Origin of the sequence: Limnobacter sp., from assembly GCF_036846585.1 — a bacterium.
Taxonomy (GTDB): domain Bacteria; phylum Pseudomonadota; class Gammaproteobacteria; order Burkholderiales; family Burkholderiaceae_B; genus Limnobacter.
Genome location: NZ_DAIUBR010000001.1, coordinates 1 through 52,243 on the forward strand (window position 1 = coordinate 1; position 52,243 = coordinate 52,243).

The following is a 52,243-nucleotide window of genomic DNA, read 5'->3' on the forward strand; positions in this document are numbered from 1 at the left end:
CGGCGATGCTGCTGAAGAAAAAACAACCGAAGCACCGCCACCACCACCTCCGCCGCCCGATGAAACCGACGCAGTTGATGTGGAGCTGTTGTCTGTTGTGGGTGCCGTGGTACCGCCTGAACTGGCGCTGGCCAGCGAGCTGGGAGAACTTCCATCGTCACCGCTGGCCACCACACGGATCGCGGTGAAACTGCTGTGGTTTTCCCCGACCGAATCAGTCACGGTGAGCTGAAACACCAAATCCGAGGTGGCTGTTGCCGCTGGTAAATCAACATCGGCCGTGTTGCGGGTACCGGTCATGACCTGCTCGCCCGACACTTGGGTCCATTCATACGAGGCAACGGTTCGCCCCAAGGGCACTGAGCTTGCAGAACCGCGCAAACGAACCGGATTCAAACCCGAGGCACTTTCCTGATAACCACTGGTGCCCAAACCATTTGCCGACACCGAGGCATTGGCCACAGGGCGACTGGCCCTGGCTGCAGACACAGCCGCAAAAGCATCCAGCATGCCGGCACCGCACACCGCCGTGGTGCAGTTGCATGTGCCGGAACCCTGATTCGCCGTGCATGTGCTGGTTCTGGGGCTTAAAAAATTCGCTGTGTTGCCCAGAATCTGGCTGCGTAACTGGGCTGGCGTCAACGCTGGGTTGATCGAACGCATCAAACCCGCAGTGGCCGCCACCAAAGGCGCAGCAAATGAAGTACCTGTTTTGCTGGCCAAACTTGCGGAGCCTGGCGTGGTCGAGCCAGAATTGCTTAACCCCACCAAGCCGTTACTGAAACCGCCGGGGGCCATCAGGCTGACACCATTGCCAATGGCGCTGTAGCTGGCGCGGCTGCCATCACGATCCAGTGCGCCTACCGACAGCACATTGCTGCAATTGGCTGGCGAATCGACCGAACCGCCACTGTTGCCTGCTGCTGCAACAACGACCACACCCGCCGCGTTTACACGATCCACCACGGTTTGCTCAAAAGTGCTGCAAGCGGTTGAACTGCCCAAACTGAGGTTGATCACGTCGGCAGGGGTTGGGTTGCCTGGGATACCCGGCACGTCCAGCCCCGCAGACCACAACATGGCGTCCAACACATCGGACAACAAACCACCGCATTTGCCCAACACCCGCACAGGAAGCACTTTCACGTTCCAGTCAGCGCCCGCCACATCCGAATCGCTGTGCGTGTTCGCTGCAATTTGACCCGCGACAAATGTGCCGTGCCAGCTCGAATTTTTAACGCTACAGCCCGTGAAAGCCGAAGTTTGGGAATCTTCCGTGCTGATCCAGTTGCCGGGGTCTGCCGCATTGGCGTCGCGCCCGTTTCCATCGTTGGCTGTTGGCACATCGGAAATAAAGTCGTAGCCACTCAAAAGGCGGCCCATCAGGTCAGGTGTTTCAAACACAACACCGGTGTCCAGCACAGCCACCACCACATCGGCACCGCCACGAATCACGTCCCATGCCTGATCAAATTTGGCACCCGCAGTGTTCAACGTAGACCGCAAGGCCCATTGGTTTGAAAAGTTGGGGTCGTTGGGGGTCGCAAAAGCGCGCACCGGGCGGTCTTCAATAGCAAATTCAACTTCCGGGTCGCTGGTCAAGCGATTCAACATCGCTTGCTGGTCCGTGTTGCGCACACTACCGCCCCAACGCATCACGTGTGTTCCCACAGAGCCTGCCCGAAGCCAAACGGCATCCACATTGTTGCGGCTCATGACATCGGCCAGAAACTCGCCTTCTTTCTCAAGACGACGCAAAGTGGGTGCACTGCCAAGTTCCACCGAGTTTTTCAGTTTGACGATAAATTGCCCGCCGCCGCTTTGGGCATGGACCGGCGCCACCAAAAGGATCCACAGTATCAGCAACACGCTGGTTACCAAAATTCGCAAGGGGCTTAATTTTTGCTTTTTGGGACGGAAAGTCAACATGGCAGCACTCGCTTATCTCAATGCATTGAGGTTACCGAGCAAGCTGCACAATCAATTTGATGAATAGAAAGCAGAACGGAGTCTACTTCTCATGCGCGCTGTACGATAACCGTAAGTTCATGCTTAACGGCATGAGACAAGGCTTTGCGCATGACCAATATAGGTAGGGGGACCCACAAAAGGGGGTGGTTTTTCAAGGAAAATACGGGCAAAAAAAAACCGGGCATGAACCCGGTTTTCTTCACATCAAAACACGCTTGAAATTACTTGGCGGTCATCAGGGCAACGGTGGTGTCCAACATGCGGTTGGAGAAGCCCCATTCGTTGTCATACCAGCTGGACACCTTGACCAGCTTGCCACTGACCTTGGTCAGCGTTGCGTCAAACGAGCTGGATGCAGGGTTGTGGTTGAAATCGATGGATACCAGCGGTGCCTCGTTGTACTCCAACACACCCTTCAACGGGCCTTCGGCGGCCGCTTTCAGAATGCTGTTGACTTCTTCAACGGTGGTGTCGCGCTTGGCGATGAACGACAAATCCACCATCGACACGTTGATGGTTGGCACACGCACAGCGTAACCATCCAGCTTGCCATTCAATTCTGGCAACACCAAGCCCACAGCTGCGGCCGCGCCGGTTTTGGTGGGGATCATGCTCATGGTGGCGGAACGCGCGCGGCGCAGGTCTTCATGGTACACATCGGTCAACACTTGGTCGTTGGTGTAAGCGTGAATGGTGGTCATGAGCCCGGTTTCCAGACCAATTGCATCGTTCAAAGGCTTGACCAGCGGGGCCAGGCAGTTGGTGGTGCAAGACGCGTTGGAAATCACGGTGTCGGTGCTTTTCAACACGGTGTGGTTCACGCCGTACACAACCGTGGCATCCACGTCTTTGCCGCCAGGGGCAGAAATGATTACTTTCTTGGCACCGCCCCTCAGGTGGGCAGACGCCTTTTCCTTGGTGGTGAAAAAGCCTGTGCATTCCATCACCACGTCCACACCCAGCTCGCCCCAAGGCAGTTCAGCAGGGTTGCGGTTGGCCAGCACCTTGATTTTGTCGCCATTGACAACCATGTAGTCGCCATCTACGCTCACGGTGCCGGGGAAACGGCCGTGGGCGGTGTCGTACTGGGTCAGGTGGGCGTTGGTCTTGGGGTCGCCAAGGTCATTAATCGCCACGATTTGAATGTCGTGTTTCTTGCCACCTTCATAGTGGGCACGCAGTACATTTCGGCCGATGCGGCCATAGCCGTTAATCGCTACGCGAATGGTCATGACAAATCTCCTTGAAAGTAAATCAATTATCGTGTTTCTTAAGCCGTGACCAAGGCCAGTGCGGCTTCAGTAAATTTCTCGATGGTCAGTCCAAAATGCTTGAACAAGGCACCTGCCGGGGCAGATTCACCAAAAGTGCTCATGCCCACCACCGTGCCTTTCACACCTGCCTGCGCAATATACTTGTACCAGCCGTCGGTCATGCCGGCTTCAATTACCGCAATGGGCGCATTGCCCAACACGCCAGCCCGGTACTCGACCGTTTGGCGATCGAATACGTTTGTAGACGGCATGGACACCACACGGGCCACGATGCCTTTTCCAGACAGGGCTTTCTGTGTGTTCATCGCAATTTCAATTTCAGAACCGGTGGCAATCAGGGTGACCTGCGCCTTGTCTGCTTCAAGCAAAACATAACCGCCTTTGGCAATTGAGTTCAACACCGCCTCTGAACGATCCAGGAATGGCAGGTTCTGGCGGCTGAACAACAGCGCACTGGGGCCGTCTTTGCGCTGCACAGCCGAATTCCAGGCGGCCATGGATTCAACAGAATCCGCGGGGCGCCACACGTCCATGTTTGGCAGCAAGCGCAAGGTAGCTGCGTGCTCAACTGGCTGGTGGGTTGGGCCATCTTCACCCAGGCCGATTGAATCGTGGGTGAACACAAAAATATTGCGCTTTTTCATCAGTGCAGCCATGCGCAAGGCATTGCGGCTGTAGTCAGAAAATGTCAGGAACGTAGCGCCAAATGGAATATAACCACCGTGCAGTGCCACACCGTTCAAAGCAGCGCTCATGCCAAATTCACGCACGCCCCAGTTGATGTGGTTGCCCGCGGTGAAACCTTCCTTGTTTCGGCGTACGGCCACGCACTTGGGCCAGTTGGTGAGGTTTGAGCCTGTCAGGTCGGCAGAACCGCCCAGCAATTCAGGCAGTTCGGCTGCCAACAAGGTAATGGCATTCTGGCTGGCCTTGCGGGTGGCAATGGTTTCGCCCTTGGCAGCCACTTCAGCCAGCAAACGCGCCGCAGTTTGCTCAAAACGGGCAGGCAGGTCGCCCGCCATGCGGCGCTTGAATTCAGCCGCTTTGGCCGGGAATTTCGCACTGTAGGCATCAAACAGTTTGTCCCAGGCCGACTGGCGGGCAGCGCCTTCAACCTGCGCGTCCCAAGCGTTGTACACCTCGGCAGGGATTTCAAACGGTGCATGTTCCCAGCCAATGGCAGCGCGGGTGGCGGCAATTTCAACATCGCCCAGCGGGGCACCATGTACTTTGTCAGTACCTGCCAAATTGGGAGAACCCTCACCAATATTGGTTTTGCAGCAAATCAGGGTGGGGCCTTTGTCCAGCGCAGCGTTTTGCTTGGCCTGGGTAATTGCAGCATCCACAGCGTCTACATCGTGACCATTCACGTTGGGGATCACATTCCAGCCGTAGGCTTCGAAACGCTTGGGGGTGTTGTCAGCAAACCAGTGTTCCACTTCACCGTCAATGGAAATGCCATTGTCGTCGTACATCACGATCAGCTTGGACAAGCCCAAGGTGCCCGCCAGCGAACACGCCTCGTGGGAAATGCCTTCCATCAGGCAGCCGTCACCCAAAAACACATAGGTGTTGTGGTCAACAACAGGAAAACCGGCTTCATTGAATTCAGCGGCCAGCAGTTTTTCAGCCAGGGCAAAACCCACGGCATTGGCGATACCCTGCCCCAAAGGGCCTGTGGTGGTTTCAATACCGGGGGTAATGTCCACTTCGGGGTGGCCCGGTGTTTTAGAATGCAACTGGCGGAAATTCTTCAGTTCCTCGATCGGCAGGTCATAACCGGTCAGGTGCAGCAGCGCATACAGCAGCATGGAGCCATGGCCGTTGGACAACACGAAGCGGTCGCGATCCGCCCAAAGCGGGTTCTGCGGATTGTGCTTCAGGTGGCGGGCCCACAGGGCAACAGCGATCTCGGCCATGCCCATGGGCATGCCGGGGTGACCGGACTTGGCGGCTTGAACTGCATCCATGGCGAGCGCGCGAATCGCGTTGGCCATGTTCTTTGACGAAGAGGACATAGGTATGGGGATTGAGGGTTATGCCTGTGGCAAAGTTGGAAAAACATGAATTTTATCAAAGCTATCCGAAGAAAGTGTCACCTCGCGGACAAACCACTGAATAAAGACAGGCAAACATGAAACAAGACAAAGGCAAGCGCTTACCCCGCTTCCTGCTAGAACACTGCAACAGCGTGGGCCAAGTGCTTGATCTGTCGGACGACTTGATGCATTACGCTTCCCGGGTTTTGCGCTTGCGAGAGGGCGAATCATTGCGGGTCTGGAACGGTCGCGGTTGTGAATACCAGGCCACAGTGCAATATGTGTCCAAAAAACTGGCGCAAGTGCATATTCTTGAGCAACTGACGGTTCTGGACACCGAATTGAACAGACCCTTACACGTACTTCAGGCCTTGCCGGAAGGCGACAAAATGGACTGGATACTTGAAAAATGCACGGAATTGGGCGTTGTCGGCTTTCACCCCGTTCAGGCCCGCCGCAGCGTGGTTAAACTGGAAGGGGAGCGTGCCAGCAAGCGGCAAACCCATTGGGAACGTGTGGTGCTGTCGGCCAGTTTGCAAAGTGAACGCGGCCGCCTGCCCAAGGTTGAACCCGTGAAAACACTTCAAGATGCGCTGGAACACGTGTCGAAAACCTGGCCCAATGCGCAGGTGCTGTGGTTTACCCCGCAGGCCGGGGAATCACTGAGAAACTGGACACCCTGTGCAAAACCCGGGGAACCATTGATCATTTGTGTGGGCCCGGAAGGCGGCTGGTCACCCGAGGAAACCGACACGGCAACGCAACTTGGCGCCCTGCCCCTGAGTTTTTCGAGACGCGTGTTGCGAACCGAAACATTCGCAGTGGCCTGCACAGCACAGCTGACAGCCCTGCTAAACCTTGAAGCAAACTAACAACAAGAGAGACGGACATGAGCAGTACCTTTCAATTCAAAAATCCAAGCCTGTTGCAAACCAATCCTTTTGTGTACGGCAGCTTCCATGAATGCGAAAAAGATTTCCCTGTGGACAACCCGGCCACCGGCGAAACCATTGCCCAGGTTGGCAACACCTCCATCGCACTGGCGCACGACGCCATTTTGTGCGCTGAAAAGGCTTTGGTGAGCTGGCGCAACACCACCGCCAAAAGCCGCGCGCAAATGCTGCGCAAGTGGTTTGATTTGATCATAGACAACGCCGACGACCTGGCATTTTTGATGACCCTGGAACAAGGCAAACCGCTGGCCGAGGCCAAAGGCGAAGTGGTGTACGGCGCAAGCTTCGTGGAATGGTTTGCCGAACAGGCCAAACGAATTGAAGGCAGCGTGCTGGAATCGCCTCAACTGGGCCGGGAATTGCTGGTGTTGAAACAAGCCATCGGTGTGTGTGCAGCCATTACGCCGTGGAATTTCCCCATTGCCATGATTACCCGCAAGGTAGCCCCGGCACTGGCTGCAGGCTGTACCGTGGTCATCAAGCCCGCGGAACAAACACCGTTAAGCGCACTGGCCCTGGCTGAACTGGCCCGGCAAGCAGGCTTCCCGGCAGGCGTGTTGAACGTGATCACCGGCGACGCGGAACGCTCGATTGAAATTGGCAAAGTGTTGTGCGAAAGCGAGGTGGTTCGCAAACTGACATTCACCGGCAGCACCGAGGTGGGCCGAATCCTGATGCAGCAATGCGCCCCCACCATCAAAAAACTGAGCCTTGAACTGGGTGGCCATGCACCTTTCATTGTGTTTGAAGACGCCGACCTGGACAAAGCCGTGGATGGCTTGATTGCATCGAAATTCCGCAACGCTGGTCAAACGTGCGTGTGCACCAACCGCATTTATGTGCAGCGCAGCGTGCAGCAGGCCTTTGCGGAAAAACTGCAAGCCAAAGTGGCCAAACTGGAGGTGGGCGACGGCATCAAGACCAAAGCCAGCATCGGCCCCATGATTGACGACCAGGCCATTGCCAAGGTTCAAAAACATGTGGACGACGCACTGGAAAAAGGCGCAAAACTGCTGCACGGCGGCAAGCCCCACGCCCTGGGTGGCCGCTTTTTCGAACCGACCCTGATCGACAACGCAGACCACCGCATGCTGGTGGCCCAAGAGGAAACCTTTGGCCCGCTGGCCGCCATTTTCCCCTTCGACACCGAAGAACAGGCTATCAATTACGCCAACAACACACCCTACGGGCTTGCAGCGTACTTCTACACCGAAAATTCTGCACGTACTTTCCGCGTGGGCCGTGCGCTGGAATACGGCATGGTGGGCATCAATGTGGGCGTGTTTTCCAACGAAGTGGGGCCTTTTGGTGGCGTGAAGCAGTCGGGGCTGGGGCGCGAAGGCTCGGTGTGGGGTATCGAAGAGTTCCTGGAAATGAAGTACCTGTGCATTGGCACGCTTTAAGTTCGAAAGCCCCGGCAACCATTACAATACTGGGCAATCGACTTACAAAAAATTGAATCACGAAGGACACCGGCGCACATGCACAAGAAACCGCTGACGTTTCAACAGGCCATTTTGACCCTGCAAAACTATTGGGACCACCAAGGTTGCGCCCTGCTGCAACCTTTCGACATGGAAGTGGGCGCGGGCACCAGCCACACCGCCACCTTTCTGCGCGCCCTGGGTCCTGAACCCTGGAATGCAGCGTATGTGCAGCCCTCGCGCCGCCCAAAAGACGGCCGCTACGGCGAAAACCCCAACCGCATGCAGCACTACTACCAGTTTCAGGTGGTGCTGAAACCATCGCCAGAAAACATCATCGACCTGTACCTGGGCAGCCTTGAAGCACTTGGCATCGACACCCAACAAAACGACATTCGTTTTGTGGAAGACAACTGGGAAAACCCAACGCTGGGCGCTTGGGGCCTGGGCTGGGAAGTGTGGTTGAACGGCATGGAAGTGACCCAGTTCACCTATTTCCAGCAAGTGGGCGGGCTTGATTGCGCTCCTATTTTGGGCGAGATCACCTACGGCATTGAACGCCTGACCATGTACCTGCAAGGCAAGGAAAATGTGTACGACCTGGTGTGGACCGAGCGCGAAGAAAAAGGCGTGAAAAAAGTGTTGACCTATGGCGATGTGTTTCACCAAAACGAAGTGGAACAATCCACTTACAACTTCGAGCACAGCAATGCCGACATGTTGTTTCGCCACTTTGGCGAATACGAAGCAGAAGCCAAGCATTTGATTGAAGTGGGCTTGGCCCTGCCCGCCTACGAAATGATTTTGAAAGCCGCACACACCTTCAACCTGCTGGACGCACGCGGTGCCATTTCGGTAACCGAGCGCGCAGCCTACATTGGTCGAATCCGCAATTTGTCGCGCGCCGTGGCGCAAGCTTATTTCGATTCCCGCGAAAAGCTGGGCTTCCCTATGTGCGGTACCCCCAATACACAAGCTGCCTAAAACACATGAGACCCATGAATTCAACACTACTGGTTGAGCTGTTTACCGAAGAGCTCCCACCCAAGGCACTGCAAACACTGGGCAACGCTTTTGCCGAACTATTGAGCAAAACCCTGCGCGATGAAGGCCATTTGGCAGACAACAGCGTGGTGGAAAATTTTGCAAGCCCACGCCGTTTGGCTTGTCGCATCACCAATGTGGCAGCCATCAGCCCCGAGAAAAAAATTCAGGAACGTTTGCTGCCAGCCAAAATTGGTCTGGATGCCAACGGCCAACCCACCCCACCCCTGCAGAAAAAACTTGATTCCCTGGGGCTAGGCACAATTGGCGTGGATCAACTTGAAACCATCAACGACGGCAAACAGGATGTGTTGCACATTTCGCGCATCCAAGCTGGCAAAGCGCTTGAAGAGTCGCTGAACAAAGCACTGGATGCAGCCACCACCAAGCTGCCCATTCCGAAAGTAATGAGCTACCAGCGCCCCAATGGCAGCACCGTGCACTTTGTGAGGCCCGCCCACCGTTTGATCTGCCTGCACGGCGACAAAGTAGTGCCCGCTCAAGTATTGGGCCTGGAAAGCGACCGCATTACACTGGGCCACCGCTTTTTAAGTACCGGCGTGGTGAATATTGCCAGTGCTGACAGCTACGAACAACAAATTGAAACAGAAGGCAAAGTGATTGCCAGCTTCACCAAGCGCAAGGCCGCCATTGTGAAAGCCTTGGCCGACCAGGCCGCTGGCGACAAAGTGGTGCAACCCGACGACCTGATCAATGAAGTGTGCGCACTGGTTGAATGGCCCGTGGTGTATGAAGCCGGTTTCGAAAAAGAATTTCTGGAAGTGCCGCAGGAATGCTTGATTTTAACCATGCAGGCAAACCAGAAGTATTTTGCGATTACCGACCAGAAAGGCAAGATGAAAAACCGCTTCTTGCTGGTTTCAAACCTGCTGACACACACACCCGAACTGATCACCACCGGCAATGAACGCGTGTTGCGCGCCCGTTTGGCCGATGCGAAGTTCTTCTTCGACCAAGACCGCAAAAAAACACTGGAAAGCCGCCTGCCCGGCCTGGCCAATGTGGTGTACCACAACAAGCTGGGCACCCAGAAAGACCGCAATGGCCGCTTGGTGGAATTGGCAGCCGCTCTGGCTAGCGTGTGCGGCGCCGATGCGGACATGGCCAAGCGCGCAGCCCTGCTGTGCAAGGCTGATTTGCTCACCGACATGGTCGGCGAATTCCCCGAACTGCAAGGCAATATGGGTGAACATTACGCCCGCCATGATGGCGAACAAGCTGATGTAGCCCAAGCCATTGCCGACCACTACAGTCCCCGATTTGCAGGCGACCAACTTCCCCGCAACCCCGTGGGTGTGGCCGCCGCGCTGGCCGACAAACTGGAAACACTGGTGGGCATATACGGCATTGGCCTGATCCCGACTGGCGACAAAGACCCCTTCGCCCTGCGCCGCCATGCACTGGGCGTGATCCGCATGGTGATTGAGAAAAACCTGAATCTTGATTTGAAACGCATGCTGACAGCAGCAAGCCAGTTGTTCAGCAATTACCCCGATTTCAAAATTGATCTGGGCGGTCTGGAAAAGTTTATTCAAGACCGCCTGCGCGGTTACCTGAAAGACCAGGGTTATTCCACAGCCGAAGTTGAATCAGTTCTCAGCCAAAACCCAAGCCAGTTTGCAGACCTGCCCAAGCGTCTTGAAGCCGTGCGAGCATTCTCGCAATTGCCGGAATCGCAAGCTTTGGCTGCCGCTAACAAACGCATCACCAATATTCTGAAGAAAACCGACGTGTGTTCTTCTGAAATAGACACAAGCCTGCTGCAAGTGGATGCCGAAAAGGCCCTGGCTGCGCAAGTGAAAGAAGTGGAACCACTGGCAACAAAAGCTTTTGAGCAAGGGGACTATCAACAGGCCTTGCTGGCGCTTGCACCCCTGAAAGCCAATGTAGACGCGTTTTTCGAAAACGTCATGGTGATGGACAACAATGAAGCCCTGAAAAACAACCGCCTGGCTTTGTTGAAACACATGCATGGTTTGATGAACCGCGTGGCCGACATTTCACAACTGGCCGCTTAAGCCTGACTACTTCGCAAGGATAGCCCATGAAACTCATCGTGCTGGATCGTGATGGTGTCATCAACGAGGATTCGGATGAATACATCAAATCGGTCGATGAATGGATTCCCATTGCAGGCAGCATGGAAGCCATTGCACGCCTGAACCGCGGAGGTTATCGCGTTGTGGTGGCAACTAACCAAAGTGGCATTTCCAGGGGTCTGTTCGACCTGGAAACACTGTCATCCATGCACAAGAAAATGCATGAACTGGCTGGCGTGGTAGGCGCACACATTGAAGGCATTTTCTTCTGCCCACACGGCCCCGATGACAAATGCAATTGCCGCAAACCCAAATCAGGCCTGTTTCAGGAAATCCAGGCCAGAACCGGTTTTGATCTGGGCGGCGTACCCTGCGTGGGCGATTCACTGCGTGATTTGCAAGCCGGCGCCAGCATGGGGTGCACACCCTTGTTGGTAAAAACCGGCAAAGGCAAAAAAACGCTTGAGAAAGGCAAAGACGAATTGCCCAAAGGCACCTTGGTGTTCGACAATTTAATGGCAGTGGCCGAACACCTGGTGCCAGACGACCCCTTTGCAAACAATCGATAAAGATTAAAACTATCGGAGGCCTGTGGTGAGATCCTTTGTTGGCTCAATCCTGTTTTTCGTTTACGTCGTGGTCTATACCCCGATTCATGCCAGCGCCCTGTTGTTGGCATCGCCCTTTATTTCCATCCGCAATCGTTACGTAGTCGCCTGCTGGTGGAATGCACTCAACATCCACATGCTGAAGTGGCTTTGCGGAATCAAGTTCCGCGTAGAGGGCATGGAAAACCTGCCCAACACCGGCGCAATCATTCTGGCCAAACACCAGTCAGCCTGGGAAACTTTCGGCATTCCAGCCAACCTGCTTCCCCGCCAACTGTGCCTTGTGTTCAAAAAAGAACTGCAGTACGTGCCTTTTTTTGGCTGGTGTCTTTGGGTATTGCGCATGGTACCCATTGACCGAAAAAATGGCGTAGAAGCCTTTGAGCAGGTTAAAACCATGGCAGGCAAGCGCATGAAAGAAGGCGCCTGGATGATGTTTTTCCCCGAAGGAACACGTGTGCCGGTGGGCTACAAACGCCGCTACAAAACAGGCGGCACCCGTTTGGCCGTTGCAACCGGCACGCCCGTGGTGCCCGTGGCACACAACGCAGGTGAATACTGGAAGCGCAAAGGTTTTTTCAAAAAAGCCGGCACAGTGACCTTGCGCTTTGGCCCGCCCATTTCACCAGAAGGGCATGACGCCCAAAGCCTGATGAATGTGGTCGAAGAATGGATTGAATACGAAATGCACAAAATCAGCCCACACCGCTACACCAGCAGCGAAACCCCCTTTGTGGGCAAAGGCGAGAAGTGACACATGCGTTCAGCAGCACAAACCCCCAATGAAGTTCGCAGCATTGAACTGCCTTGGGGCGTGTGTAACTACGTATTGAAGCGCAGCAAACGCAGATCGGTGGGGTTTTTGATTGGTGACGAGGGCCTGCAAATTTCAGCGCCGCTTCGCCTGTCAATCACTGAACTTCACAGCATTATTGAATCCAAATCGGGCTGGATCGAAAAACGGCTTGAACAATGGCAAGTTCGCAGCAAACAAACCACCCGGCTTGAACAATTGCTCGATGAAGGCAAACCGATCCCCGTGCGTGGCGAACCCTATCAACTTGAAGCACTGCCTGCGTGCAGCAAAGCCCTGCTCAACCCGTGGACCAAAAGCATTGCCCTGCCGGCCTGCGAAAACAGCTTACAACGCAACAAGGCAGTTGAGAAATTGCTGAAAGCTCATGCCAAAGACGTGTTTACCCACATGGCCGCCAAGCTGGTGCAACGGCAGGCAGACAGGCAACAATTGCCGAATTTTTCAATCCATCTGTCCAGCCCCGGCTCACGCTGGGGTAGTTGCAACAGCAAGCGGGAAGTACGCTTAAACTGGCGCCTGGTGCACTACCCACCGCAGTTGATTGAATATGTGATTGCACATGAACTGGCCCATCTGGTAGAAATGAATCACAGTGCGCGTTTTTGGACAGTGGTGGAAAGCCTGATGCCCAACTACAAAGAACCACACAAAACACTTGCAAAAATGAACCCCTCTGAGGTGCCCGTATTATGAGAATTCTTCACACCATGCTGCGCGTGGGCGACCTGCAACGATCGATTGATTTTTACACCCAAGTCATGGGCATGAGAGTGATTCGCACAACCGAACGTGCCGACCAAGGTTACTCCCTTGCCTTCGTAGGCTATGGCACCGAACAGGACGGCGCCGTACTTGAATTAACCCACAACCATGGCGTAGGCAGCTACGAACTGGGTAGCGCCTACGGACATATTGCGATCGCAGTCGACGATGCTTACGCACAATGCGAACGTATTACCCTGGCCGGTGGAAAAGTAAGCCGTCCGGCTGGCCCGGTGAAAGGTGGCAGCACGGTAATCGCCTTCGTGGAGGATCCCGATGGCTATAAAATCGAGCTGATCCAGACAAGGCGTTAACCCGAAAAGGCCCCCGGCCCCCTAGGGCAGGCAAGGCCTTGCGGCCCACTTTGACAAACAGAAGTCAAGTAAAAAATTTCCATTTTTTTCCCGAATTAGGGTCGAATAAAATTGCCCTGAACGTTACAATGGGCTGCTCGAAATTTGCTTAAATTTTGTGCAACGTGCGCATCGCCCATTTAACACTTCCAAATAATCTGTTCCTGGCCCCCATGGCAGGCGTAACAGATCGCCCCTTTCGCCAGTTGTGCAAAAAACTGGGCGCGGGCCATGCTGTGTCGGAAATGGCAGCGAGCAACCCCGCACTGTGGAAAACAGACAAAAGCACACGCCGCCTGAACCACTACGGCGAAACCAAACCAATCGCAGTACAAATTGCAGGGGCCGACCCCGGAATGATGGCGCACGCCGCAGCCTACAACATCGAGCGCGGCGCACAAATCATCGACATCAACATGGGTTGCCCGGCCAAGAAAGTGTGTGCAGTGGCCGCAGGTTCCGCCCTGCTTCAAAACGAAGGCCTGGTTGAAAACATTCTGAAAGCCGTGCATGCCGAATGCGAAAAACGCGGCGTACCGCTTACCTTGAAATACCGCACGGGTTGGTCGCCAGAACATAAAAACGCAATCCACATTGCGCAATTGGCGCAATCCATTGGTGTGTCACTGCTCACCCTGCACGGGCGTACACGCGCCTGTGGTTACACAGGCAACGCAGAATACGACACCATTCGGGCCGTGAAAAAATCGGTCAGTATTCCGGTGATCGCCAACGGCGACATCACCACCCCCGAGAAAGCGAAGTTTGTGCTGGATTACACCGGCGCAGACGGCCTGATGATAGGCCGGGCCGCGCAAGGCAATCCATGGATATTCAGGGAAGTGTTGCATTACCTGAAAACGGGTGAACACCTTGAACCTGCCACACTGGAAGAGGCGCATGAAGTCATGATGCACCACCTGCGTGATCACCATGAATTTTATGGCGAGAAAACGGGCCTGCTCACCGCCAGAAAGCATTTGCAATGGTATCTTTGCGGCCCAGCCGGAAAAAACAACACCGTGATTGATCAACTGATGTTGGCGCAAACCACTTGCGAACAATTGCGCATTGTTGACAAATTTTTTCTGACCTGGAAATCAAGCGGCCACATTTACTTCGCCGCCGCAAACGATTCACTCCAACCAACACAAAAAAGAAGATTGGCAGCATGAAACCCAATGACAGTGATCTCGCCCCCGTCACCATATCCGAGTGCATACGAAGCAACCTCGACAAGTTCTTTGACGACCTTGAAGGAGAATGTGCCAAATCGGTTTACGACATGGTGCTGTCCGCAGTCGAACGACCCATGCTCGAAGTGGTCATGGAAAAAGCCAATATGAACCAAACAATCGCAAGCCAAATGCTGGGCATTAACCGCAACACATTGCGCAAAAAGTTGCAGCAGCACGGCCTCATCTGATTTTTATTTTCACAACAAAGCCATGACATCGAACCCAACAATCAAACGTGCGCTGCTCAGCGTGTCCGACAAAACCGGCATTCTTGAATTGGCCAAAGCACTGGCCGAGCGTGGGGTGGAAATTCTGTCCACTGGCGGCACTGCCAAGCTGCTGGCCGAGAAAGGCCTTGTCGTGAAAGAAGTGAGCAGCCACACCGGCTTCCCTGAAATCATGGATGGACGCGTAAAAACACTGCATCCGAAAATCCACGGCGGCATTCTGGCGCGCCGTGATTTGCAAAGCCACCTGGATGCAATGGAAGAACATGGCATTGGTGCAATCGATTTGGTGGCAGTGAACCTGTACCCCTTCGACAAGGCAACAGCCGGCAAGAACGTGAAACTGGAAGACGCGATTGAAAACATCGACATTGGCGGCCCCGCCATGGTGCGTGCTTCTGCGAAAAACTACACAGGCGTCACCATTCTTGTAGACCCCACTGATTACGAAAAAATAATCGATGAAATGAAAGACAACGATGGCGCCACCACGTTGAAAACCCGCAGCAGCCTGGCTGCGAAAGCCTATGCACACACAGCACGCTATGATGGTGCAATTGCAGCATTCCTGACCAGCCTCCAGGGCACCGATGGAGCCCTGGAAGACACCCCCGCTCGCATTGAATACCCGGAAGTGCTTTCCATGCAATTCCACAAGGTGCAAGACATGCGCTACGGCGAGAACCCGCATCAAAGCGCAGCGTTCTACCGTGAAGCCAAAGCACCTGTGGGCCTGTTGGCCAACTACCGCCAACTGCAGGGCAAGGAACTCAGCTTTAACAACATTGCCGATTCCGATGCAGCATGGGAATGCGTAAAAACATTTGATGCACCCGCCTGTGTCATCGTCAAGCATGCCAACCCCTGCGGCGTGGCTGTGGCCGAAGGCCCGCTGAATGCCTACAACAAGGCATTCAAAACAGACCCCACTTCCGCGTTCGGCGGCATCATCGCCTTTAACCGCACCGTGGATGAAGCCACCGCACAGGCAGTTGCAAAACAGTTTGTTGAAGTGGTCATCGCCCCTGCATTCGACGAAGCTGCGCGCGCCGTGTTCTTCGCAAAGCAAAACGTTCGCCTGCTGGAAATTCCGGTGGAAGCCGGCACACACAAGTTTGATTACAAACGCGTAGGCGGCGGCCTGCTGGTGCAAAGCCCCGATGAACGCAATGTGCAACAAAGCGAAATCAAGGTGGTCAGCAAGCGCCAGCCCACAGAACAGCAATGGGCTGATTTGATGTTTGCATGGCGCTGCGCCAAATTTGTAAAAAGCAATGCGATTGTGTTCTGCAAAGACGGCATGACCATGGGCGTGGGTGCGGGCCAAATGAGCCGCGTGGATTCCGCACGCATTGCATCCATCAAGGCACAAAACGCTGGCCTTACACTGGCTGACAGCGCGGTTGCATCCGATGCATTCTTCCCCTTCCGCGATGGTCTGGACGTGGTGGTCGATGCTGGCGCAAGCTGCGTAATTCAACCCGGCGGCTCCATGCGCGACGACGAAGTGGTTGCCGCCGCCAATGAGCGCGACATTGTCATGGTACTCACCGGTGTTCGCCATTTCCGCCACTAAGTACGTTCACTTGTGATGCGCATTCTTGGCATAGACCCAGGCCTGCGCATTACCGGCTATGGTGTGGTCGACATCATTGAAAGCCAGCAAATTTATGTGGCCAGTGGTGTAATCCGCTCCAATTCCGATGCGTCCCTGCCCGACCGTTTGCACACCCTGTTCTCAGGGCTTTGTGAACTGGCTGAATTATATAAACCCCAAGTGGCCGTGGTTGAAAAAGTGTTTGTCAACGTGAACCCGCAATCAACTTTGCTGTTGGGGCAAGCGCGCGGTGCCGTGCTGACGGCACTGACCCACAGCGGTGTGGCCGTGACCGAATACACCGCACTGCAAATAAAGCAAGCCATTGTGGGACACGGCAAAGCCAACAAAGAACAAGTGCAGGAAATGGTGAAGCGTTTGCTGAAACTGCCCGCCCACCCATCGGCCGATGCCGCCGATGCATTGGCTGCCGCCTTAACACACGCACAAAGCAGCAAATTGCTGGGCGCACTGGCTGCCAAAGACCTTCCCACCAGCATTTTCAAAACCCGCACCCGAAAGGGCCGCACCAGCTGGAAATGAATTCGCTTGGCGTATAATCAAAATCAGTTTACTGTAGTTATAAACAGTGTGGAGAAGCTGCAATGATTGGTCGCCTGAAAGGCACTTTGCTGGAGAAAAACGCCCCGTGGATTTTGCTCGATGTGCAAGGCGTGGGTTACGAATTGCAAGTGCCCATGAGCACACTGTTCAACCTGCCTGAAATCAACGCAAGTTGCACACTGCTGACACACCTTGTTGTTCGTGAAGACGCGCACACCTTGTATGGCTTTCAAAATGTTGCCGAAAAGAACCTGTTCAAAACATTGATTAAAGTGTCCGGTATTGGGCCGCGCACGGCGCTCGCGATTTTGTCATCCATTTCCACAAATGAATTTTTGCTCGCGGTACAAAGCCAGGAAACCGGCCGTCTGGTAAAAATTCCAGGCATCGGCAAGAAAACTGCCGAACGTTTGTTGCTGGAATTGAAAGGCCAAATTGTTGCGCTGGGCGGCACTGCCAATATTGTAGAAGGCATGCCACTGCCGGTGGGCAACCAAAGCGAAATTGTTCAAGCCCTGTGTGCCCTGGGTTATTCTGACAAAGAAGCGGCGCTGGCCTGCAAAGGTTTGCCGGAAGGCACCAGTGTCACCGACGGCCTGAAACTGGCCCTGCGTAATTTGTCGAAAGGCTAAAACAGAATTCCCACAAGAGCGCACCCACCATGATTGAACCCGATCGCCTGATCAGCCCCGTCAAAACTACACACGCCGAAGAAGCCTTCGAGCGCGCCCTTCGCCCCAAGCATTTGGACGAGTATGTGGGGCAACAGAAAATTCGCGATCAACTCGATATTTTCATTGCCGCTGCGCGCGCGCGCAAGGAAGCGCTTGACCATGTACTTCTATTTGGCCCACCCGGCCTGGGCAAAACCACGCTGGCCCACATTCTGGCCCGCGAAATGGGTGTCAACCTGCGCCAAACATCAGGTCCGGTGCTTGAACGCCCCGGCGATTTGGCTGCCTTGCTGACCAACCTTGAAGCCAACGATGTGTTGTTCATCGATGAAATTCACAGGCTTTCTCCGGTGGTCGAGGAAATTCTGTATCCGGCACTGGAAGACTATCAAATCGACATCATGATCGGAGAAGGACCAGGCGCACGCAGCGTGAAGCTTGATTTGCAACCCTTCACCCTGGTCGGCGCTACCACGCGCGCGGGCATGTTGACCAACCCGCTGCGCGACCGCTTCGGCATTGTGTCCCGGCTTGAATTTTACACACCCGAAGAACTGGCCCGCATTGTGGCACGTTCCGCGAACCTGCTTGATACACCGGCGGAAGCATCGGGCTGCCTTGAAATTGCACGCCGATCACGCGGCACACCGCGCATTGCCAACCGCCTGTTGCGCCGCGTGCGCGATTACGCTCAGGTGAAAGCCGACGGCATCATCACGGCGGAAGTGGCCGATGCCGCGCTCACCATGCTCGACGTGGACAAAGTGGGCCTGGACCCCATGGACCGCCGTTTGCTGGAAACCATCATTCACAAATTTGGTGGGGGGCCAGTGGGGCTTGAAAGTGTGGCTGCCGCCATTGGTGAGGAAAAAGACACCATTGAAGACGTGCTTGAACCCTACCTGATTCAACAAGGCTACATTCAGCGCACACCACGCGGGCGCATTGCCACCTTGAACAGTTACGCGCACTTTGGGCTGACAGCACCAGCCAGTTTGGCTGGTACGCATGCGGCGAATTTGCCGCAAGGCGATTTGTTGTAACGGTTGTTGCTGTTGCTATCGCCAACTCGTCGGGGTTGCCTGATTCCGCGCTGAAAACCGCTATATCCCTTGTTGAATTCACTCTTGCTCACCGAATCAGGCAAAACAGACGGCCTGATTCGGAGTCGGCTTGCAGCCGAACGCTGCGAATCAATTCAAACGGGGAAATACAGGTTTTCAGGCGAGCGATTGGGACTCTCGCGCCGAGTGGGCACAATCAATCCTCAGCCGCTTTCAGCTTCTTTCGCACAGCTGGCTTCTTCGCAGCAACAGGTGCTTTGCTTTCCTGCTTCACGCCCAACAACGCCTCAAGCTCTTCCAGCGCCTCGCCGGTGTAAACCGACAAACGCTGCATGGACGGCAAGGCATCGTGGTCACCAGTAAAGGCCACATTGAACTGTCCGGAATAACTGACCACCGTAATGTTCAATGCCTGCCCGTGTGGAATCAGCGAAATTGGATAGAACTGCTCCAGGCGGCAACCCGAGAAATACAAATCACGCGATGGGCCGGGCACGTTGGAGATAACCGTGTTGAAAATTGGACGGGTCAAACCACCCAGACCCGACACCAACTGCAACATCATCGGTGCCATCAACATGATGGTGTAGTTGTTGATCGCCTCCTTGGGCATGGCCTGCAAATTGGCCTTGGCCAGTTGCGTGGATCGGCGAATTTCCTTCAAACGCACCAAAGGATCACTTTCCGTTGTGTACAGGTTCGCAATGATAAAGCTGATTGCATTGCCACCGTCCAGGTCATCGGCGGGACGAACGGACACTGGCAAGCCAGCAGTGAGTGATTCCGAAGGCAGCGCATCCCGCTCCAGCAAATAGCGACGAATGGAGCTAGAACAAATTGCCAGAAAAATATCGTTCACGCTCACCTTGGCGGCTTCGGCAACCGCGCGAATTCGTTCCAGGGGATAGGTTTGCGTAGCCAAACGGCGGGCGCCACCCACGCGCCGGTTCACAATCGACTTGGGGCCAGAAAAAGGCGTGGCCAAAGCCGGGTCGGTTGGCTTCAACGCCTCGCGCATCAGGTCCATCAAGGCACGGCCTGCGGCAGGCAACGATTGCCCACTTAACTTGGCGGCTTCCCAAGCCTCGCGGGCCTGGTCTGCAAAATGTTGCGGTTCGCTGCTTTTCTTCTTTTTGCTGATGGTGCCCACCGACCATGGGGCGGGCAAACCCAGGCTTTCTTTGGCCGACTTGCCAAAAATACGTTCCATCAGGCGCATGCCGCCTACGCCATCCATCAGCGAATGATGCATCTTGGTGTACAAAGCAAATCGATTGCCGTAAAGGCCTTCAATCAGGTGCATTTCCCACAAAGGCTTGCGAAAATCCAGGGGGTGCGAATGCAGGCGGGAAATCAAGGTGCCCAGTTCGCGCTCGCCACCGGGTGCGGGCAAAGCGCTGTGGCGAAAATGGTAATCCAGATCCACTTTGTCGGCCTCAATCCATTTGGGCATCAGGGTCAACAAACGCGGGCTGGACAAACGGTAATTAAATGGCGGGGAAAACTCGACGGAATTGCGCAGCATTTGAACAATGCGGGCAATGGCATCTTGGGTGGTTTCGCCATCCGGCACAGTGAAAATTGCCATGCTGCCCACATGCATCGGTGCCTCTTTCGACTCCACATACAGCCAGGATGCGTCCAGCAAAGGAATATTTCTTGCCATCTCAGTGGTCTCCACTTCTCGTTATTGGTTTAATAAATTCAATAAATTAGTAGTTACAGGACCACTCAACCCTTAAGTCAAGCCCCTCTCCTGCTTACAATATCGCTAGCATACTACTGAAACAGACCTTGGCCATTTCATGACATTCAAGTATTCACTGCGTGTGTATTTCGAGGACACCGATGCCGGTGGCATTGTTTATTATGGCAACTACCTGAAATTCATGGAGCGCGCCCGCAGCGAATGGTTCCTGCAGCAAAGCATCGGCATGAAATCGCTAATGAATGAGCACCAATTGGTCTTCGTTGTCAGTCGGACCGAACTGAATTACCTGCGCTCTGCTAAACTTGAGGATGTACTTGAAGTGTCAGTGGAACTTACTGAACTTAAGCGGGTTTCTGCAGTCTTCAAACAAGTGGTTACGCGCCAAGGCGAGGTGCTTTGCGAAGGCAAAACCAAGGTGGGGTGTGTAAACACCCAAAGCCTGAAGCCCGCTGCAATTCCCCCTGCTGTTTTCACGCAACTCAACCAATTGATGGCCTAGTGCGTTATTCGATTCAAATCATTTTTCTTATCCCGGACCATTAATGGATATCTCTACCGACATGTCGTTCATTTCCCTGATCGCACAGGCCAGCCTGGTTGTCCAGTTGGTCATGCTGATTCTGGTCATGATTTCCTTGATTTCCTGGGCGACCATTTTCAAAAAGTGGGCAGTCCTGAAGCGCACCAAACGCCAAGCCGACAAATTCGAAGAAGAATTCTGGTCTGGCGGTGACCTGAATACCTTGTTCCAGCGTGCAGGCATGCGCCGCAACGAAGCTGGTCCGCTTGAACGCATTTTTGAAGCTGGCATGAGCGAATTCCTGCGCGCCCGCGACAAAAAAGGCCTGACCGATTACTCCTTGATCATCGACGGGTCACGCCGCGCCATGAAAGCCGCTTTCCAGCGCGAAAATGAAATTCTGGAACGCAACCTGCCCTTCCTGGCCTCGGCCGGCTCAGTCAGCCCTTACATCGGCCTGTTTGGCACTGTGTGGGGCATCATGCATGCTTTCGTTGGCTTGGCCAATGTGCAGCAAGCGACCCTTGCATCCGTGGCCCCCGGCATTGCCGAAGCGCTTATTGCCACCGCAATTGGCCTGTTCGCAGCCATCCCTGCGGTGGTCGCCTATAACCGCTACGCCAACGACATCGATCGCTTGTCCACGCAGTTTGAATCTTTCGTTGAAGAATTTTTGAACATTCTGCAACGTCAGCATTAATGGCAGCACTGAGGCCAGCAATTAGCAACAGGAAATTTAATCAATGAAAGCCGAACTTGGACGAAAATCCAGACGCGCCATGAACGAGATCAATGTGGTGCCCTACATCGACGTGATGTTGGTGCTGCTGATCATTTTCATGGTCACGGCACCCATGATCACCCCATCGGTGATCGACCTGCCGTCCATGGCCAACACCAACCCGCCCAAACAGATGCGCCCAATTGAAGTCACGGTGCGTCAAGTAGGCAGCTTGGTGGTCAAAGACATGAAAACCAACAAAAGCACTGAAGTACGCCTGGAAGATCTGGCCGCTGAAGTCAAGAAACTTCAGGCCGATGAACCTGATCGCCCCGTGGTCATTTCCGCCGAGAAATCGATCCAGTACCAAGCGGTGGTCGACGCCATGGATGCACTTCAAAACGCACAGATCCAGAAAGTTGGCCTGCTGGTGAAACCGAAAATCAAATGAACGCAGACACAGCCAAGCCACGCAACGGCTGGGAATTTACCCAAGCCCATCAGGCACTGCTTTCCAAGATGACCAAGGAAAGCGGGCTTGAAGCACGCTTGCCACCGCCCAAAGACCACACAGGCGAGAAGGTGGGCCTGACCGCATCACTGCTGGCCCACTTGGCACTGGTTGCTTTTTTTGTTGTCGGCTTGAACTGGAACACCGAAGAACCCGCCGCCTTTGAGGCTGTATTGTGGTCTGAAATGCCGGCCAACGAGCCCATTGCCGCCCCACAACCAGAGCCAACGCCCGAGCCGAAGCCAGAACCGAAGGTAGAACCACCCCCTCCACCCCCAAAACCAGTGGAACCACCCAAGGCCGAAATTGAATTGCCCAAACCCAAGCCGAAGCCAAAGCCGGAACCCAAGCCTGAGCCGAAGCCAAAGCCAAAGCCGGAACCCAAGCCTGAGCCGAAGCCAAAGCCCAAGCCGGAACCCAAGCCTGAGCCCAAGCCAGAACCCAGAATTGATCCCGAACTGGCAAAGAAGTTAAGACAGGAAGAACTGGCCCGCATTACAGGTGGCGCACCCAACACTGGAAGCACGTCTGCAGGCAACAGCCGGAACAAGGCACTGTACAGTGACCGGATACGGCAATATGTTCGAAGCAAGATCGTGTTTCCAAGTGCCGATTCCGTGGACGGCAACCCAGAGGCCGTTTTTGAGGTTAAACAACTGCCCAACGGGGAAATTGTATCTATTACACAAAAGAAAAGCAGTGGATTGCCAGCGTGGGACAGCGCTGTGGAGCGGGCTTTGCAGCGCTCCAGTCCACTACCCAGGGCCGAAGATGGTTCAGTTGAACCCGTGCTTGTCCTCTCATTTCGTCCAAAAGACGTTTAATTCATAGTGAAACAATGAACTACGCCAACACACCCATGTATTCAATCCCCAACACCGCCCTTTGGGGCCGTATCCGCCGTGTGGCACACGCAGCGCTGGCCACGTTCGCCTTGATGGCATTTTCAAACACTGCACAAGCCCAGCTGAAAATCGATATCACAGGCGTAGGCGCCAACCAGATCGCCTTTTCGGCTGCGCCATTCCAGGGCAATCAGGGCTTGCCTGAAGACATCAAAAAGATCATCGAAGACGACTTGGTGCGAAGCGGCTTTTTCCGCTCGATCAACACCACCAGCAACATTGACCTGAACGAAGCAACCTTGATTGATCCAACCGCATGGAAATCAATCGGCGTGGACGCGCTGATTGTCGGTTCCGTAAAGAGACTGCCCGATGGGCGGCTGGACCTGCGCTTTAACCTGCACGACACCGCGCAGCAAAAGTCCCTTGGCAAATTCAGCTACGTCATCGCGCAATCCGCCTTGCGCCTGACCGCACACAAGATTGCCGACTACGTATATGAAAAAATGCTGGGCGAAAAAGGTGTGTTTGCGACCCGCCTAGCCTATGTTGAAAAAGCACCTGGCCGCTACCGCTTAATTATTGCTGATGCTGACGGTGCAAATCCGCAGATCGCGCTGGCCTCCAAAGAACCCATCATTTCACCTTCCTGGTCACCCGACGGCACGCAACTTGCCTATGTTTCCTTTGAAACCCGCAAACCTGTTGTGTTTGTTCACACACTTGCTACAGGACGGCGCAAGGCACTGGCGAACTTCAAAGGCAGCAACAGTGCGCCGGCCTGGTCATCCAAGGGTGGAAAAATCGCAGTGGTACTGACGAAAGACGGTGGATCACAAATTTTTTCGATGGGCGCAGATGGATCAGGCCTTAACCGGCTGACAAGCGGCAACGGAATCAACACCGAACCCGCCTACAGCCACGATGGCCAAAGCATTTATTTCACCTCCGATCGTGGAGGCGGCCCACAAATTTACCGAATGAGCACAAATGGAGGCAATGCATCACGCGTAACATTCGAAGGTGGATACAATATCTCGCCCCGGATCAGCCCCGATGATAAAACCCTGACCTACGTAACGCGTCGGGAAGGACAATTCAAAATAGCGGTGCTTGATTTGGCAGGCGGCACCGAGATGCTGCTGACAAGTACCGGGCGCGAAGAAAGTCCAAGCTTCTCGCCAAATGGGCGCTACATTTTGTATGCAACCAGATCGGGAGGCAAGGGAACCCTTGCCGTGGTTTCAAAAGATGGACGGATCAAGTACACCTTGAGCAGTTCAGGCGCTGATATTTCGGAACCCACCTGGGGACCATTTTTAAATGATTGATTTTGAATTTGCTTTAACTGGTTTTACACTCAACATTCTTTAGGTCTGGAGAAAACAATGAAACAATCGATGGTCAAATACTTGGCAATTTCAGCAATGGTGGCTGTATTGGCCGCATGTAGCTCTGCCGTCCCCTTGAACGACAAACCCGCTGTCGAATCAAAGACAGGCACAGCCCCAGGTTCAGGTGATGGCCGTGCCGTACCCACAGTAACCCCAGGCAACGCCGATCCTTTGAACGACCCACAAGGCGTATTGGCCAAGCGCAGCGTGTACTTCGACTACGACAGCTATACTGTCAAGTCTGAGTACCGTGAACTGGTTCAAAACCACGCCAAATACCTGCTTGCCAACCCCAACCGCAAGGTAGTAGTTCAGGGCAACACCGACGAACGTGGCGGCGCAGAATACAACCTGGCATTGGGTCAGCGCCGCGCTGATGCAGTGAAATCATTGATGTCTGCACTGGGCGTGAAAGAAGGCCAGATTGAAACCGTAAGCTTCGGCAAAGAAAAACCAAAAGCAACCGGCAGCAACGAAGCCGCTTGGGCAGAAAACCGTCGTTCCGACATCGTTTATCAGTAATTAAAGGAATCCATTCGAGATGACTCTGAACGTCAAGCAATTAGCCTGGATAAGCGCCCTGTTTTGCGTCTTCGCATCAAACCCTGCTTTTGCAATTTTTGATGACACCGAAGCCCGCAAAGCGATTGTGGAACTGCGTCAACAGGTCAAACAGCTTGAGGAACGGATCGCCCGAATGGAGTCGGCCAATCAGGGGCAACTTACACTGGCGCAGTCCCTGAGCGACAAAGACCGGGAGATCGCCCGTTTGCGCGGCGATCTCGAAGTTGCCAGCAACAACATTCGCAAACTGCAAGAAGACAACAAACTGCTGTACACCAACCTGGATGAACGCATCAAAAAGCTGGAACCCAAAGCCGTGCAGCTTGATGGCGAAGAACTATCCGTCCCCCCCGAACAATTCGGTGATTACCAGGCTGGCCTGGATCACTTCAAGGCCGGAAACTACAAAGACGCAGCTCGGCAATTTGAAGAGTTCCTGGGCAAGTACAAACAAAGCAAGCTGGAACCCCAGGTTCGCTACTTTTTAGGCAGCACACAGTTTGCCCAAGGCGAGTACAAAACAGCGCTGGTCACTCAACGTGATCTGGCGAAAGATTTCCCCGACAGCCCCCGCGCACCCGATGCACTGTTGAGCATGGCCAGTTCGCAACTCGAGCTGAAAAGCATTCCCGGTGCCAGGAAAACATTGAATGAACTGGTAACCAAATACCCGGACAGCCCCGCCGCAACAAGCGCAAAAGCCCGTTTGAACGCGTTGAAGTAAAAACAAAAACCCTGCACGCGGCTACGCTGCGCGGGTAAAATACCGGCACTACAAATACAAAGGTGCCGGTTCATGGAAGAAATCAACGTCAGCAACATTCAAAGCGTCGTGCTTTGGGCTACTTTCGGAGTGGGTCTTTCTTTCGGCGCCATTTCCCACAGAACACACTTCTGCACCATGGGTGCCGTAGCCGACATTGTCAACTTTGGTGACTGGACCCGCATGCGCATGTGGGTTGTCGCAATCGCAGTCGCAACCCTGGGGCTGCAAACCATGAGCCTGGCTGGCTACGCCAACTTGAACGACACCATTTATCTGGGCAATCAGTGGTCTTGGCTTTCCGGCATTCTTGGAGGCATTCTGTTTGGTGCCGGCATGGTGCTTGCGTCTGGCTGTGGCAGCAAAACCCTGATTCGCCTGGGCGCAGGCAACTTGAAAGCCTTGATGGTGTTCATGATCATGGGCGTGGCCGCCTACATGACCCTTCGCGGTGTGTTTGGCGTGCTTCGCGCCAATTATCTGGATACGGTGCGTTTTCAGTTCGAAACCAGCGCCTACCTGCCTGATCTTCTTGCAGGCTTGGTGTCAACCGACACAAGCATTGTGGCGCCGGTTCTGGCCATTGCCATGCCAACCTTGCTTTTGATCGCAGCGCTGGCCAACAAATCAGCCTGGAACAAGGAAACCATATTGGGTGGTGTGGGTGTAGGCCTGACCATTCTTGCAGCCTGGTGGGTGGTGTTTCAACTGGCCTATATTCCAGAACACCCTGACACACTGGAAGCCGCTTACCTGGGCAGTTATGCCAACCGCGCCGAAGGGTTCAGTTTTGTTGCGCCTTACGCCTACACACTGGAATGGCTGATGTTTTTCTCAGACCAGTCACGCGTGCTGACCGTGGGCGTTGTCGCCTGCTTTGGCGTTGTTCTGGGCGCAGCCGGCAATGCATTCGCAGAAAAATCTTTTCGCTGGGAAACATTTCAAGGTGTCGAAGACACCGCGAACCACACCATCGGCGCCGTGCTGATGGGTGTCGGTGGCGTACTGGCATTGGGTTGCACGGTGGGCCAGGGCCTTAGCGGCGTCAGCACTTTGTCGCTGGCTTCGTGGGTTGCCTTGGGCAGCATTCTGTTGGGCGCAGTGCTGGCGTTGAAATACCAAATGTGGCGCGTAGAGCGCATGGTTTAAAATTGATGACAAAGAGTGTTTGAAGCCCTTCTTTTTTTCAGAAAGCTCGGTTATACTCTCGGTCTTCGGCGAATTAGCTCAGTTGGTTAGAGCGACGGAATCATAATCCGCAGGTCCGGGGTTCGAGTCCCTGATTCGCCACCAAATTTCAGAAATAAAATACAGAAAAAGCCCATGCACTGTTGCATGGGCTTTTTGCTTTCCAATATACCGCATTTTTTCTGTTCGACCATTCTTCACACAATCCCGCCAATAGCCCACAAATGACTCCGTAATTTATTCATTAAAGTGAATATAGCGACGATTGTTTAAAACCATAATCACGGTTATTCTTTTTAGAAAGATGCATCTAAAAATGCACTCCAACAGTAACAAACGTTAACAACAAGAATGGAGACACGCAGCACGCTGTGACCACGTTTCTTCTTTCTTGAATAAAAATACTTGTCGAGAGGAGATAACACGTGTTCAAGCTGAATAAACTATCTGCAGTAATCGCCATTGGATTGGGGTCTGCACTGCCCGCACAAGCGGGTCTTTTGGACGACTTGATCGGCGCCAAATACAACCCGGTGAGTACAGACAAAGGCGTCGCGCCTGCGACTCAGAAGGGTTCATTCACCAAACCATTTGCTGAGCCTTTCGTTTACGAACGTTCCGCGGCAGACGATGCCAACGGAGACTTGCAAGGCATTCGCACTGACAACAAATGCGAAGGGATTGGGGCAAATGGCAAACTGCGCTGCAAGCCCGCCGCCGGCACCATTTCCTTGCTGCCCAATGGCGACTTCCTGTATTTCAACGCGCTGGAAGGCACTGAAGATTTCGAGTTCAGCATTCTGGTCGACTTTGGCCAAAAAGCCATCAACGATCAAACCCGTGTCATGCAAATTCCCCGTGATGCAAATGCCGCAACGCTGTGGACACGCCCGGTTGAAGTGGATTCAGGCGCCAACCCCGATGGCTATGAAATCACCGAATTGATCCCTGGCCTGAGCAACAAAGAAACCAACAGTGCCGATGGTGCATTGTTCTGTGCCGACGTGGCCATGCTGGCCGATGGCCGCATCATGGCTGTGGGCGGAACCGCCTATTACAGCGAACCTGGCAACAACGCTGTTGGCTATGGCCTGACCGAACTGGAAGGCCTTAAAAACAGCCGTGCCTACAACCCCAACACCAACACCTGGGGTCAATTGGCCGACATGAATTTCGGTCGCTGGTACCCTGCCCTTGTCACACTGCCCGACAGCAAAATGTTCGTGGCCAGTGGCGTGACCAAACTGATCAAGCCGATCTATCCCAACGCACCCGAGCAAAGCGGTCGCAATGTGCCACAAACAGAAACATTTGACCCAAAAGCCAATGACGGAAAAGGAAAGTGGACTGTCAATGCAGAGACCGGGCAGCGATCACTGCCCCTGTACCCGCGCTTGCACCTGCTACCCAACGGCCATGTGTACTACAACGCGGGCGGTCAGGCATTCAACCCGAACGGTCAATCTTACGACCAGCCTTTGTGGAATATCGCAGCAACTTACAACCCAGCCAACCAGACATGGTCTGACCTGGCTTACGCTGGCTTCCCGCTGAAGTTCAGTGATGCAGGCCTTGAATCGCTGACCCAAATCATGAACCCGTTGACGGCACAAAGTGCTGCCATGGACGCGCTGACAAAAACGCTCATGAGCGCCCCAATGAAGAGCCCCCAGGCACTTCAGCAAGCGTTAAGCACAGTCACCACCAGCAACCCCGAACAAATGGCTCAAAAGGTTGTGGGCTCGGGCATGCGCGGATCCACGTTTTCCGTCATGATGCCGTTGCGCCCCAACGCGCAGGGACAGTACAAGGACGCAAGTTTCCTGACCGCAGGCGGCGTGCTGCCTTTGGTGGGTGCTACATCACCCGGTGGTTATGTGGCAGTGGCTTCCTCACGGATTGACACGGTAAAAACCGATGGGAACAATATCACCAGCTATCAAAGTGAAGTGACGGGGTCACTGAACGAGACACGCTGGTATGGTTCCGGCGTGTTGCTGCCGGATGATTCCGTGATGACCTTCAGCGGCGGCGATCGCGATGGTGTGGCTGCGCCAGGCGTGGAGTTTCCGCGCAAAACCGCAGAACGCTTCGACCCCGTTACCAAGAAGTGGACACAGATGGCCGTGGCCAACAACGCGCGTACTTATCACAACACCGCATTGTTGATGCAAGACGGTCGGGTACTGGTGGGTGGCCACGCGCCAATTTCAACCTTGTACACCAAGAACATCAATCTGGCTGCCTTTGGATTTTCACCCAATGACGGCCGTGATCCATCGTTCGAAATTTACTCCCCGCCTTATGTAAGCAACCCGAACCGCCCGGTACTGGTTGGTTTCGCGGGTGGCAATGGCACAGCAACCGGCAACGGCAAAACTGAAATGCGCCTTTTCAACAAAGGCCAGCAAGTGACACTGGAAATGGCACCAGGCACCGACATGGGCAAGATCGACTCGGTTTCCCTGGTTCGCCACACCGTGACCACCCACCTGACTGACGCTGACCAGCGCACCGTGATCATTCCAACAAACAGATTGACCATCACGGGCACAAGCGTTCGTTTCAACATTCCAGACCAGGCTGCTGTTGTGCCACAAGGTGCTTACATGACCATTGTTCGTACCAAGCAGGCAGATGGCAGCCTTCTGCCTTCGAAAGCAGTCAGCTTCATGCTCAAGCATGGCAGCCAGGCAGTGGCGACCGCCAATGCCAGTCGCTAATACGCACTGGGTGAAGAAAACGCTGGGCGCCTGCCTGGCGTTTTCTTTTTCAACCCTGATCATTTCCGCCCTTATCCAAACAAACCCAGCCTTTGCGCATGCTGAACATGGCAGCGAAGGTGGCATTCCCACAGTCAGCCCAAAGGCCAAACTGCCCAAAGGCATCAGCCTTCAGGTTGTAAAAACCAATGCCTATCAATTTTCCCTGGCCACAGACGGGCAACAGCGCGTTGAGGTGCTGGGCGAAGACCAGCGCCCCTTCCTGCGTTTTGATGGCAACAAACTGTACGCCGACCTGAACGCAAGGGGTTGGCACCGATCCAGGCAACCTGGCGGTGGCCCAATTCCCGATCGCCTGAAAAACAAGCCGAAACAGAAACCCAACTGGGTACTTCTGGACAAGCAAGCTGGTTATGGCTGGTACGACCCGCGCTTGATGAACGAAGAAGTTGCGCATTTCAATTTAGGCATTGTTGCCAACGGCAAACCCGTCAATGCTCGAATTGAGCGCGTACAACCTGAACCCATGACTGGCTACTGGCGCCCCATGTTGACCACTGAACCCGAATTCACGGGATTGAACGCACTGATCCCCGGCCTGAGCGGCAATGCCTTGTTGCTTGCCCGAATGGGCACCGCTCAAGAAGAGTTTCAGGTGCTTGATGACCAGAACGAGCCCTTTCTCGAGCTTCGCAACAATGGCGTGTGGCTAAACAGCACCCACAAGTGGGCACAGGAAACAGCGCTGTTTTTCAGCCCCGGCAATTCTGGATCACCGTGGGTGAAAGTGTCTGAAACTGGCACTGTGACCTACAACGACCCTCGACTTGACCAAAAACCGGCAAAAATTTCCAGCACTGGCAGTTGGACCATACCCGTGAAACTGAAAGGCGCGAATGAACTGAGTGTGCTGAAAGGCGAACTGAAGTGGCAACGCATTACGCCAGCAAGCAAGTAAAAGCCACGTAATTACAGCCCGCACTGCGCCTCGAACCCGTACTTGCGGGCAAACGGGCAATCAAGCACCGGCAAGACCGATGGGATTTGATAATACTTCTCCACCGCTTCGCGCAACACCACATCACGGAACCTGGGGTAGTTGAAATTAGTGCCATCCACAATCGTGAATGGCACACCCTGCACCACGGCAGTTCTCACAACCACATCATCCAGATAAGCAGAATACAAGGCCGGGTCGATCGGCTTGGCCTTGGCCACAATGCGGATGGGCTTGCCATTCATCTGCCGCCAGTCCACAAAGGTGTCATCATTGCGCGCATGGTATTTGCCCGGACCAAACACAGGCACCACTTTGCCATGGTGGTATGTCATCAATGCGGCGGGCGAATAGGCCACTGTCGTCAACACACCACCGGGTGGCATGTCGCGGGTCAGCGCATCCAGGATGGCAGGCATTTCACGGTGAAACAACACATCTTCCTGAAAACTTTTCCTGGGCCATATGCCTGCGTCTGCATGCATCAACAGGCCGAACAACACCACATGCGGAATCGACAACACCGCGTTGAACCACACAAAACGCTTCATCCAGACACCGCTTGTGCACAGTGCCAACAACACGAAGGCGATTGGCAAAAACCCCAGCACCCAATGCAAACCCACGGTTTTTTCAAGGGATATCAGCAAGAACAAACCCAATGGCACCAGCAAGGCAAACACCAGTGCACCTTGACCAGCCCATGCACGCACACCCTTGAGCAAACTCCACAAAGCCCAGGGTGTCAGCAGGTACAACATCATTCCCAGATAGGTCAGCACGGTGCCCCAACCCAGTTGCGCGTCCTCGTGACGATTCACCAGGTTGAACATGATGTTGTTCCAGCAGTTGTGCAGGTTGTAAACAATGTTCACGCTGGCAAACGGCATGACCCCGGCCAGCAGCAAAAAGAGGTATTTGAAACGCTCACGCTGAAGCAGCAAATGCAAACCAAATGCGAAGCCCAGCAGCACTGCAAAATATTTTGACAAAAACGCCAGACCCAGAAATCAGCCGGTCAGAAAAATACCCGCCCCAGACCCCGCCCTAATGGCCCGCACATAAGTAAAAACCGACAGACCCATGAAAAAGATCAAAGGGGTATCGGTGGTCACAAACACCGCAAACCACGAAGCGGGCATGGACAAATACACAGCGCCAGCCAACCAGGCCCGTGGTTCTTGATCGCGCGGCAGCAATTCCCGGGCAAGCAGCACAATTCCGCCGGCAATCACCGTGGTTAACAACAGGGTCAGGCTGCGAACCACAATGGGCTGATTGCCCACATGGCTTAAAGCCCACAGCCACCAGCCAACCATGGGGGGGTGGTCGTAATAGCCCCAGTTCAAGTCAGTCGACCACAGATGAAAAAAAGCCTCGTCGCCTGTCATCGGAAAAAAACTGGCCAACCACAATTTGACGATCGCGGTGACAAGCACCGTGAGCCAAAACACGTGTTTGGCGGATGGCAAGGTGATTGCTTGCTGCATCAATTAACCCCTGTCAGGACGCCAGAAAAACCAGCACACTCACGGACACCAAAAAGGCCCAGCTGATGCGGTCGTGAATGGCGAAGTGCACGGGGTCGTCAATCATTTCCTTGCGTGAAGTCATGATCCAGATCCTCATCAGCCAATATAGAAACAGCGGGCAAATGCCCCACAAAAATTCGGGGGTTTGGTACAACATGGATCCGTTCTGGCTATCCACATACAAGGCCAACACCAGCACCGCCACAAAGCCACTGGAAATGCCCATGGACACCAGGTAGCTCAGGTCGCTCATGCGGTAACCCCGCCCTTGGGGCTGCGTGCCCTCAATTTGTAAAAACTCCAGTTCAGCACAACGCTTTACTAAAGCCAGGCTCAAGAAAACAAACAGCGAAATGGCCAGCAACCAACTGGACAACCCAATGCCGGTGCCCACACCACCGGCAATGACCCGCACGGTATACAGCATGGCCAGCAGCAACACATCCACAAAGGCCGTGCGCTTGAACACAAAGGTGTACAGCAGGGTCACCACGGTGTAGATCAACAGCACCAGGGTGAACTTCCAGCCCACAGCCAACCAAGCCAGTGCAAAACCTGCAAAACCAAGCAGCGTCATGAAAACAAGGGCTTTTGCAATCGTCAAAGTACCGCTTGCCATGGGGCGATGGCGTTTGCGGGGGTGTTGCCGGTCTGAATTCAAATCCATCAGGTCGTTCCAGATGTACGTGGCCGATGCCACCAAACCGAACGCAACAAAACCCAACAACATGTTCAACCACAATGCCGCATCGTTTTCGTGGGCAGCAATCAAGGGCAAAAACAACAAGCCGTTTTTGGCCCACTGCTGCAAACGCATGGCCTTTAACCACACCTTCAAACCAGTGCGTCGTGAATCAATTCTATTCAGGCTTACGCCTGCAGAAAACGCCTTGGTGCGCGTGCTCATCGAGGTATTAACCCCGAAGGCCACAGCGGCTTTCTTCCAGACAGACACATCCACTGCAGCATCGCCAAAATACATGAATGGCTCGCCTTTGCTGTCTGCCTCAATGGCCTGCAGCTTGCGCGCACCCTTCAAATTGAACTCGTCACTGGCAATCACACGATCAAACAAACCAAGCCGCGTGGCAACCTTTTGCACATCCCGACGCATCGAGGCGCTGGCCAACACCAACTCGTGCCCGGCAGACTTCAACTGGTTCAAGCGCTCAAGCACCGTTGCATCAATGGGCAGGAAATCCAGAACAGGATCAATGCGCCGAGCCACCTCGGTTTTAAAAACCCACCCGCCCTGCAAAGCCCACCACAGCATCGGGAACACGTAAAAAACATTCTTCTTGAGCAAGAGAAGACTGGACTCCAGTAACACATCCGAGGGGCTCAGCGTGCCGTCCAGGTCGACATAAACAATCGGCTTTGTAGTCATTTGGGCTTGTTCAATCCACTGAACAAAGAGCCTGTGGGCTCTTCTTCCCAGTGCGCAGCACCCAGAAACACCATGACAATCTGCTTGACAAAGTTGTCCAGCATTTCTTTCTCGATCTGGGGTTGATCTGCCCTTGCATCCAGAAAATCAGTGGCGGAATTCATCATCAGGGTCACCACCACGCTGCAAATAAGCGTCAGCGTGTGGGTGGAAAGACCAGGGAATATGTTCAACAAGCGCAAATCACTGGCCATTTCATTGGTGAAATGCACAATTTCATTTCGAATGGCGTTTCGAAGGGCCTGAGAACCACCAGACCTTTCGGAGCTGATGAATCGCCATTCAAGATGATGTTGCTTCAGATAGTTTACAAATACACTGACAGAATGCCGGATCATGTCTTCACCGGGCAGGCTGGCTTGGCGCGCCTCTCGCAACAGGCGGCGCAATGTGAGTCCGCTCTCTTCAACCAAGGCCAGACCCAATTCGTCAGTGGTCTTGAAATGGCGGTAAAACGCCGTAGGCACCACACCAGCCTCCCGGGTTATTTCCCGGATTCCAAGCGCAGTAAAACTGCTGCCATTACCAACCAAAGTGAGTGCGGCCTGCATCAAATTCTGGCGCGTTTGTTCTTTACGTCTTACGCGGGCCTGGCTTTCATCGGCCGGCTTCGATGCACCACTTAGTCTTGTTCTCATGTCGTTAGATTGAACCTCGTCCGGATCGCCAGTTCTTGCGACCACCTCCTGCCATTGTAATGAAAAGTGACGCAAACTCGACCCAGAAGTAGACAAGGCCATGAATTTGGCATGCACGCCAAATGAAATAAAGCGACAGAACGAGGTTAATTCGTCATAAATCGCATCACTTACGGGTTTTGCGTATTGACTGTCCCAGAACGAAGCGATTAACTCACCCTAAAGAGGGTTGGAAAAAAGTGTTAATCAATAAAAGATATTCATATGCCCACATCTGGTGACACCTTTTAAACTAATCCATCCTCGGGAGGAAATAACAATGCCATCAAACCAAATCCTGGTTATCGAAGACCATCCACTTTTTGCAACAGGCATTAAAGACCTGGTAGAGTTCGTGGCCACCAACGCTGACATACTGTGCGCGGCCAGTGTTACCCATGCAAAAGAACTTTGCAGCAGAAACACACCGGCACTGGTCATCACCGACCTTCGCCTGCCCGACATGCAGGGCCAAGAGGTAATTGACACCCTGGCCCAGATTAATCCGACTTTGCCCATGTTGATCATGAGTGGGGACGATCAACTATTGCATTCAGTGTCGCCCAACCAACAAGCCCCGTTCTGGACATTGTCCAAGTCGGAAGGCTTCGAGCAAACTTCGGCTGTACTGCTGGAGGCATTGACCAGGGCTGGCGTCCAAGTGCAATGGCGCCCCAATGCACTGTCCAACCGCCAAACAAATGGTGAACACATTACAGGTCGCATGGGCCAGAACAACGGCATTCAGCTTACGCACAAGCAGCAGCAGGTTATGCACTATCTGGCATCGGGTTTGTCGAACAAGGAAATCGCCAGAAAGCTGGATTTGTCGCCGGAAACCATTAAAACCCATTTACGTGAAATTTTTACCCGAATGAACGTCAAGAACCGGACCCAGGCCGTGAGTTTGTATCGAAAAATTCCTCGACTCAATACCTCAGCCATGGCATAAACAACCCAACCGTCGGCCTTGGTGTTGGCGGTCAATAAAACTTATCAATGACATTAAGCTCGTTCCCAGTGTTGGCAATTTTGTTGGGGATTGCCCTGTATCCGTTTTTTGCAAACCATTTGCCCAATCAACGGCAAAATGCATCTGCTGTAATCGGTGTCGTTTTGATGGGGTTTCTGGTGTTAAGCCACGAAACAATCACTGAAATTGCGCACGGCACGCCGCAACACGCCGCATTACTGATGTTGTCATTCCTGTTTTTTGGAAACGGCTTTCTGGGTCGAAAACGGGGCGACATAACCGCAGAAGGATCCGCGCTATTGCCCTTTGGCATGGGTGTTTTTCTAGCTGCTGCCGATATACTGGCAACTTCATTGATTGCACAGATGCTTTTGATCACGGTTCAACTCGCATGCCTGCTGGCAATAACCAGAACCTACAACAACCTGCCCAAAGTAACACTCCTGAAAGCCGCCTATTTCAGCCTGATGTATTGTGCGGTGAACGTTCTGATCCACTTCAAAACAACGGCACCCAACGCTTGGCAGCCCGATCAGTCTGTGATCATCATTTCTTATTACGTGCTGTTAGGAACCTGCCTGTTTCACATGTGTTTTCAAGACTTTTCCAGAACCCGAACCAAGAAAGGCTGGGACGAACAAACCAAAGTTGACCAGGATTTGATGAAACTGGCATTCCGGGGGCGACGTGTATTGAAAGACTTCCGCCACGACCTTCGACAACCCTTGAGCACCTTGGGCATTCTGGCCAGCGTGGGCAAAGCAATTTCAAAAGACCCGGAAGTCACTGCCCGATACCAACACATTCAAACAGCCCAAAAGGCGCTGAAAAACATGCTCGAAGAGTTTTTCGATCAACTTGGAAGCGCGATTCGATATCCAGTTGAGGAAAATACAGCACAACTTCAAAAGATATCCATAGACGAAGTACTGAACCCACTGATTGAAGAGTACAGAATGCTGGCCGACGTCAAGGAACTACAGATCCGTTATGTGCCCAGCAACCTGACCGTGTTGAGCAACAAAGAAGCCCTGTCAAAAATAATTCGGAATGGTCTGGACAATGCAATCAAATACACATCCAAGGGCGGCGTGGTGGTGGGCCTGAGGCGGCGAAATAGTCGCATTTGCCTTCAAATTGCCGACACAGGTTCCGGCGTTGAAAACAACAAAGTGGCTGCTCACAACAAAGGTTGGGGGCACGGTTCCAACATTGTTCGGGATCTAAGCGAACAGATTCAGGCAAAAACCGAATGTAGAAACCGCTATTACAACGGAAATTTGGCCGGTTCCGTGTTTGAAGTCATATTGCCAGGAGAGGGCGAGGTATCCCATCACTGGAAGTTACCCAGCAACGCAATTCAAAGTACATTTGAAGCGCAGGTAATGGCCATGAACCATGAGCATCTGCTGGACATCCAACGTTGTCTGCCCGTCAAGGGCTTTGACAAAGTCGACTTCAATTTGAATGGAGCATACCGGGCTTACCTGAGCGCGCTTCGAAAAGGAATGTCTCCCGTGTACATCATGTACGCCGGTGAGGCGGGTCACAAGGAAATCGCAAGCAAACAACTCAAGCTTCTTGGATCCATGCTGGATTACGAACCCTGCTGCATTCTGATATACAACGCCAGCGAAGAAAGCAATCCCCAAGTTGAATTCAGCCGCGAGATGATTCGAATCCCGATGAATCCGAATCAGGCGGACCACAGCCTGCATATCATCTCGGAATTATTCCCTTGCCGGGACACAGTGCCATCGATTAACCAATCCAGCGTGGGCCAAGCGCAATCAGTCAGCAACATGCACGCGAAAAGCCCAATCTTATCGACCTGAATCACACAGGTGCAAAGCACCAAGCACCGCCCCTCGCCGGGCACCGGTCACTGAAGGGCAATTTCCGACTTTTCCGGAAACATTCTGAATGGCCAGCCATGCAAACGCTGACGCTTCGACGGCCTGCGTGGGCAAACCAAGGTTCTCGATGGGCAGGAAATCAACTGGCGCGCAGTCACATTTTAACTGGACCATCAATGTGCTGTTTTTCGCACCACCCCCACACACGTAAACCTGCTCAACTTCGATTGGCAAACTGGATTTAACAGCTTGCACGGTCAATGCCAACAGCGTTGCCATCACATCTTCGGGCCCAAGCGCACTGACCGATGCAAGACACGCATCAAACCACTGCTCGTTGAATTCATCTCGCCCCGTGCTTTTTGGCCAAGCTTGCGTAAAAAAGGGATGCGCCCACAACATATCCAACAGACCTTGATCGGGATTGCCCAAGGCAGCAATTTCACCGTCCTCATCCATGGGCAGATTGAAAACCCGCTGCGCCCACAAATCCATCAAACAATTGGCAGGGCCGCAATCACCACCAGTCACAGGCACACCCGCACCATGCAGCACCGTCAAATTCGAAAAGCCACCCAGATTCAGCACGGCTGTGCGTTCATAAATGCCTTTACCGTTTAACCACGCCCGGTGGAAGGCAGGCACCAGTGGAGCGCCCTGCCCACCCAAAGCAACATCTTTGGAACGCAGATCGCTTACCACATCAATTTGGGATGCACTTGCCAACAAGGCACCATCCAGCATCTGATAGGTGTACCCAAGGTCGGGGCGATGTCGCAGGGTTTGCCCATGTGCACCCAGCACACGGATGTCTGCTGCATCAAGGCCCAAGGTGACAAGCAATTCGCTCACAGAGTCCGAGTACATCAAGGTCAGCTCACGGCGGGCTTGAAGAAAAACACCAAGGGGATCGGAATTGGCATCAAACTGTGGGGGAATTTGTTGCAACAACAACAAATTGCTGCGCAGGTCGAGCGGAAATTCGGCACTGACAGCACCGAGAAACCGCATTTCTTCAGACTTGGGATCTATTTGAATGGCGGCCACGTCGACACCATCTGTGCTGGTGCCGGACATGACGCCCAATGCAATCATGGTTTACTGCGCGCGGGCAATTCGTTGCGCCGTGGCCAGTTCCATGCGACGGTCCAAGGCAAGTTGCACGCGCTTGAACTCGTTGAAGGAATTCCGGTTCAATGGCTCTGCCTGTGCAACAGTAATGCTCAACGGGTTTTTGGGCACACGGTTCACGCGAAACTCGTAATGCAAATGGGGGCCGGTGGCCCAGCCAGTTGCACCCACGTAACCAATTACATCACCCTGCTCTACCTTCTGGCCCACGCGCACCCCTTTGGCAAAGCGCGACAGGTGGGCATACGCAGTGCTGTAGCCACTGTGGTGCTGAATTTCAACAAAGTTGCCATAACCGTTCTGGGTACCGGAAAACTTCACCGTGCCGCTGGCCGTGGCCATGATAGGCGTGCCTGTCGGTGCCGCGTAATCTACACCGTTGTGAGCTTTCCAGCGCTGCTGGATGGGGTGAAAACGACGTGGCGTGAAGCCGGACGAAATACGGGAGAATGCCAACGGCGAGCGCAGGAACGACTTTTTCAGGCTGCGACCATCTTCGTTGTAGTAGCCCGCAGTCTGGTTGCCACTTGGGGTAAACCAATAGGCCCTGTAAGGCTTGTTGTTGTTGACAAATTCCACAGCAAGCACCCGGCCTGAACGGGCAGAGCGCCCTTCCAGTGTCAGGTCTTCATACACCACCTTGAATTCATCGCCTCTACGCAATTCACGGTGAAAGTCGATGTCTGATGAAAAAATTTCGGTCAACTGAATGGCCACAGAATCGGGTAGACCTGCCTTATCAGCCGCTGCAAACAGGGAAGACTCAATGCGCCCGGCACGAAACACGATCTGCTTTTCGAAGTTGACAGATTCCAGCTTGGCCATGAACCGACCATTGATTTTCTGAATCAGGATTGATTCCTGCTTGTCTTCGTCCACACCACTTTTGTAGCGAAGCCACTGCAAATCGCCATCTGCGTTCTGCTGAACGCTCAGCACACGGCCTGCACGCAAGTTGACAAGGTTTCTGGCCACTTTGTCTTGGGCCAAAAACGGACCAAGGCCCAAGGTGTTCACGCCCATTCGTTCCAGCAAGCCCATCAGGGTATCGCCACGGCGAATGCGCTCTTCGGCAACCAGTGGATCGAAGGTATAAACGCCTTGGTCAGCCAGGTTCAGTTCAATCGCTTCAAGCACCACCTCGGAATTCAGCAAGGCTGAATCAACCGGAGAATTTTGAACAGAGCCTGCAATTGCCACCACCGCACCAAGAACAGGGAATGAAAAAACCCCTACAATGATCCACTTTCTGTGGTTGTGTGACTCGGGTAGTGCGGCGTCTGCGTATTGCAAACTTGTATGAACAAGGCGCTTTGTGAATGAAACACCCTGCACGCATGCGGCGATTGCTCGCTCTAAGAAATTCTGAAGCATCATTTTTTAGTTTTAAATGTGTGAAATTTCACGTTGCCGACAGCCCACAATCAGCATTATTTTCAAAAATACAACACGTAATCAGCCAGAGTGTAACAAAGGATTGCCAAATGAAACAGTCACCTGATAGAAGGCCCCCCAATATTACGGAAATTACTGAGAATTTGTCTGAATCCGTTCGCCATGCCCTTGAGGTAACCAAGCGCGGCTGCGAGGAATTATTAATCGAATCAGAATGGATTCAAAAACTGGTTCAAAGCGAAAAAACGGGCAAACCTCTCCGTATTAAACTGGGTCTGGACCCCACGGCACCCGACATTCATTTGGGCCACACAGTGGTGCTCAACAAGCTTCGCCAGCTGCAGGACCTGGGCCACCAGGTCATTTTCCTGATCGGCGACTTCACCTCAATGATCGGTGATCCATCGGGCAGAAACAGCACACGCCCGCCACTGACCCGCGAACAAATCCAGGAAAACGCCAAAACCTACCATCTGCAGGCTGTGAAAATTCTGGACGCTGACAAAACGGAAATTCGCTTCAACAGTGAATGGTGCATGCCCCTGGGCGCCGACGGCATGATCAAACTGGCTTCCAGTTACACAGTTGCAAGAATGCTGGAAAGGGAAGACTTTACAAAGCGCTATCAAGGGGGTGTTCCCATCGCAATTCACGAGTTTCTGTACCCGCTCATGCAGGGCTATGATTCCGTGGCATTGAAATCGGATCTGGAGATGGGTGGCACCGACCAGAAATTCAACTTGCTGGTGGGCCGTGAACTTCAGAAGCAGCACGGACAGACCCAGCAATGTGTTTTGACCATGCCGCTGCTGGTTGGCACGGATGGCGTTGACAAAATGTCGAAGTCCAAGAACAACTATGTGGGCGTGACTGAAACCCCGTCAAACATGTTTGGCAAGGTGATGTCCATTTCCGACGTGTTGATGTGGAACTGGTACACCCTGCTCAGCTTCAAATCCATCGCGGAAATCGAAGCCCTTAAAACCGCCTGTGCCAACGGTGAAAACCCGCGCAATGCCAAGGTGGCACTGGCCCAGGAACTGGTGGCCCGCTTTCACAGCCAGCAAGCTGCTGTGGATGCACTGACTGAATTTGAAGCCCGCTTCAAGCAGGGCGTTCTTCCCGACGACATGCCCGAAGTGGTTTTGGAATTGCCGGAGGGTGAAACCGACGCAGGCCTGGCCTGGGTGCTGAAATCCGCAGGGCTGTGTGAAAGCAGCAGCGACGCCAATCGGAACATTCAACAGGGTGGCGTAAAAATTGAAGGCGAAAAAGTGTCGGACAAAGCAACCCGCCTGCCCAAAGGCAGCCATGTGATCCAGGTGGGCAAACGCCGGTTTGCAAGGGTGCAGTTGAATTGAGTACACAAACCCTGAATTTCAAAACAGTTGTCAGCAAGAAGACCGATGGCACCCGTTTCATTCTGGTGCGCCATGGCGAAACAGACTGGAACAAGGAAAAACGCTTTCAAGGGCACACCGACATTGGCCTGAACGCACACGGGGTGCAGCAGGCCCAACTTGTCCAGCGTTATTTTGATCAGCTTGAAGCGGCTGGCGTGCCGCTTTACCAGCACTGCGTCAGCAGCGACCTGGGCCGTGCCCACGCCACCGCCAAAACAATTCACGGCAACAAAACCCCTGCGATTGTGCTGAACAAAGGCCTGCGCGAACGGAATTACGGTCACCTCTCCGGGCTGACCGGCGATGAAATGCACGAGAAAAACCCGCAAGAATTCGCCAGTCTTCGCAACCGGGTACCCGATGCGCCACTGCAGGACGGCGAAAGCCTGGAACAGTTTTACCACCGCGTGGTGTCTGCATTTCAGCAAATTGCCCTTGAGCAACTGGGCCACACCACATTGCTGGTTGCCCACGGCGGTGTACTGGATTGCATTTACCGGCATTGCACAGGCGAACCACTGGAAAAACAACGTGACTGGCAACTGCCCAATTGCGCGCTGAATGTGGTCGATATTGAGCCTTCAGGCAGTAAAAGTGTACCGGTGTGGGCATGGCTGGGCCATTTGCGCAACGACGAAACGGGCCAAAACATGGACGAAGTCGATGGTCGAATCGCTTGAAATCATTTAGAATGTTGGGCTTGTCTTGAACCCAATCCTTTTTCGGAAACCGTTATGTTTGACCGCCAAAAGAGCATCGCCCAAACCGACCCTGAACTGTGGGCCGCTATCCAGCGGGAAACCACCCGCCAGGAAGACCACATTGAGCTGATCGCGTCTGAAAACTACGCCAGCCCGGCCGTCATGGAAGCGCAGGGTTCACAACTGACCAACAAATACGCCGAAGGCTACCCCGGCAAGCGCTACTACGGTGGCTGTGAATACGTGGACGTGGTGGAAGACCTGGCCATTGACCGCTTGAAGCAACTGTTCGGTGCCGAAGCAGCCAACGTACAACCCAATTCAGGTTCACAGGCCAACCAGGCCGTGTTTTTTGCCTTGCTGCAACCCGGCGACACCATCATGGGCCTGTCTCTCGCGGAAGGTGGTCACCTGACCCACGGCATGCCCCTGAACATGTCGGGCAAGTGGTTCAACGTCGTGTCCTACGGTTTGAACAAGGAAGAAGCAATTGATTACGACCAGGTTGAAGCCCTGGCCCGTGAACACAAACCAAAAATCATCATCGCTGGCGCTTCAGCCTACGCGCTGCGCATCGACTTCGAACGTTTTGCAAAAATTGCCAAGGAAGTGGGTGCCTACTTCATGGTGGACATGGCTCACTACGCCGGCTTGATCGCCGCGGGTGTGTACCCCAACCCCGTGCCACACGCCGATGTGTGTACATCGACCACGCACAAATCGCTGCGTGGCCCACGTGGCGGCATCATCCTGATGAAAGAAGAGCTGGCCAAGAAAATCAACAGCGCAATTTTCCCCGGCATTCAGGGTGGCCCCTTGATGCACGTGATCGCAGGCAAAGCAGTTGCCTTCCTCGAAGCGCTGCAACCTGAATTCAAGGAATACCAGCAACAAGTTGTACTGAACGCCAAAGCATTGGCTGAAACACTGGTTGAGCGTGGCCTGCGCATTGTGTCTGGCCGCACTGAAAGCCATGTGATGCTGGTTGACCTGCGCGCCAAGGGCATTACCGGCAAGGCTGCTGAAGCTTGCTTGGGCAATGCGCACATTACCGTGAACAAAAACGCGATTCCAAACGATCCGGAAAAGCCGTTTGTCACCAGCGGCATTCGCTTGGGCAGCCCAGCCATGACCACACGCGGTTTCAAGGAAGAACAAGCCCGCGCGGTTGGTCACTTGATTGCTGATGTACTGGAAAACCCGGAAGACGAAGCCACATTGGCCACCGTTCGTGCCAAGGTCAAGGAATTGACCAGCCAGTTCCCTGTTTACAAGTAAACAAGGGGCGGCGGCGTAATGAAATGCCCCTTCTGCGGCAACGCCGACACCCAGGTAGTCGATTCGCGCACGTCTGAAGAAGGCGACGCGATTCGCCGCCGCAGGCAATGCAGCAGTTGTGGCAAACGCTTCACCACCTACGAACGGGCAGAACTGTTTCTGCCTGCCATCGTGAAAAAAGACGGTTCACGGGTTGAATTCTCTCGCGACAAACTGCGCGGCAGTTTGATGCTGGCGCTGCGCAAACGCCCTGTTCGCGCAGAAGCGATTGACGAGGCCATTTCCAGCATTGAAGAAAAACTGCTGGTCAGCGCAGCCCGGGAGGTCGATACCAAGTTTCTGGGCGAATTGGTGATGCAACAGCTTAAACAGCTCGACACCGTGGCGTATATTCGCTTCGCTTCGGTTTACAAAAGCTTCGAAGACCTGCAAAGTTTCTCGGAAGAAATTGCGCACTTGACCGCGCCTGCGGAAAGTACGGTCAACACCAGCAAACCCAAAGCACGCCCGATCAAAAAAGGCGATTAAAAGTAACTGAGGCCATGGCGACCCAGCACCCCGACGATGAACACTGGATGCAGCATGCGCTAAACCTGGCCTGGAAGGGCCAGTACAGCACCACGCCCAACCCGCGTGTGGGCTGCGTGTTTGTGCGTGATGGTGCTGCAATTGCAGAAGGCTTCCATGCCCGGGCTGGCGAAGCCCATGCCGAAGTGCAAGCCATTGCCGATGCGAAAGCACGCGGTGTGTGTTTAAAAGGCAGCACCGCCTACGTAACACTTGAACCCTGCGCCCACCATGGCCGCACAGGCCCCTGTGCTGAAGCACTGGTGGCCACGGGTGTCGCGAGGGTTGTAGCGGCCGTACTTGACCCCAACCCGCAGGTGGCCGGCAAAGGCATGGCCATTTTGCAGGCTGCCGGCATTGAAATTGTTAGCGGTGTATTGGTTGAGCAGGCCCGCTGGATCAACCGTGGTTTTTTTAGCCGCATGGAACGCAAGCGCCCTTGGGTACGCCTGAAAATAGCCAGCAGCGCCGATGGCATTAGCGCCTTGAGCAACGGCGTGAGCCAATGGATTACCGGCGAAGAAGCCCGGCTGGACGGGCACCACCTGCGCGCACAAGCCTGCGCCGTGCTTAGCGGCATTGGCACGGTCAAAGCGGACAACCCACAACTGAATGTGCGCGGCGTCGACACTGACCGCCAACCACTGAAAGTGATCGTGGACAGCAAGCTGGAAATTTCGCCAGAAGCCCGGCTTCTGCAAACCGGGCGGGTACTGATTGCACACACCGAACCTGAAGCACCAGCCTGGTTAAGTACGCACCCCAACACCGCCAACATTGAAGCACTGAATGTGGCCCCGGTTGCAGCAGGCTTGCACGCTGGAAAAGTAAAAACCGACCTGCTGCGCCTGCTAGAGGAACTGGCCGAACGTGACATCAACGAATTGCATCTGGAGGCAGGGTTCGGCCTGAACGGTTCGTTCTTGCAAGCCGGGCTGGTCGATGAAATTGTGCAGTACATTGCCCCGCGTTTTCTGGGGCCAGGCCAAGGCCTGTTCCGCTTGCCCGAACTGGACGCCCTGCCCGCCTACATGGACTGGGCATTGCATTCATTTGAACAAAAAGGAAGCGATCTGCGCATTACGTGGATTCGCAACAATCAGGAGTAGTAGCACCCATGTTCACCGGAATCATTGAATCGATCGGCCAAATCAAAACTGTCGAGCCCCTGCAAAATTCTGCATATGCAGGCGTGCGCCTTGCCGTGCATGCACCCACGCTTGATTTTTCAGACGTAAAGCTGGGCGACAGCATTGCCATTCAGGGTGCCTGCATGACTGTGGTGGCCATGGCTGACCACACCTTCCATGTCGACGTGTCGCAGGAAAGTTTGTCAAAAACAGTGGGACTGAACCAGCCCGGTGAAGTGAATCTGGAAAAAGCCATGCGCTTGTCCGATCGTGTGGGTGGCCACTTGGTCAGCGGCCACGTGGATGGCCTGGGCAGCGTTGCCGAATTTGAACCCGTGGGTGAAAGCTGGCACCTGCAAATTCGCGCACCCAAAACCCTGTCGCCTTTTTTTGCCTACAAAGGTTCGGTGACCGTGAATGGCGTCAGCCTGACCGTGAACCTGGTCGACGACCATGCAAACGGCGAATGCGACATTCACATCAACCTGATTCCGCACACTGTGCAAATGACCACGCTGAAACACTTGAAAGCGGGCAGCCCGGTGAATCTGGAAATTGACCAGATTGCGCGTTACTGCGAGCGGATTGTGAAGACAATGAATTTGAATCAGGGGTAACAATCAATTATTTCCAACAGAGCGCTGGCTTCAATGATCAAAATAACGATTTTTCTCGCCGGGTTTTTAATTCAACTGCTGTGGGCCATTCCCACAGCATATTCAGATCCTGGGGTACTTGCTCAAGAAGAAAAACCATCCATCCAAATTCCGGCAGAAAGCCAGCTAAAAATCAATGCCAATCGTTGTGCATCCAATATTTTCGAGTTTCTTGGTCATGTTGAACTGGATGGAAGACTTGATGTGTACTGGTATGAACATGTTATCGATGCAGAAAGCCCGACCGACTTGTTGACAGAAACCCGACTGGGCCTCGATTTTTACCCCACAACCGAATCGCAGGGTAAATTGCCCGTCGTATTGTTCGCAGATGAACAAAATAAATCGGAAATGAAAATTCGCTTGGGTGATCTGGGTCATCGACAAGCTGAATCGTTACTTCTTATGTTTGGTTTTCAGGAAGCGAAGAAAATGATGAAACAGAAGAAAAATCAGTCATTCGAGGGCCGAATTACCTTGTCGGTTTATAGCACATACATGGAATGTAATGCACGCCATTACGATGGTGAGACAGTGGCATTCAAACGCAGGTCTACCCCAGTCATAATGACATCGATCCCGCAAGGTCATGGATGCGGGAGGTGACCCAATTCGTCACTCTAGTTAGGTAGCGATTTTATTCTTCTCAGTGTAGCTGCTATGCTCCATTTTCAAAAATTCGGGAGCATGTATGACTGAGGGTTACATTATTTATGTCAACCGGCGTTGGCAAACAAGCGAATCAACAATTTCTGACTTCTATATTGAAGGTACTGACCTGAAAGGGTACGTTCTTGAGGAGAAAGGCCCATCTTCTGCACAAGCCCGAATGCAGCTTCGAATTCCCGTAGGAGAGTACAATTTGGTGTGGCACCGTGGCGGTCGTTTTGGGAAACAAGTGCCCAAACTTTTCAACGCACAAGTCAGCCCAGGTCGATTGATTCTCATCCATCCTGGCAATGACGCCAAAGACACAGAGGGCTGCTTGATCGTAGGCCAAAGCCGAAAAGTCAATCGAGTGGAAGGCAGCAAACTGAAATTTGATCAGTTAATGAAGTTGCTCGAACCAACCGACCTATCAAAATCGAAGCTGATCATCTCTGAGGATTTTCAATAGTGCGCATTTCAACGCAATGGTTTGTCTCAGTTCTTTTAATAGCTCAGTGTTTTATTTTCCTGCCATCTTCATATTCACAAACTCAAGATATTTCTGAATTCGCGCGCGCGGATCATGTGCATATGCCAGCGAATTCAAATCTGACTCATTCTCTCAGCCAAGAAACCTCAGGCATGCATCAGTTTGAAGGACAGCTTGTGTTGTCAGGTCGAGTAGAGGTGTTCTGGTACAAATGGACGCTGGATGATGAGTCAGAAATTCGCATGAAACTTGAGTTTGTTCCCGATGCAGATGAATACGAAAAAATTCCCTTGGCATTGTATCCAGAAGAACCATTCCATCTGCCAAAACGAATTGAAATCAACTCGCCAAGTGAGGCATTGGCGCAGATTTTCGGTACCAAAACAGCTGCGTCAATTATCAAGAATCAGCTCAATCGATCAATTCAGGGAACCGCCCAGCTCTCGCTGTATCAAACCTTTGTTGAATGTGATCGTCGCTACTATAAGGCCACCTTGGCGAAGTTCACCGCCAAATCAGACACCATGAAGTTAAGCTACAAATACGAAAAACGCTGTGGAGATTGATCAATGAGCACCGATTTCTTCCTGGTTCTACCCGGTATCACCGGTGAATCATCCGACCACGTTTACAAATACGCCATCGACATTGACTCAATTGGCTGGGATCTGAAAAGCTCCGGCACCACGCATGTTGGGCGAGGTGGCGGAAGCGGAAAAGTGGAAGTTGACAGCATCAGCTTGACCAAGTTTGTTGACCGGGCCACGCCCAATTTAATCAAGGCTTGCTGCACAGGGCGGCACTTCGAAAAAGCCAGCGTAATTGTGCGCAAGGCAGGTGAAAAACCACTGGAATACCTGCGCTTTGAACTGGAAGATGTGCTGATAAACCGCGTTAGCCAAGGCGGCAAAAACAGCAACGACCAGATTAAGGAAACCGTCTACCTGACATTCGCCTCGTTCCGCATCATCTACACGCCACAATCCGAAAGCGGCGGTATGCTGGCCAAAGTGGAAGGTGGTTTCCGGATTGCAGAAAACATTAGCACTTGATTTCATAACGGGCTTTTAATGAGGCAGCAAACGACGCGAACTGACAGTTTGAGATTCACGAAGGCTTAAACAACCGGAAATGGCTTGAACGATTTTCTGACAGCACATGGTTTTTTCCTTCCGAAAACAGCAGCACCAACCATTCGATCCATTGAATTTGATGCTGCTTGTGACCTGCCCCGGATTTTTCGATCCAGCGTGACTTAACTACAATGGTCTCTCAACGCAGTGAGAGACGAAATGAAACGAGCCCGATTCAGCGATGAACAGATTGTTCGAATCCTGAGAGAAACAGATAAAGACACCGTAGTGGAAGTGGCCAAACGCCACGGCGTAAGCGAACCGACAATTTATGCGTGGCGCAAGAAATTTGGCGACTTGGAAACCGATGAAGTTCGACGCCTAAAGACACTGGAGACTGAGAACGCCAGACTGCGCAAACTGCTGGTGGACCGTGATCTGGAAATTGAGGTGATGAAGGAAATCAACAGAAAAAAGTGGTGAGCGTGCAGGCGCGTCTGGAACAGGCCCATTACGCGATCGGTCGTGGCGTGGGTCAACGACGTGCCTGCACGCTGATGCAAGTAGCCCGATCAGGTTTGTATTACGAACACAAGATGCCAGGTCGCGACATGCCGATTATTGATGTGATGAGGCGGCTATCGGGGCAATACCCTAGGTTTGGATCCAGACGGATTCGAGTGTTCTTGGCAAGAGAAGGGCTGCAAATCGGCAAAGAGCGTTGTTCAAGGCTTTGGAGCCAGGCAGGCTTGCAAGTACCAGCAAAGAAGAAGCGACGCAGAGCCATTGCCAGCGCTGCACCGCGGCCCAAGATGCCTGATCAACGCAACACGGTGTGGAGCTATGATTTCGTGTATGACGCATGTGCCAATGGTCAAACCATCAAATGTCTAACCGTTGTGGATGAATACACTCGGGAATGTTTGGCAATCGATGTGGCTGGCAGCATTCGTTCGAAACGAGTCATTGATGTGCTTAGCAGGCTGATCAGTGTGCGAGGAGCACCCAAGTACCTCAGGAGCGACAACGGCCCGGAATTCGTGGCCACCAAGCTCCTGGAATGGGCCGTACAGGAGAAACTTGAAAGCGTGTTGATTGATCCGGGCAAGCCATGGCAAAACGGTACCAACGAAAGCTTCAACGGTAAATTCAGGGATGAATGCCTGTCGATGGAGTGGTTTCGAAATCGACTTGAAGCACGGGTAATTATTGAAGACTGGAGGCAGCATTACAATGCAGTCCGGCCGCACTCCAGTTTGAACTACCTGACCCCGAATGAATTCGTGGCAGGATTGAAAAGCGATTTACCAACCGAGACCAGAAAGTTAAGTTCTCAGTGGTAGGAAATTCCCGGGCAGGTCATCCCAACTACAGAGGGAAATTTCAGACCAATGTAGATGGTTTCATAAAAAGCGACTTGTTCAACACGGTTGAAAGCCCACAACCTGGAGACATCATTATTTTCAAAGAGCATCAAGGTGCAGTTAAACACATCGGGATCGTTGTTTCTGACAAACTCTGGATTGGTGCTCAGTCAAAAGGGGTCAGGGAAGTTCAGCTAAACAACCCATATTGGTCATCACGCCCCCACTACTTCCGTCGTTACAAAAACGGGTCGCCAAAATCCCTGCAAACATCTTTCTTGTACCACGCAAATGCAAGCCGCGCTTAAACTGTTATTGCTCTCGTCACTCCTGCTTTTCAGTGCTTATTCAGCCGCCTGCGATAACAATCAGATCAAAACAGGTGGCCTGAATAAAACCAATTGGAAGCTAAGTGCCTACAAATGCCCAAAGGGCTGTTCAAGTGCTTTGAAAAACCTGTTGGACAATCAACTGGGCCAGCCAATCGATTTCAAGGGAGCAGCAGCGTGGGCATCGGGCACCGCTGACGCCTGCCAAAAACTGATCGACCTGAACACAACTGAAATTGACCTTCATGCGCTACTGAAAGAAATCAATAGCGGGCGCCCGCCTTTGCAGAATATTAGCCCGGAAGAACTTGATGTAAAAACAAACAAACCTTTGGTTGCCAACGTGCTGTGCAGCGGCCCAGCAGGTCAAAAAATATCCCACCGCTTTATTCAAAACGGTTCTGGGCAATTAATTGCAATTGACGAAGAAACATCAATTCTGATTTACGAATAATCACCGCGCACTAACCTTCCCAAACAAAGCCTTCGCTTTCGACTTGGTGTTGTCTGAATCAGCCCCCAAGGCAATGCCGGTGAACATCACCGGCCCTTCAGGCAGTTCGGCACCGAAGGCTTTGCGCGCATCGGCCTGCAAGTCGCGGTTTTCGGCAATCAGTTCGCTGCTTGTGGCGCTATCCCGCACCACAATATTCTTCACCCGCTCGGTGAAGGGGTTGTCGAACAGCTGCCCCACTTTTTCACCTGGGGTGCCCCACACATAACACAGGGTGGCGGCGGGCAAACGTTCACCCGACACGGTGCGCGCCGCAGCAAGTGCCAGCCGGGTTCCAAGCCCCAGTTTTCTTTCGTCAATCTGTATGAATGCGCACAACTTCGCGCCAGCGTCGTCGCCGACCTTGGTTTGCAAATTTGCCTTGGTGGGTTGGGTCAGCATTTTCCATTCCCAGCTTAGCGTGTTCAGTACAGTGGGCTTGGAAAACGGGTGCACCAAGGTGCCATACGCCATGTCTGCATCGGCTTGCAACACGGTTTTGTCGCCTTGCTTGATCAGGTTGAACTGTGTGTGTGCCGCAATGTCAGGGTGGTATTGTGCTTTCCAGGGCGCGGGAATGCCGGTAGCCACGTCCGCAGGCCAGGGCTTCAAAGGTTCAGCCGCGTTTGAAGGTGATGCAAAAACAACCACACTGAACAGCGCAAACACACCGAATGCCACAAGCGGCAGGCGTTTGTACTTTGTAATTTCCATTCGATTTCCATTCACACGCATTGTTTATCCTTCGCTGCCGGTTCGGTTCAGGGCTGTTCGTTCTTATAACGTTCAGTCCAATCGGCAGGTACACAACCGGTTGCAATCGCCCTTTTCAAATCCTCGGGTTCGTCGATGTCAATCTGGGGGAGCAGCCAATGTGCCTGTTGATGTTGTTGACTCAGAATCATTCGGGTTTGTTCCGCAACCCGCGGTGTGCCCCAGTCAATTGACTCAGAAAACACAGCCGGCAAACAGCGGGCGCAGGCCAGTGCCACATAACCGCCGTCATGCGCGGGCACAAAGGCAATGTTGTGCTGCTTCGCCGCCAGCTCCAATTTACCCAAATCGGCAAACGTAAACTGCACTGCATCTGGCCCCAACAACACCACCAGTTCGCTGTGCTTCAGATGCGTTTCCACTGCGGTTTGCATGCGCCAGCCCAAATGCCCCGGGGGCTGAATGTGGCGTGCCACAGGCCTGCCATTCAACAATGCTGCCCATTCTTCATCGGTGCCACCATCGGTCCACAAAGCCACATTCACACCCTGCAATTTATCAAGGGTGCTCAACAACAGGTAACGCGCAAAGGCTGCGCATTGCTGCGCACCCAGCAGCGGTTCCAGACGGGTTTTTACGCGACCCGCCTGCGGGTACTTGGCAAACACGGCAACAATTACCGGCAGTTTTCCGCGCGTATCGGCATACAGCCGAGCCAGATCAGCGGGTGGCACACCGCGCCAGTATTGAAAGCGGAAACGCCACATCAGCACAATGGTGGCCCATGCCCCATAGGTGTCCCAACGCCGCCCAGAGGTTACTACACGCGAACGAATCGCCAGAAAACATTCCGGTGCCGCGCGCTTCAAACGTTTGCACAGCTCGATGTCTTCCATCAGGGGCTGCTCAGGAAAACCGCCAACACGCTGAAACAAATTGCGGCCCACAAACATGGCCTGATCACCCGTGCAAATTTTGCCCAAACGCGACCGCTGGTTCATGAACCAGGCAACCACTGGCAACCACCTGCTTTGGCCTTCAATTTGCACATCGAAACGCCCCCAGGCGCGGGAACTGGCTTGAGCCAACAAAGCATTCCAGGCTGCCAAACCCAACACGGTGTCGGCATGCAAAAAAAGCAGCACATCGCCCTTGGCTTGCGCTGCACCGGCATTCATTTGCCGGGCGCGGCCTTTGGTGCTTTGAATGGCAGTAATTTGTGGGTGCTGTGCCAGGGCCAACAGGGCTGGCCAGCTTGAATCGCTGGAACCACCGTCGACCAGCACAATTTCATCGCCCGAACGAAGCAATTCAAGCAAGGCTTCAATGCGAGGGGAAAATGAATCGGTTTGATGGCCCGGTACTTCGTTGTACACGGGCACAACTATCGAGACAGATGGCATGTTGCCCATGCCTTAAAAGAAAATCGAGGCCAGGCCCAGAAAGATGAAGAAGCCCATGCTGTCGGTGGTGAACGTAAGCAACACCGAAGAACCCATGGCCGGGTCCCTGCCCATTTTTTCAAGGCCCAAGGGCACCATGACGCCAATCAGGGAACCCACCAACAGGTTCAGCATCACGGCCAGTGTCATCAATAAACCCAGCATCACGGCATTCGGGGTGCCGTAATACAGACCCCACGCGGCCAGGCCGGCAAGGCTGCCCCACACCAGGCCGTTCAGGCCGGCAATGGCCAGTTCTTTTTTCAGCAACAGCTTGAAGTTGGCCGCTGTAACTTGCCCCAGCGCCAGCGAGCGGATCATCAGGGTCATGGTCTGGT

52 protein-coding genes and 1 tRNA gene are annotated in these 52,243 nt (G+C 53.5%); 40 read left to right on the forward strand and 13 right to left on the reverse strand.

All coding sequences use genetic code 11. The features are described from left to right. The 3 genes from V7028_RS00005 to tkt form a co-directional block, all read right to left on the reverse strand. Positions 1-1,929: S8 family peptidase (locus tag V7028_RS00005; protein WP_334118052.1), on the reverse strand; the 1,929-nt coding region annotated here is incomplete at its 3' end. Between the two features lie 263 nt (positions 1,930-2,192). Further along, positions 2,193-3,203, reverse strand: a complete 1,011-nt coding sequence (gap, locus tag V7028_RS00010) for a type I glyceraldehyde-3-phosphate dehydrogenase (RefSeq protein WP_334118053.1) — start codon at positions 3,201-3,203, stop codon at positions 2,193-2,195. A 38-nt stretch (positions 3,204-3,241) separates the two neighbouring features. After that, a complete protein-coding gene (gene tkt / locus V7028_RS00015; protein WP_334118054.1) occupies positions 3,242-5,242 on the reverse strand; it encodes a transketolase in 2,001 nt (666 codons plus the stop codon). Between the two features lie 137 nt (positions 5,243-5,379). Between tkt and V7028_RS00020 the strand changes: the two genes are divergently transcribed. The 14 genes from V7028_RS00020 to ruvB all read left to right on the forward strand — a co-directional run bounded on the left by V7028_RS00020 (position 5,380) and on the right by ruvB (position 18,648). Further along, positions 5,380-6,156, forward strand: coding sequence for a 16S rRNA (uracil(1498)-N(3))-methyltransferase (locus V7028_RS00020; RefSeq protein ID WP_334118055.1), 777 nt, complete (start codon positions 5,380-5,382; stop codon positions 6,154-6,156). A gap of 17 nt (positions 6,157-6,173) precedes the next feature. Next, positions 6,174-7,640 carry an NAD-dependent succinate-semialdehyde dehydrogenase gene (locus V7028_RS00025; protein ID WP_334118056.1) on the forward strand — a complete coding sequence of 489 codons (1,467 nt, stop codon included), beginning with the start codon at positions 6,174-6,176 and terminating at the stop codon, positions 7,638-7,640. A gap of 78 nt (positions 7,641-7,718) precedes the next feature. Further along, entirely contained in the window at positions 7,719-8,645 is a 927-nt protein-coding gene (glyQ, locus tag V7028_RS00030) for a glycine--tRNA ligase subunit alpha (RefSeq protein WP_334118057.1), read from the forward strand. A gap of 14 nt (positions 8,646-8,659) precedes the next feature. Continuing rightward, positions 8,660-10,744 (forward strand): glycine--tRNA ligase subunit beta, encoded by a 2,085-nt coding sequence (glyS, locus tag V7028_RS00035; RefSeq protein WP_334118058.1) that lies wholly within the window; start codon positions 8,660-8,662, stop codon positions 10,742-10,744. 26 nt (positions 10,745-10,770) lie between these two features. Then, a complete protein-coding gene (gene gmhB / locus V7028_RS00040) occupies positions 10,771-11,334 on the forward strand; it encodes a D-glycero-beta-D-manno-heptose 1,7-bisphosphate 7-phosphatase (RefSeq protein ID WP_334118059.1) in 564 nt (187 codons plus the stop codon). Between the two features lie 25 nt (positions 11,335-11,359). Further along, entirely contained in the window at positions 11,360-12,127 is a 768-nt protein-coding gene (locus tag V7028_RS00045; protein ID WP_334118060.1) for a lysophospholipid acyltransferase family protein, read from the forward strand. Between the two features lie 3 nt (positions 12,128-12,130). Next, positions 12,131-12,883 carry a M48 family metallopeptidase gene (locus V7028_RS00050; RefSeq protein ID WP_334118061.1) on the forward strand — a complete coding sequence of 251 codons (753 nt, stop codon included), beginning with the start codon at positions 12,131-12,133 and terminating at the stop codon, positions 12,881-12,883. Next, entirely contained in the window at positions 12,880-13,266 is a 387-nt protein-coding gene (gloA, locus tag V7028_RS00055) for a lactoylglutathione lyase (RefSeq protein ID WP_334118062.1), read from the forward strand. Before V7028_RS00050 ends, gloA begins: the two co-directional genes overlap by 4 nt. A gap of 164 nt (positions 13,267-13,430) precedes the next feature. Then, positions 13,431-14,480: a tRNA dihydrouridine synthase DusB gene (gene dusB, locus V7028_RS00060; RefSeq protein ID WP_334118063.1), complete on the forward strand. Its 1,050-nt coding sequence runs from the start codon at positions 13,431-13,433 to the stop codon at positions 14,478-14,480. Then, the gene (locus tag V7028_RS00065) at positions 14,477-14,731 is read left to right on the forward strand and encodes a Fis family transcriptional regulator (RefSeq protein WP_334118064.1); all 255 of its coding nucleotides are present in this window, start codon (positions 14,477-14,479) and stop codon (positions 14,729-14,731) included. Before dusB ends, V7028_RS00065 begins: the two co-directional genes overlap by 4 nt. Before the next feature lie 22 nt (positions 14,732-14,753). Further along, the gene (purH, locus tag V7028_RS00070; protein ID WP_334118065.1) at positions 14,754-16,346 is read left to right on the forward strand and encodes a bifunctional phosphoribosylaminoimidazolecarboxamide formyltransferase/IMP cyclohydrolase; all 1,593 of its coding nucleotides are present in this window, start codon (positions 14,754-14,756) and stop codon (positions 16,344-16,346) included. Between the two features lie 15 nt (positions 16,347-16,361). Then, positions 16,362-16,910, forward strand: coding sequence for a crossover junction endodeoxyribonuclease RuvC (gene ruvC / locus V7028_RS00075; RefSeq protein WP_334118223.1), 549 nt, complete (start codon positions 16,362-16,364; stop codon positions 16,908-16,910). Positions 16,911-16,972: 62 nt separating this feature from the next. Continuing rightward, on the forward strand, positions 16,973-17,563 hold the full coding sequence (ruvA, locus tag V7028_RS00080; protein WP_334118066.1) for a Holliday junction branch migration protein RuvA: 591 nt from the start codon (positions 16,973-16,975) through the stop codon (positions 17,561-17,563). Positions 17,564-17,592: 29 nt separating this feature from the next. Then, positions 17,593-18,648, forward strand: a complete 1,056-nt coding sequence (gene ruvB / locus V7028_RS00085) for a Holliday junction branch migration DNA helicase RuvB (protein ID WP_334118067.1) — start codon at positions 17,593-17,595, stop codon at positions 18,646-18,648. 217 nt (positions 18,649-18,865) lie between these two features. Here the strand turns inward: ruvB and V7028_RS00090 are convergent, their stop codons facing one another. Continuing rightward, positions 18,866-20,335 carry a WS/DGAT/MGAT family O-acyltransferase gene (locus V7028_RS00090; RefSeq protein WP_334118068.1) on the reverse strand — a complete coding sequence of 490 codons (1,470 nt, stop codon included), beginning with the start codon at positions 20,333-20,335 and terminating at the stop codon, positions 18,866-18,868. A gap of 139 nt (positions 20,336-20,474) precedes the next feature. Here V7028_RS00090 and ybgC point away from each other — a divergent pair, with 139 nt between their 5' ends. From ybgC to V7028_RS00145, 11 genes are all read left to right on the forward strand, one after another. After that, a complete protein-coding gene (gene ybgC, locus V7028_RS00095; RefSeq protein ID WP_334118069.1) occupies positions 20,475-20,879 on the forward strand; it encodes a tol-pal system-associated acyl-CoA thioesterase in 405 nt (134 codons plus the stop codon). Between the two features lie 43 nt (positions 20,880-20,922). Further along, positions 20,923-21,600, forward strand: a complete 678-nt coding sequence (gene tolQ / locus V7028_RS00100) for a protein TolQ (RefSeq protein WP_334118070.1) — start codon at positions 20,923-20,925, stop codon at positions 21,598-21,600. A 43-nt stretch (positions 21,601-21,643) separates the two neighbouring features. Next, entirely contained in the window at positions 21,644-22,072 is a 429-nt protein-coding gene (gene tolR, locus V7028_RS00105; RefSeq protein WP_334118071.1) for a protein TolR, read from the forward strand. Beyond that, positions 22,069-22,956: an energy transducer TonB gene (locus V7028_RS00110; RefSeq protein ID WP_334118072.1), complete on the forward strand. Its 888-nt coding sequence runs from the start codon at positions 22,069-22,071 to the stop codon at positions 22,954-22,956. The genes tolR and V7028_RS00110 overlap by 4 nt, the downstream gene beginning before the upstream one ends. A 14-nt stretch (positions 22,957-22,970) precedes the next feature. Next, positions 22,971-24,308: a Tol-Pal system beta propeller repeat protein TolB gene (tolB, locus tag V7028_RS00115; RefSeq protein WP_334118073.1), complete on the forward strand. Its 1,338-nt coding sequence runs from the start codon at positions 22,971-22,973 to the stop codon at positions 24,306-24,308. Between the two features lie 57 nt (positions 24,309-24,365). Then, positions 24,366-24,893 (forward strand): peptidoglycan-associated lipoprotein Pal, encoded by a 528-nt coding sequence (gene pal, locus V7028_RS00120; protein WP_334118074.1) that lies wholly within the window; start codon positions 24,366-24,368, stop codon positions 24,891-24,893. A 19-nt stretch (positions 24,894-24,912) separates the two neighbouring features. Next, a complete protein-coding gene (gene ybgF / locus V7028_RS00125; protein WP_334118075.1) occupies positions 24,913-25,659 on the forward strand; it encodes a tol-pal system protein YbgF in 747 nt (248 codons plus the stop codon). Positions 25,660-25,731: 72 nt separating this feature from the next. Continuing rightward, on the forward strand, positions 25,732-26,847 hold the full coding sequence (locus tag V7028_RS00130) for a YeeE/YedE family protein (RefSeq protein WP_334118076.1): 1,116 nt from the start codon (positions 25,732-25,734) through the stop codon (positions 26,845-26,847). Between the two features lie 67 nt (positions 26,848-26,914). Further along, positions 26,915-26,991, forward strand: a tRNA-Met gene (locus tag V7028_RS00135). A 320-nt stretch (positions 26,992-27,311) separates the two neighbouring features. After that, a complete protein-coding gene (locus V7028_RS00140; RefSeq protein ID WP_334118077.1) occupies positions 27,312-29,609 on the forward strand; it encodes a galactose oxidase-like domain-containing protein in 2,298 nt (765 codons plus the stop codon). Beyond that, complete coding sequence (locus V7028_RS00145; RefSeq protein ID WP_334118078.1) at positions 29,596-30,567, forward strand: hypothetical protein; 972 nt, start codon at positions 29,596-29,598, stop codon at positions 30,565-30,567. The genes V7028_RS00140 and V7028_RS00145 overlap by 14 nt, the downstream gene beginning before the upstream one ends. 11 nt (positions 30,568-30,578) lie before the next feature. Here the strand turns inward: V7028_RS00145 and V7028_RS00150 are convergent, their stop codons facing one another. The 4 genes from V7028_RS00150 to fabR are packed head-to-tail and all read right to left on the reverse strand — an operon-like array spanning position 30,579 to position 34,223. After that, on the reverse strand, positions 30,579-31,598 hold the full coding sequence (locus tag V7028_RS00150) for a hypothetical protein (RefSeq protein ID WP_334118079.1): 1,020 nt from the start codon (positions 31,596-31,598) through the stop codon (positions 30,579-30,581). A gap of 18 nt (positions 31,599-31,616) precedes the next feature. Continuing rightward, positions 31,617-32,096 carry an ArnT family glycosyltransferase gene (locus V7028_RS00155; RefSeq protein WP_334118080.1) on the reverse strand — a complete coding sequence of 160 codons (480 nt, stop codon included), beginning with the start codon at positions 32,094-32,096 and terminating at the stop codon, positions 31,617-31,619. Between the two features lie 13 nt (positions 32,097-32,109). Further along, on the reverse strand, positions 32,110-33,525 hold the full coding sequence (locus tag V7028_RS00160) for a UbiA family prenyltransferase (protein ID WP_334118081.1): 1,416 nt from the start codon (positions 33,523-33,525) through the stop codon (positions 32,110-32,112). Then, positions 33,522-34,223, reverse strand: a complete 702-nt coding sequence (gene fabR, locus V7028_RS00165; protein WP_334118082.1) for an HTH-type transcriptional repressor FabR — start codon at positions 34,221-34,223, stop codon at positions 33,522-33,524. The genes V7028_RS00160 and fabR overlap by 4 nt, the downstream gene beginning before the upstream one ends. 319 nt (positions 34,224-34,542) lie before the next feature. Here fabR and V7028_RS00170 point away from each other — a divergent pair, with 319 nt between their 5' ends. Further along, positions 34,543-35,214 carry a response regulator transcription factor gene (locus tag V7028_RS00170; protein ID WP_334118083.1) on the forward strand — a complete coding sequence of 224 codons (672 nt, stop codon included), beginning with the start codon at positions 34,543-34,545 and terminating at the stop codon, positions 35,212-35,214. Between the two features lie 47 nt (positions 35,215-35,261). Beyond that, positions 35,262-37,070: an ATP-binding protein gene (locus tag V7028_RS00175; RefSeq protein WP_334118084.1), complete on the forward strand. Its 1,809-nt coding sequence runs from the start codon at positions 35,262-35,264 to the stop codon at positions 37,068-37,070. Here the strand turns inward: V7028_RS00175 and V7028_RS00180 are convergent. Together V7028_RS00180 and V7028_RS00185 are read right to left on the reverse strand one after the other, a co-directional pair. Beyond that, a complete protein-coding gene (locus V7028_RS00180; RefSeq protein WP_334118085.1) occupies positions 37,059-38,186 on the reverse strand; it encodes an anhydro-N-acetylmuramic acid kinase in 1,128 nt (375 codons plus the stop codon). The two genes, V7028_RS00175 and V7028_RS00180, sit on opposite strands and share 12 nt — an antisense overlap. A 3-nt stretch (positions 38,187-38,189) precedes the next feature. Continuing rightward, entirely contained in the window at positions 38,190-39,422 is a 1,233-nt protein-coding gene (locus V7028_RS00185) for a M23 family metallopeptidase (protein ID WP_334118086.1), read from the reverse strand. A gap of 284 nt (positions 39,423-39,706) precedes the next feature. Here V7028_RS00185 and tyrS point away from each other — a divergent pair, with 284 nt between their 5' ends. From tyrS to V7028_RS00245, 13 genes are all read left to right on the forward strand, one after another. Beyond that, positions 39,707-40,978 (forward strand): tyrosine--tRNA ligase, encoded by a 1,272-nt coding sequence (gene tyrS, locus V7028_RS00190; protein WP_334118087.1) that lies wholly within the window; start codon positions 39,707-39,709, stop codon positions 40,976-40,978. Beyond that, positions 40,975-41,700, forward strand: a complete 726-nt coding sequence (locus V7028_RS00195; protein WP_334118088.1) for a histidine phosphatase family protein — start codon at positions 40,975-40,977, stop codon at positions 41,698-41,700. The genes tyrS and V7028_RS00195 overlap by 4 nt, the downstream gene beginning before the upstream one ends. 54 nt (positions 41,701-41,754) lie before the next feature. Further along, positions 41,755-42,999: a serine hydroxymethyltransferase gene (gene glyA, locus V7028_RS00200; RefSeq protein ID WP_334118089.1), complete on the forward strand. Its 1,245-nt coding sequence runs from the start codon at positions 41,755-41,757 to the stop codon at positions 42,997-42,999. An 18-nt stretch (positions 43,000-43,017) separates the two neighbouring features. Next, complete coding sequence (gene nrdR / locus V7028_RS00205; protein WP_334118090.1) at positions 43,018-43,527, forward strand: transcriptional regulator NrdR; 510 nt, start codon at positions 43,018-43,020, stop codon at positions 43,525-43,527. Positions 43,528-43,541: 14 nt separating this feature from the next. Continuing rightward, entirely contained in the window at positions 43,542-44,675 is a 1,134-nt protein-coding gene (ribD, locus tag V7028_RS00210; protein ID WP_334118091.1) for a bifunctional diaminohydroxyphosphoribosylaminopyrimidine deaminase/5-amino-6-(5-phosphoribosylamino)uracil reductase RibD, read from the forward strand. Between the two features lie 8 nt (positions 44,676-44,683). Beyond that, entirely contained in the window at positions 44,684-45,313 is a 630-nt protein-coding gene (locus V7028_RS00215) for a riboflavin synthase (RefSeq protein ID WP_334118092.1), read from the forward strand. Between the two features lie 33 nt (positions 45,314-45,346). Next, on the forward strand, positions 45,347-45,958 hold the full coding sequence (locus V7028_RS00220; RefSeq protein ID WP_334118093.1) for a hypothetical protein: 612 nt from the start codon (positions 45,347-45,349) through the stop codon (positions 45,956-45,958). A gap of 85 nt (positions 45,959-46,043) precedes the next feature. After that, on the forward strand, positions 46,044-46,469 hold the full coding sequence (locus V7028_RS00225; RefSeq protein WP_334118094.1) for a DUF5675 family protein: 426 nt from the start codon (positions 46,044-46,046) through the stop codon (positions 46,467-46,469). Then, complete coding sequence (locus tag V7028_RS00230) at positions 46,469-47,056, forward strand: hypothetical protein (RefSeq protein WP_334118095.1); 588 nt, start codon at positions 46,469-46,471, stop codon at positions 47,054-47,056. Before V7028_RS00225 ends, V7028_RS00230 begins: the two co-directional genes overlap by 1 nt. A gap of 3 nt (positions 47,057-47,059) precedes the next feature. Continuing rightward, complete coding sequence (locus tag V7028_RS00235; protein ID WP_334118096.1) at positions 47,060-47,542, forward strand: Hcp family type VI secretion system effector; 483 nt, start codon at positions 47,060-47,062, stop codon at positions 47,540-47,542. A gap of 240 nt (positions 47,543-47,782) precedes the next feature. Further along, positions 47,783-48,906 (forward strand): IS3 family transposase gene (locus V7028_RS00240; RefSeq protein WP_442918658.1). Its coding sequence is split into 2 segments (ribosomal slippage): positions 47,783-48,029 and positions 48,029-48,906, totalling 1,125 coding nucleotides; the frame shifts between segments, so codons are not numbered across the junction. Further along, positions 48,900-49,235 (forward strand): NlpC/P60 family protein, encoded by a 336-nt coding sequence (locus tag V7028_RS15280; protein WP_442918659.1) that lies wholly within the window; start codon positions 48,900-48,902, stop codon positions 49,233-49,235. Before V7028_RS00240 ends, V7028_RS15280 begins: the two co-directional genes overlap by 7 nt. A 139-nt stretch (positions 49,236-49,374) precedes the next feature. Then, entirely contained in the window at positions 49,375-49,710 is a 336-nt protein-coding gene (locus tag V7028_RS00245; protein WP_334118098.1) for a hypothetical protein, read from the forward strand. Here V7028_RS00245 and V7028_RS00250 read toward each other — a convergent pair whose 3' ends face one another. The 3 genes from V7028_RS00250 to V7028_RS00260 form a co-directional block, all read right to left on the reverse strand. Then, the gene (locus tag V7028_RS00250; RefSeq protein ID WP_334118099.1) at positions 49,711-50,463 is read right to left on the reverse strand and encodes a DUF3047 domain-containing protein; all 753 of its coding nucleotides are present in this window, start codon (positions 50,461-50,463) and stop codon (positions 49,711-49,713) included. It abuts the gene before it with no gap. 47 nt (positions 50,464-50,510) lie between these two features. Then, the gene (locus V7028_RS00255; RefSeq protein WP_334118100.1) at positions 50,511-51,866 is read right to left on the reverse strand and encodes a TIGR04283 family arsenosugar biosynthesis glycosyltransferase; all 1,356 of its coding nucleotides are present in this window, start codon (positions 51,864-51,866) and stop codon (positions 50,511-50,513) included. A gap of 12 nt (positions 51,867-51,878) precedes the next feature. Beyond that, positions 51,879-52,243: magnesium transporter (locus tag V7028_RS00260; protein WP_334118101.1), on the reverse strand; the 365-nt coding region annotated here is incomplete at its 5' end.

What these genes read in the sequence shown, in the direction of transcription:
- gap (WP_334118053.1), bottom strand. Translation starts at nt 3,203, where the DNA reads ATGACCATTCGCGTAGCGATTAACGGCTATGGCCGCATCGGCCGAAAT.
- tkt (WP_334118054.1), bottom strand. Translation starts at nt 5,242, where the DNA reads ATGGCCAACGCGATTCGCGCGCTCGCCATGGATGCAGTTCAAGCCGCC.
- V7028_RS00020 (WP_334118055.1), top strand. Translation starts at nt 5,380, where the DNA reads ATGAAACAAGACAAAGGCAAGCGCTTACCCCGCTTCCTGCTAGAACAC.
- V7028_RS00025 (WP_334118056.1), top strand. Translation starts at nt 6,174, where the DNA reads ATGAGCAGTACCTTTCAATTCAAAAATCCAAGCCTGTTGCAAACCAAT.
- glyQ (WP_334118057.1), top strand. Translation starts at nt 7,719, where the DNA reads ATGCACAAGAAACCGCTGACGTTTCAACAGGCCATTTTGACCCTGCAA.
- glyS (WP_334118058.1), top strand. Translation starts at nt 8,660, where the DNA reads ATGAATTCAACACTACTGGTTGAGCTGTTTACCGAAGAGCTCCCACCC.
- gmhB (WP_334118059.1), top strand. Translation starts at nt 10,771, where the DNA reads ATGAAACTCATCGTGCTGGATCGTGATGGTGTCATCAACGAGGATTCG.
- V7028_RS00050 (WP_334118061.1), top strand. Translation starts at nt 12,131, where the DNA reads ATGCGTTCAGCAGCACAAACCCCCAATGAAGTTCGCAGCATTGAACTG.
- gloA (WP_334118062.1), top strand. Translation starts at nt 12,880, where the DNA reads ATGAGAATTCTTCACACCATGCTGCGCGTGGGCGACCTGCAACGATCG.
- V7028_RS00065 (WP_334118064.1), top strand. Translation starts at nt 14,477, where the DNA reads ATGAAACCCAATGACAGTGATCTCGCCCCCGTCACCATATCCGAGTGC.
- purH (WP_334118065.1), top strand. Translation starts at nt 14,754, where the DNA reads ATGACATCGAACCCAACAATCAAACGTGCGCTGCTCAGCGTGTCCGAC.
- ruvC (WP_334118223.1), top strand. Translation starts at nt 16,362, where the DNA reads ATGCGCATTCTTGGCATAGACCCAGGCCTGCGCATTACCGGCTATGGT.
- ruvA (WP_334118066.1), top strand. Translation starts at nt 16,973, where the DNA reads ATGATTGGTCGCCTGAAAGGCACTTTGCTGGAGAAAAACGCCCCGTGG.
- ruvB (WP_334118067.1), top strand. Translation starts at nt 17,593, where the DNA reads ATGATTGAACCCGATCGCCTGATCAGCCCCGTCAAAACTACACACGCC.
- V7028_RS00090 (WP_334118068.1), bottom strand. Translation starts at nt 20,335, where the DNA reads ATGGCAAGAAATATTCCTTTGCTGGACGCATCCTGGCTGTATGTGGAG.
- ybgC (WP_334118069.1), top strand. Translation starts at nt 20,475, where the DNA reads ATGACATTCAAGTATTCACTGCGTGTGTATTTCGAGGACACCGATGCC.
- tolQ (WP_334118070.1), top strand. Translation starts at nt 20,923, where the DNA reads ATGGATATCTCTACCGACATGTCGTTCATTTCCCTGATCGCACAGGCC.
- tolR (WP_334118071.1), top strand. Translation starts at nt 21,644, where the DNA reads ATGAAAGCCGAACTTGGACGAAAATCCAGACGCGCCATGAACGAGATC.
- V7028_RS00110 (WP_334118072.1), top strand. Translation starts at nt 22,069, where the DNA reads ATGAACGCAGACACAGCCAAGCCACGCAACGGCTGGGAATTTACCCAA.
- tolB (WP_334118073.1), top strand. Translation starts at nt 22,971, where the DNA reads ATGAACTACGCCAACACACCCATGTATTCAATCCCCAACACCGCCCTT.
- pal (WP_334118074.1), top strand. Translation starts at nt 24,366, where the DNA reads ATGAAACAATCGATGGTCAAATACTTGGCAATTTCAGCAATGGTGGCT.
- ybgF (WP_334118075.1), top strand. Translation starts at nt 24,913, where the DNA reads ATGACTCTGAACGTCAAGCAATTAGCCTGGATAAGCGCCCTGTTTTGC.
- V7028_RS00130 (WP_334118076.1), top strand. Translation starts at nt 25,732, where the DNA reads ATGGAAGAAATCAACGTCAGCAACATTCAAAGCGTCGTGCTTTGGGCT.
- V7028_RS00145 (WP_334118078.1), top strand. Translation starts at nt 29,596, where the DNA reads ATGCCAGTCGCTAATACGCACTGGGTGAAGAAAACGCTGGGCGCCTGC.
- V7028_RS00155 (WP_334118080.1), bottom strand. Translation starts at nt 32,096, where the DNA reads ATGCAGCAAGCAATCACCTTGCCATCCGCCAAACACGTGTTTTGGCTC.
- V7028_RS00160 (WP_334118081.1), bottom strand. Translation starts at nt 33,525, where the DNA reads ATGACTACAAAGCCGATTGTTTATGTCGACCTGGACGGCACGCTGAGC.
- fabR (WP_334118082.1), bottom strand. Translation starts at nt 34,223, where the DNA reads ATGAGAACAAGACTAAGTGGTGCATCGAAGCCGGCCGATGAAAGCCAG.
- V7028_RS00170 (WP_334118083.1), top strand. Translation starts at nt 34,543, where the DNA reads ATGCCATCAAACCAAATCCTGGTTATCGAAGACCATCCACTTTTTGCA.
- V7028_RS00175 (WP_334118084.1), top strand. Translation starts at nt 35,262, where the DNA reads ATGACATTAAGCTCGTTCCCAGTGTTGGCAATTTTGTTGGGGATTGCC.
- V7028_RS00180 (WP_334118085.1), bottom strand. Translation starts at nt 38,186, where the DNA reads ATGATTGCATTGGGCGTCATGTCCGGCACCAGCACAGATGGTGTCGAC.
- tyrS (WP_334118087.1), top strand. Translation starts at nt 39,707, where the DNA reads ATGAAACAGTCACCTGATAGAAGGCCCCCCAATATTACGGAAATTACT.
- glyA (WP_334118089.1), top strand. Translation starts at nt 41,755, where the DNA reads ATGTTTGACCGCCAAAAGAGCATCGCCCAAACCGACCCTGAACTGTGG.
- nrdR (WP_334118090.1), top strand. Translation starts at nt 43,018, where the DNA reads ATGAAATGCCCCTTCTGCGGCAACGCCGACACCCAGGTAGTCGATTCG.
- ribD (WP_334118091.1), top strand. Translation starts at nt 43,542, where the DNA reads ATGGCGACCCAGCACCCCGACGATGAACACTGGATGCAGCATGCGCTA.
- V7028_RS00215 (WP_334118092.1), top strand. Translation starts at nt 44,684, where the DNA reads ATGTTCACCGGAATCATTGAATCGATCGGCCAAATCAAAACTGTCGAG.
- V7028_RS00220 (WP_334118093.1), top strand. Translation starts at nt 45,347, where the DNA reads ATGATCAAAATAACGATTTTTCTCGCCGGGTTTTTAATTCAACTGCTG.
- V7028_RS00225 (WP_334118094.1), top strand. Translation starts at nt 46,044, where the DNA reads ATGACTGAGGGTTACATTATTTATGTCAACCGGCGTTGGCAAACAAGC.
- V7028_RS00235 (WP_334118096.1), top strand. Translation starts at nt 47,060, where the DNA reads ATGAGCACCGATTTCTTCCTGGTTCTACCCGGTATCACCGGTGAATCA.
- V7028_RS00250 (WP_334118099.1), bottom strand. Translation starts at nt 50,463, where the DNA reads ATGGAAATTACAAAGTACAAACGCCTGCCGCTTGTGGCATTCGGTGTG.
- V7028_RS00255 (WP_334118100.1), bottom strand. Translation starts at nt 51,866, where the DNA reads ATGCCATCTGTCTCGATAGTTGTGCCCGTGTACAACGAAGTACCGGGC.